Source organism: Streptomyces sp. PT12 (assembly GCF_003311645.1).
Taxonomy (GTDB): Bacteria; Actinomycetota; Actinomycetes; order Streptomycetales; family Streptomycetaceae; genus Streptomyces.
Genome location: NZ_QEST01000114.1, coordinates 1 through 57671, shown reverse-complemented (window position 1 = coordinate 57671; position 57671 = coordinate 1). Strand labels below are relative to the sequence as shown.

46 protein-coding genes, 1 pseudogene and 1 riboswitch (1 of these 48 running past the window's edge) are annotated in these 57671 nt (G+C 73.2%); of the genes and pseudogenes, 16 read left to right on the top strand and 31 right to left on the bottom strand.

Annotated elements, in window-relative coordinates:
- From cimA to DEH69_RS13375, 6 genes are all read right to left on the bottom strand, one after another.
- A protein-coding gene (gene cimA / locus DEH69_RS13400; protein WP_113687175.1) for a citramalate synthase crosses the window boundary here: on the bottom strand, positions 1-1173 show its 5' portion. Its footprint begins 459 nt before the window's first position; only the first 1173 of its 1632 coding nucleotides appear in the window; it begins with the start codon at positions 1171-1173; its stop codon lies off the left edge, out of view.
- 270 nt (positions 1174-1443) lie between these two features.
- Positions 1444-2553 (bottom strand): branched-chain amino acid aminotransferase, encoded by a 1110-nt coding sequence (locus DEH69_RS13395; protein WP_113687184.1) that lies wholly within the window; start codon positions 2551-2553, stop codon positions 1444-1446.
- A 240-nt stretch (positions 2554-2793) separates the two neighbouring features.
- The gene (locus DEH69_RS13390) at positions 2794-3837 is read right to left on the bottom strand and encodes a 3-isopropylmalate dehydrogenase (protein WP_113687174.1); all 1044 of its coding nucleotides are present in this window, start codon (positions 3835-3837) and stop codon (positions 2794-2796) included.
- Between the two features lie 95 nt (positions 3838-3932).
- Entirely contained in the window at positions 3933-4112 is a 180-nt protein-coding gene (locus tag DEH69_RS13385; RefSeq protein WP_113687173.1) for a hypothetical protein, read from the bottom strand.
- A gap of 226 nt (positions 4113-4338) precedes the next feature.
- Positions 4339-5970: an L-glutamate gamma-semialdehyde dehydrogenase gene (gene pruA / locus DEH69_RS13380; RefSeq protein WP_113687172.1), complete on the bottom strand. Its 1632-nt coding sequence runs from the start codon at positions 5968-5970 to the stop codon at positions 4339-4341.
- 71 nt (positions 5971-6041) lie between these two features.
- On the bottom strand, positions 6042-6968 hold the full coding sequence (locus DEH69_RS13375) for a proline dehydrogenase family protein (RefSeq protein ID WP_113687171.1): 927 nt from the start codon (positions 6966-6968) through the stop codon (positions 6042-6044).
- Between the two features lie 209 nt (positions 6969-7177).
- On the opposite strand from DEH69_RS13375, the gene DEH69_RS13370 reads away from it, so the two are divergent.
- Both DEH69_RS13370 and DEH69_RS13365 read left to right on the top strand, forming a co-directional pair.
- On the top strand, positions 7178-8293 hold the full coding sequence (locus tag DEH69_RS13370; RefSeq protein WP_113687170.1) for a CdaR family transcriptional regulator: 1116 nt from the start codon (positions 7178-7180) through the stop codon (positions 8291-8293).
- A gap of 153 nt (positions 8294-8446) precedes the next feature.
- Positions 8447-9442 carry a glycoside hydrolase family 6 protein gene (locus tag DEH69_RS13365; RefSeq protein ID WP_113687169.1) on the top strand — a complete coding sequence of 332 codons (996 nt, stop codon included), beginning with the start codon at positions 8447-8449 and terminating at the stop codon, positions 9440-9442.
- A gap of 127 nt (positions 9443-9569) precedes the next feature.
- Here the strand turns inward: DEH69_RS13365 and serA are convergent, their stop codons facing one another.
- The 6 genes from serA to DEH69_RS13335 form a co-directional block, all read right to left on the bottom strand.
- Complete coding sequence (gene serA / locus DEH69_RS13360; protein WP_113687168.1) at positions 9570-11159, bottom strand: phosphoglycerate dehydrogenase; 1590 nt, start codon at positions 11157-11159, stop codon at positions 9570-9572.
- A 251-nt stretch (positions 11160-11410) separates the two neighbouring features.
- Positions 11411-12409 (bottom strand): ketol-acid reductoisomerase, encoded by a 999-nt coding sequence (ilvC, locus tag DEH69_RS13355; RefSeq protein ID WP_113687167.1) that lies wholly within the window; start codon positions 12407-12409, stop codon positions 11411-11413.
- An 83-nt stretch (positions 12410-12492) separates the two neighbouring features.
- On the bottom strand, positions 12493-13017 hold the full coding sequence (gene ilvN, locus DEH69_RS13350) for an acetolactate synthase small subunit (protein WP_113687166.1): 525 nt from the start codon (positions 13015-13017) through the stop codon (positions 12493-12495).
- A 56-nt stretch (positions 13018-13073) separates the two neighbouring features.
- Positions 13074-14963, bottom strand: coding sequence for an acetolactate synthase large subunit (locus DEH69_RS13345; RefSeq protein WP_113687165.1), 1890 nt, complete (start codon positions 14961-14963; stop codon positions 13074-13076).
- Positions 14964-15212: 249 nt separating this feature from the next.
- On the bottom strand, positions 15213-18125 hold the full coding sequence (locus DEH69_RS13340) for a bifunctional diguanylate cyclase/phosphodiesterase (protein ID WP_113687164.1): 2913 nt from the start codon (positions 18123-18125) through the stop codon (positions 15213-15215).
- A 116-nt stretch (positions 18126-18241) separates the two neighbouring features.
- Complete coding sequence (locus DEH69_RS13335; protein ID WP_113687163.1) at positions 18242-19198, bottom strand: 2-hydroxyacid dehydrogenase; 957 nt, start codon at positions 19196-19198, stop codon at positions 18242-18244.
- A 144-nt stretch (positions 19199-19342) separates the two neighbouring features.
- On the opposite strand from DEH69_RS13335, the gene DEH69_RS13330 reads away from it, so the two are divergent.
- Positions 19343-20557: a sorbosone dehydrogenase family protein gene (locus DEH69_RS13330; RefSeq protein ID WP_113687162.1), complete on the top strand. Its 1215-nt coding sequence runs from the start codon at positions 19343-19345 to the stop codon at positions 20555-20557.
- 16 nt (positions 20558-20573) lie between these two features.
- On the opposite strand, the gene DEH69_RS13325 is transcribed toward DEH69_RS13330, so the two are convergent.
- The 9 genes from DEH69_RS13325 to DEH69_RS13280 form a co-directional block, all read right to left on the bottom strand.
- On the bottom strand, positions 20574-23666 hold the full coding sequence (locus DEH69_RS13325; protein WP_309302791.1) for an AAA family ATPase: 3093 nt from the start codon (positions 23664-23666) through the stop codon (positions 20574-20576).
- A gap of 311 nt (positions 23667-23977) precedes the next feature.
- Positions 23978-25486 (bottom strand): Asp-tRNA(Asn)/Glu-tRNA(Gln) amidotransferase subunit GatB, encoded by a 1509-nt coding sequence (gene gatB / locus DEH69_RS13315; protein ID WP_113687160.1) that lies wholly within the window; start codon positions 25484-25486, stop codon positions 23978-23980.
- A gap of 33 nt (positions 25487-25519) precedes the next feature.
- The gene (locus DEH69_RS13310) at positions 25520-25747 is read right to left on the bottom strand and encodes a hypothetical protein (protein ID WP_113687159.1); all 228 of its coding nucleotides are present in this window, start codon (positions 25745-25747) and stop codon (positions 25520-25522) included.
- On the bottom strand, positions 25744-27237 hold the full coding sequence (gene gatA, locus DEH69_RS13305) for an Asp-tRNA(Asn)/Glu-tRNA(Gln) amidotransferase subunit GatA (protein WP_113687158.1): 1494 nt from the start codon (positions 27235-27237) through the stop codon (positions 25744-25746). Before gatA ends, DEH69_RS13310 begins: the two co-directional genes overlap by 4 nt.
- Positions 27238-27242: 5 nt before the next feature.
- Positions 27243-27539, bottom strand: a complete 297-nt coding sequence (gatC, locus tag DEH69_RS13300; protein WP_113687157.1) for an Asp-tRNA(Asn)/Glu-tRNA(Gln) amidotransferase subunit GatC — start codon at positions 27537-27539, stop codon at positions 27243-27245.
- Between the two features lie 119 nt (positions 27540-27658).
- A complete protein-coding gene (locus DEH69_RS13295) occupies positions 27659-29818 on the bottom strand; it encodes a bifunctional diguanylate cyclase/phosphodiesterase (protein ID WP_113687156.1) in 2160 nt (719 codons plus the stop codon).
- 174 nt (positions 29819-29992) lie between these two features.
- Positions 29993-32194: an NAD-dependent DNA ligase LigA gene (gene ligA / locus DEH69_RS13290; RefSeq protein ID WP_113687155.1), complete on the bottom strand. Its 2202-nt coding sequence runs from the start codon at positions 32192-32194 to the stop codon at positions 29993-29995.
- Between the two features lie 21 nt (positions 32195-32215).
- Positions 32216-33238 carry a methionine synthase gene (locus tag DEH69_RS13285; RefSeq protein ID WP_113687154.1) on the bottom strand — a complete coding sequence of 341 codons (1023 nt, stop codon included), beginning with the start codon at positions 33236-33238 and terminating at the stop codon, positions 32216-32218.
- A gap of 27 nt (positions 33239-33265) precedes the next feature.
- Positions 33266-33955: an SDR family oxidoreductase gene (locus DEH69_RS13280; protein WP_113687153.1), complete on the bottom strand. Its 690-nt coding sequence runs from the start codon at positions 33953-33955 to the stop codon at positions 33266-33268.
- 43 nt (positions 33956-33998) lie between these two features.
- On the opposite strand from DEH69_RS13280, the gene DEH69_RS13275 reads away from it, so the two are divergent.
- The gene (locus DEH69_RS13275; RefSeq protein ID WP_113687152.1) at positions 33999-34799 is read left to right on the top strand and encodes a carbon-nitrogen hydrolase family protein; all 801 of its coding nucleotides are present in this window, start codon (positions 33999-34001) and stop codon (positions 34797-34799) included.
- 71 nt (positions 34800-34870) lie between these two features.
- Here the strand turns inward: DEH69_RS13275 and mnmA are convergent, their stop codons facing one another.
- Together mnmA and DEH69_RS13265 are read right to left on the bottom strand one after the other, a co-directional pair.
- Positions 34871-36016 carry a tRNA 2-thiouridine(34) synthase MnmA gene (mnmA, locus tag DEH69_RS13270; protein ID WP_113687151.1) on the bottom strand — a complete coding sequence of 382 codons (1146 nt, stop codon included), beginning with the start codon at positions 36014-36016 and terminating at the stop codon, positions 34871-34873.
- A gap of 48 nt (positions 36017-36064) precedes the next feature.
- The gene (locus tag DEH69_RS13265; protein WP_113687150.1) at positions 36065-37234 is read right to left on the bottom strand and encodes a cysteine desulfurase family protein; all 1170 of its coding nucleotides are present in this window, start codon (positions 37232-37234) and stop codon (positions 36065-36067) included.
- A gap of 92 nt (positions 37235-37326) precedes the next feature.
- Between DEH69_RS13265 and DEH69_RS13260 the strand changes: the two genes are divergently transcribed.
- Positions 37327-38007 carry an N-acetylmuramoyl-L-alanine amidase gene (locus DEH69_RS13260; protein WP_113687149.1) on the top strand — a complete coding sequence of 227 codons (681 nt, stop codon included), beginning with the start codon at positions 37327-37329 and terminating at the stop codon, positions 38005-38007.
- Positions 38008-38081: 74 nt separating this feature from the next.
- Here the strand turns inward: DEH69_RS13260 and DEH69_RS13255 are convergent.
- Positions 38082-38684: pseudogene (locus tag DEH69_RS13255) on the bottom strand (N-acetylmuramoyl-L-alanine amidase); the annotation flags it as partial.
- Between the two features lie 222 nt (positions 38685-38906).
- Between DEH69_RS13255 and DEH69_RS13250 the strand changes: the two are divergent.
- The 5 genes from DEH69_RS13250 (at position 38907) to DEH69_RS13230 (ending at position 44038) form a co-directional block, all read left to right on the top strand.
- Positions 38907-39242, top strand: a complete 336-nt coding sequence (locus DEH69_RS13250) for a small secreted hydrophilic protein (protein ID WP_113687147.1) — start codon at positions 38907-38909, stop codon at positions 39240-39242.
- Entirely contained in the window at positions 39202-40695 is a 1494-nt protein-coding gene (locus DEH69_RS13245) for a HAMP domain-containing sensor histidine kinase (RefSeq protein WP_113687146.1), read from the top strand. Before DEH69_RS13250 ends, DEH69_RS13245 begins: the two co-directional genes overlap by 41 nt.
- Complete coding sequence (locus DEH69_RS13240; RefSeq protein WP_113687145.1) at positions 40692-41354, top strand: response regulator transcription factor; 663 nt, start codon at positions 40692-40694, stop codon at positions 41352-41354. The genes DEH69_RS13245 and DEH69_RS13240 overlap by 4 nt, the downstream gene beginning before the upstream one ends.
- Positions 41355-41439: 85 nt before the next feature.
- Complete coding sequence (locus tag DEH69_RS13235) at positions 41440-42855, top strand: SLC13 family permease (protein WP_113687144.1); 1416 nt, start codon at positions 41440-41442, stop codon at positions 42853-42855.
- Positions 42856-42865: 10 nt separating this feature from the next.
- The gene (locus DEH69_RS13230; protein WP_113687143.1) at positions 42866-44038 is read left to right on the top strand and encodes a glycerate kinase; all 1173 of its coding nucleotides are present in this window, start codon (positions 42866-42868) and stop codon (positions 44036-44038) included.
- Positions 44039-44122: 84 nt separating this feature from the next.
- On the opposite strand, the gene DEH69_RS13225 is transcribed toward DEH69_RS13230, so the two are convergent.
- On the bottom strand, positions 44123-44329 hold the full coding sequence (locus tag DEH69_RS13225) for a hypothetical protein (protein WP_113687142.1): 207 nt from the start codon (positions 44327-44329) through the stop codon (positions 44123-44125).
- A 226-nt stretch (positions 44330-44555) separates the two neighbouring features.
- Between DEH69_RS13225 and DEH69_RS13220 the strand changes: the two genes are divergently transcribed.
- The gene (locus DEH69_RS13220; RefSeq protein ID WP_309302790.1) at positions 44556-45278 is read left to right on the top strand and encodes a pentapeptide repeat-containing protein; all 723 of its coding nucleotides are present in this window, start codon (positions 44556-44558) and stop codon (positions 45276-45278) included.
- 84 nt (positions 45279-45362) lie between these two features.
- Here DEH69_RS13220 and DEH69_RS13215 read toward each other — a convergent pair whose 3' ends face one another.
- The 3 genes from DEH69_RS13215 to DEH69_RS13205 form a co-directional block, all read right to left on the bottom strand.
- Positions 45363-45836, bottom strand: coding sequence for a Dps family protein (locus tag DEH69_RS13215; protein WP_113687140.1), 474 nt, complete (start codon positions 45834-45836; stop codon positions 45363-45365).
- A gap of 286 nt (positions 45837-46122) precedes the next feature.
- Positions 46123-46896, bottom strand: coding sequence for an enhanced serine sensitivity protein SseB C-terminal domain-containing protein (locus DEH69_RS13210; RefSeq protein WP_258534641.1), 774 nt, complete (start codon positions 46894-46896; stop codon positions 46123-46125).
- Between the two features lie 65 nt (positions 46897-46961).
- Positions 46962-47729 carry an enhanced serine sensitivity protein SseB gene (locus tag DEH69_RS13205; RefSeq protein WP_113687139.1) on the bottom strand — a complete coding sequence of 256 codons (768 nt, stop codon included), beginning with the start codon at positions 47727-47729 and terminating at the stop codon, positions 46962-46964.
- A gap of 293 nt (positions 47730-48022) precedes the next feature.
- Positions 48023-48118: riboswitch (glycine riboswitch) on the top strand.
- 156 nt (positions 48119-48274) lie between these two features.
- On the opposite strand from DEH69_RS13205, the gene gcvT reads away from it, so the two are divergent.
- The 4 genes from gcvT to DEH69_RS13185 all read left to right on the top strand — a co-directional run bounded on the left by gcvT (position 48275) and on the right by DEH69_RS13185 (position 52037).
- Positions 48275-49459 (top strand): glycine cleavage system aminomethyltransferase GcvT, encoded by a 1185-nt coding sequence (gcvT, locus tag DEH69_RS13200; protein ID WP_113687181.1) that lies wholly within the window; start codon positions 48275-48277, stop codon positions 49457-49459.
- 52 nt (positions 49460-49511) lie between these two features.
- On the top strand, positions 49512-49898 hold the full coding sequence (gene gcvH / locus DEH69_RS13195) for a glycine cleavage system protein GcvH (RefSeq protein ID WP_113687138.1): 387 nt from the start codon (positions 49512-49514) through the stop codon (positions 49896-49898).
- 7 nt (positions 49899-49905) lie between these two features.
- Positions 49906-51288, top strand: a complete 1383-nt coding sequence (locus DEH69_RS13190) for an L-serine ammonia-lyase (RefSeq protein ID WP_113687137.1) — start codon at positions 49906-49908, stop codon at positions 51286-51288.
- 419 nt (positions 51289-51707) lie between these two features.
- Positions 51708-52037 (top strand): hypothetical protein, encoded by a 330-nt coding sequence (locus DEH69_RS13185; RefSeq protein ID WP_147255562.1) that lies wholly within the window; start codon positions 51708-51710, stop codon positions 52035-52037.
- Positions 52038-52778: 741 nt separating this feature from the next.
- On the opposite strand, the gene DEH69_RS13180 is transcribed toward DEH69_RS13185, so the two are convergent.
- Positions 52779-54605 (bottom strand): IS481 family transposase, encoded by a 1827-nt coding sequence (locus tag DEH69_RS13180; RefSeq protein ID WP_113687180.1) that lies wholly within the window; start codon positions 54603-54605, stop codon positions 52779-52781.
- A gap of 579 nt (positions 54606-55184) precedes the next feature.
- On the opposite strand from DEH69_RS13180, the gene DEH69_RS30980 reads away from it, so the two are divergent.
- A complete protein-coding gene (locus DEH69_RS30980; RefSeq protein WP_147255560.1) occupies positions 55185-55415 on the top strand; it encodes a hypothetical protein in 231 nt (76 codons plus the stop codon).
- A 211-nt stretch (positions 55416-55626) separates the two neighbouring features.
- On the opposite strand, the gene DEH69_RS13170 is transcribed toward DEH69_RS30980, so the two are convergent.
- Positions 55627-56799 carry a hypothetical protein gene (locus DEH69_RS13170; RefSeq protein ID WP_147255559.1) on the bottom strand — a complete coding sequence of 391 codons (1173 nt, stop codon included), beginning with the start codon at positions 56797-56799 and terminating at the stop codon, positions 55627-55629.
- A gap of 53 nt (positions 56800-56852) precedes the next feature.
- A complete protein-coding gene (locus tag DEH69_RS13165; RefSeq protein ID WP_113687133.1) occupies positions 56853-57596 on the bottom strand; it encodes an ATP-binding cassette domain-containing protein in 744 nt (247 codons plus the stop codon).
- Positions 57597-57671 lie beyond the last annotated feature (75 nt).

The following is a 57671-nucleotide window of genomic DNA, read 5'->3' as shown; positions in this document are numbered from 1 at the left end:
GGCGTCCGCCGCCTCGTAGGTGAAGCCGCGCAGCTCCCGCTCCTTGACCCGCTCCACGATCCGGCCGACGAGGGCGCGGTCGGTGAGGTCGTAGCCCAGCTCCCTGCCCTTGAGCTCGACGGAGGCGCGGCCCGCCATGTCGGAGACCAGCATCCGCATCGAGTTGCCGACGCGCTCGGGGTCGATGTGCTGGTAGAGGTCGGGGTCGACCTTGATGGCCGAGGCGTGCAGCCCTGCCTTGTGGGCGAAGGCGGAGACGCCGACATAGGGCTGGTGGGTGGCGGGGGCGAGGTTGACGACCTCGGCGATGGCGTGCGAGACGCGGGTCATCTCGGTGAGCGCGCCGGGGGGCAGCACGCGCCGGCCGTACTTGAGCTCGAGGGCGGCGACCACGGGGAAGAGGTTGGCGTTGCCGACGCGCTCGCCGTAGCCGTTGGCGGTGCACTGCACATGGGTGGCGCCCGCGTCCACGGCGGTCAGGGTGTTGGCGACGGCGCATCCGCTGTCGTCCTGCGCGTGCATGCCGATCCGCGCGCCCGTGTCGGCGACGACGGTGCGCACCACGGCCTGGACCTGGGCGGGCAGCATGCCGCCGTTGGTGTCGCACAGCACCACGACGTCGGCGCCGGCGCCGTGCGCGGCGCGGACGACGTCGAGGGCGTAGGAGGGGTTGGCCAGGTAGCCGTCGAAGAAGTGCTCGCAGTCGACGAAGACGCGGCGGCCCCGGGCGACGAGGTGGGCCACGGTGTCGCGCACCATGGCGAGGTTCTCCTCGAGGGTGGTGCGCAGGGCCAGCTCGACATGGCGGTCGTGGGACTTGGCGACCAGGGTGACCACGGGGGCGCCCGAGTCGAGCAGCGCCTTGACCTGCGGGTCCTCGGCGACGTCGACGCCCGCCCTGCGGGTCGCGCCGAACGCCACGAGCGCGGCGTTGCGGAACGGGATCTCGGCGCGGGCCCGCGCGAAGAACTCCGTGTCGCGGGGGTTGGCGCCGGGCCAGCCGCCCTCGATGAAGCCCACGCCGAAGTCGTCCAGGTGACGGGCGATGGTCAGCTTGTCGGCGACGGTGAGGTTGATGCCCTCACGCTGCGCGCCGTCGCGCAGCGTGGTGTCGAAGACGTGGAACGCGTCGCTCGGCGCGTCCTCTGCGGTGTCGGGGGCGGCCTTCGTCATGGGTCTTGGCTCCTGTGTCTTCCTGGCGAACGCTGTACCTGCACGGGGAGGGGCTGCAAAACAAAAGACCCCTCGCGGATGCGAGAGGTCTGCACGCGGGTCTTCGCTGTCAGCGGGGACCGGCGCGCTTGGCACCACTAATCATGGTGTCGATCAGGGCATACGGAAGCATGAGGGCAGTGTGGCACAGGACGGCGCCTGTGCCACCCGCCGTCTCAGGATCCGGACCCGGGCGGGCGCCCTGGTCCGGGTGCCCGGGGCCCCGAGGTGTCAGACGATGTGGTGCATCCAGCCGTGACGGTCATCGACCCGGCCGGTCTGGATGCCGAGCAGCTCGTCGCGCAGGCGCATGGTGACCGGGCCCGGCTGCCCGTCGGCGACGAGCCAGGTGGCGTCGCTCGACTTGACCGAGCCGACCGGGGTGATCACGGCCGCGGTGCCGCACGCGAAGACCTCGCTGATGGCGCCGTCCTCGTTCCCCCGCCGCCACTCGTCGGTGGAGATGCGGACCTCGTCGACGGGGTGGCCGAGGTCGCGGGCGATGGTCAGCAGCGAGTCGCGCGTGATGCCCGGCAGCAGCGTGCCGGTCAGCTCGGGGGTGGTGATCCCGGCGGTGTCGCCCTCGCCGTGCACGAAGTACAGGTTCATGCCGCCCATCTCCTCCACCCAGCGGCGCTCGGTGGCGTCGAGCCAGACGACCTGGTCGCAGCCGTTGCGCGTGGCCTCGGCCTGGGCGAGGAAGGCCGCCGCGTAGTTCCCGGCGCACTTGGCCTCGCCGGTGCCGCCCGGGGCCGCCCTGACGTACTCGCGGGAGAGCCACACCGAGACCGGCTTGATCCCGCGCGGGAAGTAGGCCCCGGCCGGGGAGGCGATCACCATGAAGAGGTATTCGTTCGCCGGGCGGTTGATGCCGAGGCCGACCTCGGTGGCGAACATGAAGGGCCGCAGATACAGCGACTGCTCGCCCCGGGTGGGCACCCACGCGACGTCCTGGCGGACCAGCAGGTCGATGGCCTCGACGAACGCGTCCACCGGAAGCTCGGGCATCGCGAGGCGGCGCGCGGAGAGCTGAAAGCGCCGGGCGTTGGCCTCGGGGCGGAAGACGGCGACCGAGCCGTCGGGCTGGCGGTATGCCTTGAGCCCCTCGAAGATCTCCTGGCCGTAGTGCAGGGCCATGGTGGCCGGGTCCATCGGGATCGGGGCATACGGCTGGAGGCGTGCGTCGTGCCAGCCGCGGCCCTCGGTCCAGCGGATGGTGACCATGTGGTCGGTGAAGTACCGCCCGAAGCCGGGGTCGGCGAGCGCCGCCTCCCGCTCCTGGTCGGACAGCGGCTCGGCGGCCGGCTTGAGGTCGAAGGTGAGAGGGGTCGTCGTGGTCATGGTGAACGCGTCCTTCACGTCAGTGGTCGGGCGGGCCGCCTGTCCGTCGCCCGACGCCATAGGCCCGACGCAATAGTAGGACGTCCGAGCAATCGGGGGCGCACTGCCCCACGAACGACTCGCGGATGGCTGCACGGTGCGGCGGCCCTGGAAACGATGGTGGCACCCGGCGGCAGACGGAAGAAGCCGCCGGGGGGGCACGGGTCCCCCGGCGGCTCCTCCTGTCGAAGGCCCGGGACCCTACCCGGCTACTCGGGCGGCCAGCGCGTCGCCGATCTCCGCGGTGGTGCGCGGCGATCCGGTGTCGCGGGCGGCGAGGTCCGCGGTGACGGCCTCTTCGATCCGGGTGGCCTCGGCCTCGTGGCCGAGGTGGCGCAGCAGCAGGGCGACGGACAGCACCGTGGCGGTCGGGTCGGCCTTGCCTGTGCCCGCGATGTCGGGCGCGGAGCCGTGCACCGGCTCGAACATCGAGGGGAAGGTGCCCGCGGGGTTGATGTTCCCCGAGGCGGCGAGGCCGATCCCGCCCGTGATGGCGGCGGCCAGGTCGGTGAGGATGTCGCCGAACAGGTTGTCGGTGACGATCACGTCGAAGCGCTGGGGCTGGGTGACCAGGAAGATCGTGGCCGCGTCGACGTGCAGGTAGTCGGTGGCGACGCCGGGGTACTCCTCGGCGACGCGGGCGACCGTGTTCGTCCAGAGGTGACCGGCGTGGACCAGGACGTTGTTCTTGTGGACCAGGGTCAGCTTCCTGGCCTGCCGCGCGGCGGCGCGTTCGAAGGCGTCGCGCACGACGCGCTCCACCCCGTAGGCGGTGTTGATGCTGACCTCGGTGGCCACCTCGGCGGGCGTGCCGGTGCGCATCGAGCCGCCGTTCCCCACATAGGGGCCCTCGGTGCCCTCACGCACGACGACGAAGTCGATCTCGGGCGAACCGGCGAGCGGCGTGGCGGTGTTGGGGAACAGACGGCTGGGACGGAGGTTCACATAGTGGTCGAACGCGAAGCGCAGCTTGAGCAGCAGGCCGCGCTCCAGGACGCCCGAGGGGACGGAGGGGTCGCCGATGGCGCCGAGCAGGATCGCGTCGTGGGCCTTGAGCCGCTCAAGGTCGGAGTCGGGCAGCGTCTCGCCGGTGGCGTGCCAGCGGCGAGCGCCCAGATCGTAGGCCGTGGTCTCCAGCTTGACGTCCCCCGGCAGGGCGGCGGCCAAGACCTTGAGTCCCTCGCCCACCACCTCGGGGCCGATGCCGTCGCCGGGGATCACTGCCAGATCGATGCTCCGTGCCATGGGAGGGACCCTAACGCCCCGTCCCAGGCCGTGACATGAGCCGTCCACGATGCGGACCGGGACGGGAGGGGCCGCGGCGGGCCTGAGGGGTGGGCTCAGCGGTCGGCGACGCCGCCGTTGTCCCTGCGGTCCAAAGCGCGCTGGAGGGCGGCGGCCGCCTGGCGGCGGCTGGCCTCGCGGGCGTCCCTCGCGGCGGCGCGGGCCCTGGCCAGGGCGGTTTCCACGGTGGTCGGCGCCGGGGCGGCCTGCGGGGACAGCGTTGCGATGGCATCCATGGCGGATCAGCTCCAGGGGGAGGGAGTCGGACTGCGGGGCGGCGCTGCCCTGAGTGCAACGTCCACAAAGCTAGCGGTGATCGACCGTGATGTCTCGCCAAATACCTGGGCGTCCTACTATTCGAGACGGCGATGGCCCCCACCCGTGGCCCCCGTGGCCCATGGGGCGTGGGAGGCGGGTGGGGGCCATGGCCGCAACGGCCGGGGCGCGGGCCGTTTCCCGAGGTCAGCCCATGTGGGGGTAGCGGTAGTCCGTCGGGGACACCTGGGTCTCCTTGATGGCCCGCGGGGACACCCAGCGCAGCAGGTTGAACTTCGAGCCCGCCTTGTCGTTGGTGCCCGAGGCGCGGGCGCCGCCGAAGGGCTGCTGTCCGACGACGGAGCCCGTGGGCTTGTCGTTGACGTAGAAGTTCCCGGCCGCGAACCTCAGGCGCTCGCTCACCGAGGCGACCACCGCGCGGTCCCTGGCGAACACGGCTCCGGTCAGCGCGTAGTCGGCGGCGGACTCCATCTGGTCGAGCATGGTGTCGAAGGAGTCGTCCTCGTACACATGGACGGCGATGATCGGTCCGAAGTACTCGGTGGAGAACACCTCGTTCTCCGGGTCCGAACACGTCAGCACCGTGGGCCGCACGAAGTACCCCACCGAGTCGTCGTAGGTGCCGCCCGCGACGATCTCGCACGTGGGGTCGGCCTTGGCCCGGTCGATCGCGGCCCTGCTCTTGGCGAAGGCGCGCTCGTCGATCACGGCGGCCATGAAGTTCGACAGATCGGTCGGGTCGCCCATGGTGAGCCCGTCCACCTCTTCGGCGACGGCGCCCCGCAGGCCGCCCTCCCACAGCGAGCGCGGGATGTAGGCGCGGGAGGCGGCCGAGCACTTCTGGCCCTGGTACTCGAACGCGCCGCGCGTGATCGCCGTCTTCACGGCCGCGGGGTCGGCGCTCGGGTGGACGACGATGAAATCCTTGCCCCCGGTCTCGCCGACGATCCTGGGGTAGCCGCGGTAGCGCTCGATGTGCGCGCCGACCTGCTGCCAGAGGTGGCGGAACGTCCCGGTCGAGCCGGTGAAGTGGATGCCCGCGAGCTCGGGGTGGGGCAGCGCGACCTCGGAGACGGCCTTGCCGTCGCCGGTCACCAGGTTGATCACGCCGGGGGGCAGCCCGGCCTCATCGAGCAGCTCCATCAGCAGCACGGCCGAGTGGGTCTGGGTGGGCGAAGGCTTCCACACCACCACGTTGCCCATCAGGGCCGGTGCGGTCGGGAGGTTGCCCGCGATGGCCGTGAAGTTGAACGGCGTGATCGCGTAGACGAAGCCCTCGAGCGGCCTGAAGTCCATCCTGTTCCACTGGCCCTTGGGCTGGACCGGCGGCTGCTCGGTCAGCAGCTGGCGGGCGAAGTGGACGTTGAAGCGCCAGAAGTCGATCAGCTCGCACGGCGCGTCGATCTCGGCCTGCTGCACCGTCTTGGACTGCCCGAGCATCGTCGAGGCGGCGATCGTCTCGCGCCAGGGCCCCGACAGCAGCTCGGCCGCGCGCAGGAAGACCGCGGCCCGCTCGTCGAACGGCAGCGCCCGCCAGGCGGGGGCGGCGGCCAGCGCCGCGTCGATGGCGTCCCTGGCGTCCTGCGCCGTGGCGTGGGCCGAGGTACCCAGCCGCGCCTTGTGGCGGTGCGGCTGCACAACGTCGAAACGCTCGCCGCCGCCCATGCGCCGGGTGCCCCCGATGGTCATGGGCAGGTCGACGGGGCGGGAGGCGAGCTCATCGAGCTTGCGCTCGAGGCGGGCGCGCTCGGGCGAGCCGGGCGCGTAGGTGAGCACCGGCTCGTTCACCGGCTGGGGGACCTCGGTCACGGCGTCCATGCCGTCGTCTCCTTCCGAGAGGTGCGTGAGATGCGGGGGGTGAGGGGCGGCGTACGGGGCGTGCGGGGCGGTCAGCCCCTGCTGACGAGGGACCGCGCGAAGAAGGCCAGGTTGGCGGGGCGCTCGGCCAGGCGGCGCATGAAGTAGCCGTACCAGTCGGTGCCATAGGGCACATAGACCCGCATCCGGTGCCCCCGCGCGGCCAGCCGCGCCTGCTCGGCGTCGCGTATGCCGTAGAGCATCTGGAACTCGTAGTCGTCGGGCGTCCTGCCAAGGCGCGGGGCCAGCGCCTGGGCGACCGCGATCAGCCGGGGGTCGTGGGTGGCGACCATGGGGTAGCCGTCGCCCGCCAGCAGGACGCGCAGGCAGCGGACATAGGCGAGGTCCACGTCGTGCTTGTCCTGGAGGGCGGCCGAGGCGGGCTCCCGGTAGGCGCCCTTGACCAGCCGCACGCGGGAGCCCGACGCGGCCAGGGCGTGGCAGTCGTCCTCGGTGCGGTGCAGATACGACTGGAGAACGGCGCCCGTGCCGGGGAAGCGGCCGCGCAGGTCCTCGTGGATCGCCAGGGTGGAGTCGACCGTCGTGTGGTCCTCCATGTCCAGGGTGACCGTGGTGCCCGCGGCATCGGCGGCCTCGACGACGTCCAGGACGTTGCGCAGGGCGATGTCGTGGCCGCCTGGCAGCGCCTGGCCGAACGCCGACAGCTTGACGGACACCTCGGCGCGGGGGCCGAGGCCGAGCGCGGACAGCCGGTCGAGCAGCGCGAGGTAGGCGTCGCGGCTGCGCAGGGCCTCGGCCTTGCCGGTGACGTCCTCGCCGAGGTGGTCGAGCGTCACCGCGAGGCCCCGGTCGACGAGGTCGGCGGCGACCACGACGGACTCGTCGAGCCGCTCCCCCGCGACAAAGCGCTCCACCACGGAACGGGTGACGGGAGCGGCGGAGACGGCGCGCCTGATGCGGTCGCTGCGGGCCGCGGCGAGAAGGACCGGTCCCAGCACGGGGCACCTCCTGCGTGCCTGGAGGGTGGAAGCGAAGCTACCCGAGACGGTACGGAACGCCCGGAATCACCGGCCATCGACAGGTGTCGAGCATCGGGGGCCGCGTTCTCAGACATATGTATGAGAATGGGGGTGTGCGCCGGAGCGGCCCGGTGGCCGGGCGGGGCGAGCCGGGTGGCGGAGACGGGGCGGAGGAGGTGACGGGCGGGATGCGACCGGGGAGCGGGACCAGAACGGAGTACCAGGAGCTGATCGACGAGGTGTGCGCGCTGCTGGGCACCCCGGCGACGCTGGAGGGGCGCGACTTCGGGCTGATCGCGTTCGGGGCGCACGACAGCGCGGACGACCGCGTGATGGATCCGGTGCGGACCCGTTCCATCCTCAACCGCCGCTCGACGCCCGCGGTGCGGGAGTGGTTCGAGAGCTTTGGCATCGCCACCGCGAGGGAGCCGGTGCGGATCCCGCCCGAGCCCGCCGCGGGCGTGCTGACCGGGCGGATCTGCCTGCCGGTGCGGCACGGGCCCGTGGTCTACGGCTACATCTGGCTGCTCGACGACGGCGCCGTGACGCTGGACGACCCGCGGCTCGCCGCGGCCATGGCGACGGCGGGGCGCATCGGCGCGCTGCTCGCCGCGGACACGCGCGCCGGGGCGCGCGTGGGCGAGCTGCTGCGCGCCGCGCTCGACGACGGCGGGCCAGGCCCGGCCGGGGAGCTGGCCGCGGCGCTGGGGCCCGGCGCGCAGGGGGCGTTGACCGTGGTGGCCGTCGTGGAGTGGCCCACCGCCGACGACGTGCCCGCCGCGCCGCCCGGGGCGCTCGCGCTGTGCGCGATGCCCCGGGGGGCGCGGGGCCCCGGCGCGCTGGCGGCGCTGGTGCGCCCCGGCGCGGCGCGTTCCGTGGGGGAACGGCTGCGCGGGCGCTCGGCGGCCGGGATCGGCGGAGCGCGACGGGGCGTGAACGAGCTGCCGGGCGCGTGGCGCGAGGCGCTGGCCGCGGGGCGCGCGGCACGGGCTGAGCGCCGGTTCGGCCCGGTGGCGGCCTGGGCGGACCTCGGCCCCTACCGCCTGCTGACCGCGCTGCCCGCGGGGGAGCCCGACCCCGCGGTGGCGCCGTTGCTCGCCGATGAGCACCGCGAGCTGGCGCGCACGGCCGAGGCGTTCCTCGACCACGCGGGCCAGGCGACCAGGACGGCCGACGCCCTGGCGATCCACCGCCAGACGCTGTACTACCGGCTCTCCCGCATCGAGCGGCTGACGGGCCTTGACCTCACGGACGGCGAGGACCGCCTCCTGCTGCACATGTCCCTGAAGGCGGCGCGCCTGTGACCACGGCGCGCCGCCTTCAGCCCGAACGCCTGGCGTCCGCCGTGTCCTGACCGTTTACTCCGGTCCCGCGAGCCGCTATGTTCGGCAGCAGCGGGAGCGTGGGAGCGCTCCCATCCCCCCCACAACCACTCCCGACGAAGGGAACGAACCCTGATGCGCACCCCACGAGCCGCGCGCATAAGGACGCTGCTGGCCGTCGGCACGGCGATCGGCGGCGTCTTCACCTGGGGCGCCCTCTCCTCAGCCCAGGGAGCCACGGCGGACCAGGAGGCCACGGCGGCCGACCTGCCCGCCGACACGGTGTTCCACAACTACCCGCTCCAGGCCCACGACTGGGTCGCGGACAACCCAGGTGACCCGAGGGCCGCCGTCATCTCCGAGCGGATCACCAGCCAGCCGCAGGGCGTGTGGTTCTCCTCGTACCAGCCGTCGACCGTCACCCAGGACGTCGCCGAGGTCACGTCCGCCGCCTCCGCGGCGGGCGAAGTCCCGGTGCTGGTCTCGTACATGATCCCGGACCGCGACTGCGGCGGCGCCTCGGCCGGGGGCGCGCCCGACCTGCCGAGCTACCTCAGCTGGACCCAGGGCTTCGCCGCGGGCCTCGGCGACGACCCGGTCGTGGTCATCCTGGAGCCGGACGCGCTCGCCCTGTCCGACTGCCTCGAAGGCGCCGACCGCACCGCGAGGTTCGACGCGATCTCCGAGGCCGCCGCCACCCTGCACGCGGCCAACCCGGAGGCGCGGGTCTACTTCGACATCGGCCACTCGGCGTGGCACGAGCCCGCCGCGATCGCCGACGTGCTGCGCCAGGCCGGGATCCTGGAGAACGGCGACGGCGTCTTCTCCAACGTCTCCAACTACCGCACCACCCAGGACGAGGTCGCCTTCACCGAGGCCGTCCTGAACGAGCTCGGCGCCCCCGCCGACCTCGGGGCCGTGATCGACACCAGCCGCAACGGCAACGGCCCCGCGGGCAGCGAGTGGTGCGACCCACCGGGGCGGCTGGTCGGCGAGAACCCCACGGTCAACACCGGAAGCGACCTCGTCGACGCCTTCCTGTGGGTCAAGCCGCCGGGTGAGCTGGACGGCTGCGACGGGCCCGCCGGGCAGTTCTCGCCCGACAAGGCGGTGGAGCTGGCGGGCGGCTGACGCTTCCGCGCACCACGCGCGTCGGCCGTTCGTCCGGACCGGTGCCGCCCCCACCTTCCCGGGGCGGCACCGGCTTCGTCGTCGGCGCCGCGAAGACGGCGCTGCGCGCCACGGGACAACGGGGCGGTCAGTCCGCCAGGTTGACGCCGCGGGCGGATGTCGCGCCCACCTCGGCGGCGACCTCGGAGAGCACCGCGGACGGGATCGTGCCGTCCACCGTGAGGGCGATCAGCGCCTCGCCGCCCTCCTCGGCGCGCGCAACCTGCATGCCCGCGATGTTGATGCCCGACTCGCCGAGGATGCGGCCCAGGGTGCCAACCACGCCAGGGCGGTCGGTGTAGCGCAGGAACGCCATGTGGTCGGCCACCGCGAGGTCGAGCGTGTGCTGGCCAATGCCGACGATCTTCTGCTGGTGCTTCGGACCCGCGAGCGTGCCCGAGACGGAGACCACCTCGCCGCTGGTCAGGGTCCCGCGCACGGTGATCAGGTTCCGGTGGTCGGGCGACTCGGAGCTGGTGGTCAGCCGGACCTCGACGCCGCGCTCCTGCGCGAACAGCGGGGCGTTGACATACGACACGGTCTCCGCGACCACGTCCTCGAACACGCCCTTGAGCGCCGACAGCTCGAGCACCTTCACGTCGTGCTGCGTGATCTCGCCGCGCACCTCGACGTCGAGCCGCTGCGCGACCTCGCCCGCGAGCGCGGTGAAGATCCGGCCGAGGCGCTCGGCCAGCGGGAGCCCTGGGCGCACGTCCTCGGCGATGACGCCGCCCTGGACGTTCACCGCGTCGGGGACCAACTCGCCCGCGAGCGCCAGGCGCACCGACTTGGCCACCGAGACGCCCGCCTTCTCCTGCGCCTCGCCGGTCGAGGCGCCCAGGTGCGGGGTGCCGACCACGGTGTCGAACTCGAAGAGCGGCGAGTCCGTACACGGCTCGGTCGTGTAGACGTCGAGCCCCGCGCCCGCGACACGGCCCTCCTTCAACGCGCTGAGCAGCGCGGCCTCATCGACGATCCCGCCGCGCGCGGCGTTGACGATGCGGACGGTCGGCTTGACCTTGTGCAGCGCCTCGTCGCCGATCAGGCCCAGCGTCTCCGGGGTCTTGGGCAGGTGGACGGTGATGAAGTCCGCGGTGGCGAGCAGCTCGTCGAGGGTCAGCAGCTTGACCCCCATCTGGGCGGCCCTGGCGGGCTGCACATACGGGTCGTACGCGACGATGTCCATGCCGAACGCCGCCATCCGCTGCGCCACCAGCACGCCGATGCGGCCGAGGCCCACCACGCCGAGGGTCTTCTCGGCCAGCTCGACCCCGGTGTACTTGCTCCGCTTCCACTCGCCGTTCTTGAGCGCGGCGTTGGCCTGCGGGATGTTCCGCGCGGTGGAGATGAGCAGGCCGCAGGCCAGCTCGGCGGCGGTCACGATGTTAGACGTCGGGGCGTTGACCACCATGACGCCTGCCTTGGTGGCGGCGGACACGTCCACGTTGTCGAGGCCGACCCCGGCCCTGGCCACGACCTTGAGCTTCCGCGAGGCGGCGATGGCCTCGGCGTCGATGCGGGTGGCGCTGCGGATCAGCACAGCGTCCACGTCGGCGATGGCGCTCAACAGGTCGGCGCGGTCGGCGCCGTCGCAGTGCCGGATCTCGAAGTCGGGCCCCAGGGCGTCGACAGTGGCCGGCGAAAGTTCTTCGGCGATCAGTACGACAGGCTTGCTCACTGGATCTCACTGGTCCTTTGCGGAAGGCCGCGTCCCGGCGGCCGACGGCGGGAGATGAGGGGCATCCGCGTGGAGACGCACGACGCTGTGAGCCTGTGACGCGCTTGTGCGGTGCAGTCTATCGGCGCGATGAGGGGCCCGGCAGGCGCCTGCCGGGCCACCGCTCGATCGAGCGAATCCCGCGGGCGAACTGGGTTCCGGGGGGTGGGAGCGGTCCTCGGCGACGAGGGTCGCGGCCCCGGATCGGGAGGTCAGTCCTCGTCGTCCACCCAGCTCATCAGCTTGCGCAGCTCCCGGCCCGTGGTCTCGAGGAGGGAGTCGCCGTCCGCCTTCTTGTACTCGTTGTACCTGGGGAGACCGGCGTTGTACTCGGCCATCCAGTTCTTCGCGAAGCTGCCGTCCTGGATCTCGCCCAGGATGCGCTTCATCTCCGCCTTGGTCTCGTCGGTGATGATCCGCGGGCCCGAGATGTAGTCGCCCCACTCGGCGGTCTCGGAGACCGACCAGCGCATCTTCGACAGGCCGCCCTCGTACATCAGGTCCACGATCAGCTTGAGCTCGTGGAGGCACTCGAAGTAGGCGATCTCCGGCTGGTAACCGGCCTCGACCAGCGTCTCGAAGCCCGCCTTGACCAGCGCGGAGGTGCCGCCGCAGAGCACGACCTGCTCGCCGAAGAGGTCGGTCTCGGTCTCCTCGGTGAACGTCGTCTTGATCACGCCCGCGCGCGTGCCGCCGATCGCCTTGGCGTACGAGAGCGCCAGCGGGAACGCCCCACCGCTCGCGTCCTGTTCGACGGCCGCGATGCACGGAACGCCGCGGCCCTCCTCGTACTGGCGGCGGACCAGGTGGCCTGGGCCCTTGGGGGCGACCATGCACACGTCCACGCCGGCCGGGGGCTCGATGAACCCGAACCTGATGTTGAGCCCGTGGCCGAAGAACAGCGCGTCGCCCGCCTTGAGGTTCTCCCGCACGGACTCCTCGTAGACGCGGCCCTGGATCGGGTCGGGCACCAGGATCATGATCACGTCGGCCTCGGCGGCGGCCTCGGCGGGGGTGGTGACGCGCAGGCCCTGCTCCTCCGCCTTCACCCGCGACGTCGAGCCCTCGTGCAGGCCGACCCGGACGTCGACGCCCGAGTCGCGCAGGGACAGCGCGTGGGCGTGGCCCTGGCTGCCGTACCCGAGCACCGCGACCTTGCGGCCCTGGATGATGGACAGATCGGCGTCGTCGTCGTAGAACAGCTCGGCCACTTGCGTTTTCTCCTCTTGTCCTTGGGGGTGCTCCCCCGGCGACCACCGTAGGCCGTCGCGCGGGGGCGGTGGTAACGGTCTCGCTATGCGGTCCGCTCCAGGGCGCGCAGCGAGCGGTCGGTGATGGAACGGGCGCCCCGGCCGATGGCGATGGCCCCTGACTGGACCAACTCCTTGATACCGAACGGCTCCAGCATGCGGAGCATCGCCTCCAGCTTGTCGCTGCTGCCCGTGGCCTCGATGGTGACGGCCTCGGGGGCGACGTCCACGGTCTTGGCGCGGAAGAGCTGGACGATCTCGACGATCTGCGACCTGGTGTCGTTGTCGGCGCGGACCTTCACCAGGATCAGCTCGCGGTGGATCGCGGACTGGGGGTCGAGCTCCACGATCTTCAGGACGTTGACCAGCTTGTTGAGCTGCTTGGTGACCTGTTCGAGGGGCAGCGCCTCGACGTTGACCACGATGGTGATCCGCGAGACCTCGGGGTGCTCGGTGGTGCCGACGGCGAGGGAGTCGATGTTGAAGCCGCGGCGGGAGAAGAGCGAGGTGATCCGGGAGAGGACGCCGGGCTTGTTCTCCACCAGGACGGAGAGGGTGTGCTTGGACATGTGGGTGATTCCTCGGCGGGTTGGGGCCCACGGCGACGCGCGCGCCCGCGGGGCGGTCAGTCGTCGGCGGCGTCGCTGAAGTCGGGTCGCACGCCGCGGGCGGCCATCACCTCGTCGTTGGAGGTGCCGGCGGCGACCATCGGCCAGACCATGGCGTCCTCGTGGACGATGAAGTCGACGACAACGGGGCGGTCGTTGATCGCGTTGGCCTTCTCGATGACCGCGTCGAGCTGGTCGGGCTCCTCGCAGCGCAGGCCGACGCAGCCCATGGCCTCGGCCAGCTTCACAAAGTCGGGGATCCGGGTGCCGGTGGAGGTGGTGGCGGCGTGGCCCTCGCCCACCGAGCCGCTGTAGGCGCCGCCCTGGGCATCGCGCAGCACGGTGTTGGAGTACCGCTGGTTGTAGAAGAGGGTCTGCCACTGCCTGACCATGCCGAGGGCGCCGTTGTTGATGACCGCGACCTTGATCGGGATGTTGTTCAACGCGGCGGTGGCCAGCTCCTGGTTGGTCATCTGGAAGCAGCCGTCGCCGTCGATGGCCCACACGGTGGTGCCGGGGCGACCCGCCTTGGCGCCCATCGCGGCGGGGACGGCGTAGCCCATGGTGCCGAGGCCGCCGGAGTTGAGCCAGGTGCCGGGGTTCTCGAACGACAGGTAGTGGGCGGCCCACATCTGGTGCTGGCCGACGCCCGCGGTGTAGATCGTGTCCTCGGGGGCCAGCTGCCCGATGCGCTCGATGACCTGCTGCGGGGAGAGCGAGCCGTTCTCCGGCAGGTCGTAGCCCAGGGGGTAGGTCTCGCGCCAGCGGTTGAGCTGGTCCCACCAGGCGGCGTAGCGCGCCGGGCCCGCCTGGCGCCCCGCGTCGCCGCGGAGCGCGGACGTCAGGTCGTTCATGACGTCCTTGACGTCGCCCACGATGGGGACGTCGGCGACGCGGTTCTTGCCGATCTCGGCGGGGTCGATGTCGGCGTGCACGACCTTGGCGTGCGGCGCGAACGACTCGATCCTGCCGGTGACCCGGTCGTCGAAGCGGGCGCCGAGCGCCACGATCAGGTCGGCCTTCTGCAACGCGGTGACCGCGGCGACCGATCCGTGCATGCCCGGCATGCCCAGGTGCTGGGGGTGGCTGTCGGGGAACGCGCCGAGCGCCATCAGCGTCGTGGTGACGGGCGCGCCGGTCAGCTCGGCCAGGGCGCGCAGCTCCGCCGAGGCGCGGGCCTTGATGACGCCGCCGCCGACGTAGAGGACCGGGCGGCGCGCCTCGGCGATCAGGCGCGCGGCCTCGCGGATCTGCTTGGCGTGCGGGCGGCTCACGGGCCGGTAGCCGGGCAGCTCGGGGGTGGGCGGCCAGCTGAACGTCGTCTGGCGCTGGAGGGCGTCCTTGGCGATGTCGACCAGGACGGGGCCGGGGCGGCCCGTGGAGGCGATGTGGAACGCCTCGGCGATCGTGCGCGGGATGTCGGCGGGGTCGGTGACCAGGAAGTTGTGCTTGGTGATCGGCAGCGTGATGCCGCAGATGTCGGCTTCCTGGAACGCGTCGGTGCCGATGGTCTTGCTGGCGACCTGCCCGGTGATGGCCACCAGGGGCACGGAGTCCATGTGCGCGTCGGCGATGGGGGTGACCAGGTTGGTGGCGCCGGGGCCCGAGGTGGCCATGCACACACCAACCTTGCCGGTGGCCTGGGCGTAGCCGGTGGCGGCGTGCCCGGCGCCCTGCTCGTGGCGGACCAGGATGTGGCGGACGGCGGTGGAGTCCATCATCGGGTCGTACGCGGGGAGGATGGCGCCCCCGGGGATGCCGAACACCGTGTCGGCGCCCACCGCTTCGAGGGAGCGGATGAGGGACTGGGCGCCGGTCATGTGCGCGACGGTGGTGGTGGGCTGCGGCGCCCCGCCTCGGGGGGCCCGGGGCTGCGGCTTCGGTGCCCCGGTGGCCTGCTCGGTCATCGTCGTTCTCTTCTCGGGGGGAGTGAGGGTGAAGCTGGTGCGGGTGCGGATCGGTGGTGCGGTGGCACCGGAAACCAGTGCAACAAAAAACCCCTCGAGCCTGATGGCATTCGAGGGGAGCGCGCCGGTGGGGGTCCACGGGAACCGTGGATCAGCCGACGCGCCGTCCGAGTACGAGGATTCGGGTGCGCATGCTCAGACCCTCCTCCTCTCTCCTGCCACTGTCAAGCGAGCCCGAATCGCGTCTCACTATGTGGGCGCGATGGGCGAAGGGGTGGACTCGGCCGCCGTGGGCGCGTCCAGGCCGGTCGCGGCCCGGTCGCTCTCGCGGGCGGGGGCCGGCGGCTGGACGGGGATCTGCTCGGGCTCGGGGGGCACGGGCAGCCGCCCCTCGTCGAGCACGCGGCGCAGCCGCCCGGCATCGAGGGGCTCGCTGAACGCCAGGCCCTGGCCATGGCGGCAGCCCAGCGCCCGCAGGGCGCGGGCCTGCTCGGGCTGGTCCACGCCGTCGGCGAGGGAATCGACGCCGAGGTCGGCGGCCATGCGCAGCAGCCCGGCGGCGATCTTCTGCAACGGCGGGGAGTCGAGCAGGCCCTCGACCAGCTCGCCGTCGAGGCGCACCAGGTCGACCGGCAGGCGGTGCAGCGCGGCCGCGGCCGTGCCCCCGCTGCCGAAGCCGCCGAGGGCGATGCCGACGCCCAGGCCGCTGAGGTCGGTCAGGCGGTCGCGCAGCTCGTCGCTGGCCAGGACCGACTCGGCCTCGGGCAGCTCGATCATGAGGGCCTGTGGCGGCACGCCGTGCTTGCTGAGCAGCGCCTCGACGCCTCCGGCGCCGAGCGCGCGGTCGGCGAGCCTGCCGCTGGGGACCCGGACGCTGACCGGGACGGTGTGCCCCTTGCGGTGGCGGCGGCCCGCCTCGGCGAGCGCCTCGTCGAGGAGCCAGCCGGTGACCTCGGCGGCCCGCTCCTCCTCGGGGTCGCCGACGAGCGGGACATGCGGCTCGCGCCGCCCGCCGCGCAGGATCTCGAGCGGGGTGGTGAGCAGGCCGTGGGCGGAGCGCCAGCGGGCCTGGGCGCAGACCGCGGCGACCCGCCCGTCGGCCAGCTCCACGACGGGCTGGTGGAGCAGGGTGAACTCCCCGGCGCGCAGGGCGCGGCCCAGCCGGTCGGCCAGCTCGGTGCGGCGGACGGCGTCGGCCTGGAGCTGCGGGGCGTACAGCTCGACGCGGCCCTTGCCCGACTGCTTCGCGCGATACATCGCGAGGTCGGCCTTGCGCATCAGCCCGGCCGGGGTGGCGCCGGGCTCGGCGAACGCGATGCCGATGCTGGCCGCGACCCTGACCCGGCGCTCGTCGATCGTGTAGGGGCGGCTGAGAGCGGCACGGACCCGCTCGGCGATCTCCAGGATCCGGTACTCGCGCGGCTGCTGGTCCCCCGCGGGGTCGCCGACGATGAGCGCGGCGAACTCGTCCCCGCCGAGCCTCGCGGTGGTGTCGCCGCTGCGCACGGAGTCCTTCAGCCGCTGGGCGGCCTGGACCAGCAGCTCGTCGCCCGCCTGGTGGCCCACCGAGTCGTTGACCGCCTTGAAGCCGTCGAGGTCGATGAAGAACACCGCGGTGTCGGGGTCCCCGCCGTGGCCGCCGCCGAGGGCGAGCCGGACCCGCTCGGTGAACAGGGCGCGGTTGGGCAGGTCGGTGAGGGCGTCGTGGGAGGCGCTGTGCTGGAGCTGGGCCTGGAGCCGCACCCGCTCGGTGACGTCCCTGGAGTTGAAGATGAGGCCGCTCTCGTGGCGCTTGACGCTGGACTCGACGTTGAGCCAGTGGCCCGCGCCGTGCCGCACCCGGCACTCGATCCTGGTGCCGGTCTCGCGCGCGGGTGACACCGAGAGGAAGCGGCGCAGCTCGTGCTCGACGCGGCCGAGGTCGTCGGGGTGGATCAGCTCGGACAGGTCGCTGCCGGTGAGCCGCTCGGCCTCCTGCCCGTACACCCCCGTGGCGGCCGGGCTGACGTAGCGCAGCCTGCCGCCGGGCGCCGCGATCATGATGACGTCGCTCGACCCCTGGACCAGTGACCTGAAGTAGTTCTCCTTGCGGGCCAGCTCCCTGGTCAGCGAGACGTTGTCCATGAGGGTGATCCCCTGGCGGACCAGGAGCGAGAGCACGACGGCGCAGGCGATGAAGACGACGACCCGGTCGACGTGGTGCCCGTTGACTATCGTGAACAGGATGCTCAACATGCAGACGGCACCCGCCAGATAGGGCGTCAGCGCGGCCAGCGAGCCTGCCAGCTGGGGCCGGTCCGCTGCCTCCTCGGTCCCCGGCTTCGCGCCACCGGCCCCCGGGGACCCCTTCCCCCGCGCCTCCTCCTGCCCCCTGTCCATCCAGGGCGCGGCCGCGAGTAACAGCGAACCGGCGAACCAGCCCGCGTCGAGCAGCCGCCCCGAGCTGTACTGCTCGCGCATCATGGGCGAGGTGAACAGGGCGTCGCACAGCACCGTCAGGGCGAGGGCGCCGATCGCGGCGTTGATCGCGGGGCGGTGCGTGGTGCCGCGCCTGAAGTGCAGCACCAGGATGATGCTCACCAGCGCGATGTCCAGCAGCGGATAGCCCACCGCGAGCGCCGCCCTGACCACCTCGCCCTGCCGCTCGGCGGCCTGGGCCAGGGCGACGCTCCACGAGAGCGTCATGAGCGACCCGGCGATGAGCCAGGCGTCCAGCGCGAGGCAGATCCAACCCGCCCGCGTGACCGGCCGCTTGGCCAGCATCAGCAGCCCGATGATGGCCAGCGGCGCGAACATCAGAAAGCACAGGTCGGCGGCGGAGAGGCGGGGCACCGGCTCGCGGAGCACCACCTCGTACCAGCCCCAGATGCCGTTCCCCGCGGCGACCATCGCGGACGAGAGGCCGAACAGCGCCCACGCCGCGCGAAGCGCGCCCGTGCGGCGGCCCGCGTACCACAGACACGACCCGGCGGCCAGGAGCGCGGCGGCGCTCAGCCCGAAGTCCCCCATCACCTCCGCCATGAACGGCGACCCCCAGCCGAGCACGGCGCCCACGGCGTACGCCGCGCAGACCGCGGCGAAGACCAACCGCGGAAACGGGCTGCTCAGCCGCTCGGCCTGGAGGCCGTCGAGAGAGTGCCGGTGTCCCCATGAGCGGTGCATGCGCCTGTCGCCCCCCTTCCGTTCCGGGCTCACCCCGTCACGGACGATACACCAGATCCGTCACTCAGCGACATACTCATCTCACCGAAAGTGACGATCAGGGGGGAACATCTGGCTCACTCCGCCCGGCGCGCGCCCCCCTCGGCGACGATGTGCCGCAGAGGCTCTCCCGACGCGAACCTGCCCAACTGGGCGAGGAGTAGACGTTCGGCGCGCGGCCTGAAAGCGGTCGAAGGGCCGCCCACATGGGGCGTGATCAGCACGCCCGGCGCCCGCCACAGAGGGTGACCGGGCGGCAGGGGCTCGGGGTCCGTCACATCGAGCGCGGCCCGCAGGCGGCCCGACTCCACCTCGGCGACCAGCGCCTTGGTGTCCACGACGGCGCCGCGGGCGACGTTCACCAGGAGGGCGCCGTCGGGCAGCAGGGCGAGGAAGTCGGCGTCGACGAGGCCGCGGGTGGCCTCGGTGAGCGGAGTGGCGAGGATCACGACCTCCGCGCGCGGCAGCAGCGAGGGCAGCTCGTCCACGCCGTGCACGGGGCCGCGTTCGACGCTCCTGGCGCGGCTGGCCACGCGGATCACCTCGGCGACGTCGAACGGCACGAGCCGGTTCTCGATCGCCGCGCCGATGCCGCCGTAGCCGACGATCAGGACGCGGCGGTCGGCGAGCGAGGGGCGCACGGTGGGCTCCCAACGCGCCTCGGGCTGGGCGCGGACGGCGTCGGGTATGCCGCGCTGGGCGGCGAGGGTGAGGGCGAGGGCCAGCTCGGCGGTGCTGGTGTTGTGCAGGTCACCCGCGTTGCACAGCACGCTGCCCGCGGGCAGCGTCGGCACCGCGGGCAGCATGTGCTCGACGCCCGCGGTGAGGGTCTGCACCACACGGAGGCGCGTCATGCCCGGCAGTGGGCGCAGGGCGGCGGAGGGGCCCTTCATGTACGGGACGACATAGAAGGCGCAGTCGGCAGGGTCGGCGGGGAACTCGTCCTCGCCGTCCCAGTGGTGGTACGCGAGGGATGCGGGCAGGGAGGGCAGCTCGGCGGGCGGGAACGGCAGCCAGACATCCGATGGGGTCATGACCGCCAGGGTAGGGCCTGGTCCCCCGGGCGTTTCCCTGTGGACGGGCAGGGCAGCAGCGTTCATGCGTGGCGTGTGGTGCGCGGCCCGTGGTGTGCTGGGAGCCATGGGCGCGGGCAGAGCGAGCAGAGCGGGGAGGTTGCCATGACGGTGACGGTGCGGGGACGGGCGCGCGGCTGGGTGGCGGCGGTCGCCGCGCTGGGGCTGCTGACCGCGGGCTGCTCGTCGGACGGCGACGACGGCGGAGACGGCGCGGCCGCGTCCTCCCCCGAGTCCGCCCCGGAGTCCTCGCCGTCGCCGTCGGACGAGGGCGAAGGGGCGGACGGCTCCCCCACGCCGACCGCCGCACCGGCCGAGGGCTCGGCCGAGGTGGTGGAGACGGTCGCCGAAGGGCTCGACTCGCCCTGGGGCATCGCGGAACTCCCGGACGGCGACCTGCTGGTGGGCTCGCGCGACGGCGGCACCGTGCACGTCGTCGCCGCCGACTCCGGTGAGGTCGGCGTGGCGGGCGAGGTCCCGGAGCTGCCGGACGAGCCGGGCGAGGGCGGGCTGCTCGGCCTCGCGACCCACCCGGACTTCGCCTCGAACGGCCGGCTGTACGCCTACGGGACCACCGCCGACGACAACAGGATCACGGCGTTCACCTATGACGCCTCGGCGCCCGAGGGCGAGCGGCTGACCGCGGGCGAGCACCTGCTGACCGGCATCCCGCGCGGGGAGGCGACCCACAACGGCGGACGCCTGGCGTTCGGCCCCGACGGCATGCTCTACGCCTCCACCGGCGACGCGGGCGACCCGGCGACCGCGCAGGACCCCGGCTCGCTCGCGGGCAAGATCCTGCGCATCGACCCCGACACCGGCGAGGTCCCGGACGACAACGTCGCCCCCGGCTCGTACGTCCACTCGTCGGGCCACCGCAATGTGCAGGGCCTGGCCTGGGACTCCGGGGGAACGCTGTGGTCCGCGGAGTTCGGCCAGGACACGTGGGACGAGCTGAACCGGATCGAGCCGGGCGGGAACTACGGCTGGCCCGATGTCGAGGGCGAGGGCGGCGAGGACCGGGGCTTCATCGACCCCGTCGAGCAGTGGCCCCCTTCGGAGGCGTCGCCCAGCGGCCTCGAGTACCGCGCGGGATCGCTGTGGATGGCGTCGCTGCGCGGCGAGCGGCTCTGGCGAATCCCGCTGGAGGGCAGCGAGCCGGTGGCCGGGCCCCAGGCGTTCTTCGAAGGCGAGTACGGGCGGCTGCGCTCGCTCCTGGCCACGGGCGACGACGAGCTGCTGCTGGTGACCAACGAGACCGACACCCGGGGCACCCCCGAGGGCCCCGACGACCGGATCTTGCGGCTGCGCGTCTCCTGAACGCCGACGGCGCGGCTCAGGCCGCGGGGGTCGCGTCCCGCTGGACGCCCACGATGCCGGGGCGGTGGGCCAGCGCCGCGGCCTCGCCCCGGCCCGACACCTCCAGCTTCGCCAGGATGTGGGAGACATGGACGCTCGCCGTCTTGGGCGAGATGAACAGCTCCTCGGCTATCTGCCGGTTGCTCCGGCCCGCCGCCACGAGCACCAGCACGTCCCGCTCCCGAGGCGTCAGCCCGAACGACGCGCCGCCGCCCGCCGCGCCCGCGGTGGCACGTTCGGGCTCGGGGGCCGCGAGGTCGAGGCGGCCGCGCGCCACGAGGCGCCGGGCCCGTTCCTCCAGGGGGCGCGCTTGAAGCTCGCGCGCCGTCTCGAGCGCCGGGCGCAGCGCCTCGGCCGCGCGCTCCCGGCCCGCGGCGCCGCCCTCGGCCAGCAGGGACTCCGCCCAGCAGTACCGCGCCTCCGCGAGGTAGTAGGGCAGGGTGAGCGGCTCGAGCGCGGCGACCACCGAGGCCCACTGCTCCGGGGTGTCACGGCCCTCGGCCCGCCGCAGCTGGGCGTCGGCGAACGCCCCTGCCGCCGCCCACACCGGGGTCGTCCGCGCCAGGCTCCCCATGACCTCCCGCACCCGGGCGAGCGCGGCGGCCCGCTCCCGCTCGGCGGCGGGCAGGCCACGGCACTCGGCCTCGCCTCGCGCCGCGGTGAGCACCAGGAGCCACGCGAGGCCCGAGGTGAACGACAGCAGCCCGGGCGCCGTCGCCACCCTGAACGCCTCCCTGCCCGCCTCGAACCGCCGCTCCACCGCGGCGATCTCCAGCTCGACCGTGCCCAGCTGGAGCACGAACGAGGGCCGCAGGTCGGGGGTGGTGATCTCGCCCCGGGCGAGGGCGACCTGCGCCTTGGCCTCGGCGAGGTCGCCGCGCAGCGCGGCCAGCTGGCCGCCGGTCAGCGCGGCGAACGTGCGGGGCGAGATGTTCATCGACTGGCGCTCGGCCGCCGCCACCGTGGAGGCCGCCTCCCGCCAGCGGCCCGTCTGGACCAGCGCGTGGGCGTGGTTCGACAGCAGCCAGCCCCTGGGCTCCTGGAGGCCGTACCGGTCGACCAGGCGCAGGGCGGTGTCGACGAAGTCCACGGCCCGTTTGAAGTCGCCCAGGATGCCCAGCGCCGACTGGAGGTTGACCAGGCAGCGGCCGAGCAGGCTGATCTCGCGGCACTCCAGGATCCGGTCGAGGAGGTGGAACATCTCGGCCAGCCCCTCCTCCCCCTCCCCCGCGTCGGTGCGCAGGCAGGCGAGCGTGATCCTGGCGTACCGCTCGGTGCTCTCCGCGCCCACCAGGCGCGCCATCGCCACCGCGCGCTCGGCCAGCTCGATCACCTCGGGCGAGCGCCGCCCCACCGACCGCCAGGACGCGGTCAGCGCCAGCACCTGCGCGGGCACGAACGACGGCGGCAGGCCGCGGACCAGCTCCTGGGCGCGCACCAGCTCGGGCCAGCCGTCGCCGCGGCCCAACCCCTCGGAGACCCAGGCGCGTTGCAGCCAGAACCAGGCGGCGCGCAACGGCTCGCGCCGCTCGTCGATCAGGCGCAGCGCCCGCTTGCTCATGGCCAGCGTGCGGTCGGGCTGGCCGGAGAACACCGCCGACCTGGTGGCCTCGGCCAGCAGGTCCACATAGCTCAGCGGCCCCGCTCCCGCCGGGTCCGCCGGATAGCCCCACAGGGGACCGACGGGCCGCAGCCCGGCCCTGGCCTCTTCGGGGACCGCGTCCCACAGCTCCATGGCGCGTTCGAGCAGGCGCAGCTGCTCGGCGTACGCGTACCGCTGGTACGCCTGCGCCGCGGCGTCGAGGACGGCGGGCAGCGCCTTGGCCCGGTCCCCCGCGTGGTACCAGTGGCTGGCCAGGCGGGTGGCGAGCTCGTCATCGGGGACCAGGCCGCGCCCGCGTTCGAGCGCCTCGGCCAGGCGGCGGGCGAGCCTGGCGCGCTCGCCGGGGAGCAGGTCGTCGGCGACGGCCTCGCGGACCAGGGCGTGCCGGAAGCGGTAGCCGTCGCCGTCGTCGGTCGGGGCGAGCAGGTGGGCGCCCACCGCGGCGCGCAGCGCGGTGAGCAGCTCGGGCTCCGGGAGGCCGACGACCGCGCGCAGCAGCGCGTACTCCACGGAGGCACCGGCCTCGGCTGCGACGCGCAGCACCTCCTGGACGTCCTCGGACAGCGCCTCGACGCGCACCAGCAGCAGGTCGCGCAGCGTCTGGCTCAGCGCGCCACCGGGGCGCCCGGTGGCCAGCTCCTCGACGAAGAAGGGGTTGCCCTCCGAGCGCTCGAACACCGAAAGGGCGTGCCCCGGCTTGGGCGGGGCCCCGAGGATCCCGGCGAGCTGGGCTGACACCTCCCCGTGGCTGAAGCGGGCCAGCTCGATCCGGCCGACCGCCCGCAGCCGGTCGAGCTCCGCGAGGAAGGGCCGCAGCGGATGGCGGCGGTGGATGTCGTCCGAGCGGTAGGTGGCGAGCAGCAGGAGCCTGGCGCCCCGCACCGAGCGGACGAGGTAGCCGAGCAGCTCGCGCGTGGAGCGGTCGGCCCAGTGCAGGTCCTCGACGGCGACGACCACGGGGCGTTCGGCCGCGAGCCGCTCCAGGATGCGGGCGGTCAGCTCGAACAGCCTGGCCCGGTCGGGGACGTCACCCGCGGGCCGCCCCGCGCCCGCCAGCTCGGGCAGCAGCCCGGCCAGCTCGCCCTCGCGCCCCGCGGCGGCCTCGGTCAGCTCGGCGCCGAAGTGCCGGTACAGCGCGCGCAGCGCGGCGGCGAACGGGGCGAACGGCAGGCCGTCGGCGCCCAGCTCCACGCACCCGCCCACGGCGGTGACGGCGCCCGCGGCCCTGGCACCGGCCAGGAACTCGTCGAGCAGCCTCGTCTTCCCCACGCCCGCCTCGCCGCCGATGACGAACGCCTGCGGCTCGTGCCGCCCGGCGAGGCCGAGCCCTCTGGACAGCTCCGCCAACTCCCGGCCGCGGCCCACGAAGACGGGGCTGACACTGCGGCTCTCCACGTCGACGAGCATCGCACGCCGCTCCGACAGCGCGGTACCGCTTATCCCGCCGACCGCGAGAACGCCGCTCACCGGCGCCTTCTCCTGACGGCGCGCAGCAGCCTGCCGAGCCGGGCGGCGCGCTCCAACTCGGCGGCGCGCAGCCGGTGCAGGCGGTCGTGCGGGAACGGGTGCGGGAACACCTGGGACCTCCGGTCCGGGGGGTCGGGGAGCGTGGAGAACGTGCCTCCACGGTCGCCGTTGTGACCCCTCCCGCACATCGGGAGACTGCCGCGTCCTCGCCGGTCGCGGCGCCTCATGCGGAACCCCCCTGACGACCGACTTCGTCGTCAGGGGGGCCTTAGGCGCCACCTTAGATCGGGCTCGGGGAAAGGAGCCGATGCCTACTCGGTGACGCCGAGCCGCTCCAGGATCAGCTGCCGGGCGCGGGCCGCGTCCGCCTGGCCGCGGGTGGCCTTCATGACCGCGCCGACCAGGGCGCCCGCCGCGGCCGTCTTGCCGCCGCGGACCTTGTCGGCGACGGCGGCGTTGGCGGCGATGGCCTCGTCTACCGCCCGGCCGAGCGCGCCCTCGTCGGAGACGATCCGCAGGCCGCGCTTCTCGACCACCTCGTCGGGGGCGCCCTCGCCCGCGAGCACGCCCTCGATGACCTGCCGCGCCAGCTTGTCGTTGAGCGCGCCCTCGGCGACCAGGGCCGCGACGCGGGCGACCTGGGCCGGGGTGATGGGCAGCGCGGCGGGCTCGACGCCCAGCTCGTTCGCCCGCCTGGCCAGCTCCCCCATCCACCACTTGCGCGCGGCGGCCGGGTCGGCGCCCGCCTCCGTGGTGGCCACGATCAGCTCGACCGCGCCGGCGTTGAGCGCGGACTGCATCTCGTGCGCGGAGATGCCCCACTCCTCGCGCAGCCGGGTGCGGCGGACCAGCGGCAGCTCGGGCAGCTCGGCGCGCAGCCGCTCCACCCACTCCTTCTCGGGAGCCACCGGCACCAGGTCGGGCTCGGGGAAGTACCGGTAGTCCTCGGCCTCCTCCTTGACGCGGCCCGATGTGGTGGTGCCGTTGTCCTCGTGGAAGTGCCGGGTCTCCTGCACGATCACGCCGCCGTCGCCGAGGACCGCGGCGTGGCGCTGGACCTCGAAGCGCACCGCGCGCTCGACGCTGCGCAGGGAGTTGACGTTCTTGGTCTCGCTGCGGGTGCCGAACGCCTCGCGGCCGTGCGGGCGCAGCGACAGGTTGACGTCGCAGCGCATCTGGCCCATCTCCATGCGGGCCTCGGAGACGCCAAGCGCGCGGATCAGCTCGCGCAGCTCGGCGACATAGGCGCGCGCGATCTCGGGGGCGCGCGCGCCGGCGCCCGTGATCGGCTTGGTGACGATCTCGATCAACGGGATGCCCGCGCGGTTGTAGTCGAGCAGCGAGTGCGACGCGCCGTGGATGCGCCCCGTGGCGCCGCCGACGTGGGTGGACTTGCCGGTGTCCTCCTCCATGTGGGCGCGCTCGATGCCGACGCGGAAGACCTCGCCGTCCTCCAGCTGGACGTCCAGATGGCCGTTGAACGCGATCGGCTCGTCGTACTGCGAGGTCTGGAAGTTCTTCGGCATGTCCGGGTAGAAGTAGTTCTTCCGGGCGAAGCGGCACCACTCGGCGATCTCGCAGTTGAGCGCGAGGCCGATGCGGACGGCGGACTCCACGGCGGTGGCGTTCACCACGGGGAGCGCGCCGGGGAGCCCGAGGCACGTGGGGCAGGTCTGCGTGTTGGGCTCGGCGCCGAGGGTGGTGGCGCAGCCGCAGAACATCTTGGTCTGGGTGCCGAGCTCCACATGGACCTCGAGGCCCATGACGGGGTCGTAGGACGCGAGCGCGTCCTCGTACGACACCAGGTCGATGACGGTCACAGGGGTACTACCTCTCGGATGCTCGTGCCGGCGTCAGTCGCCGAGGATGTCGGACCCGTCCTCGCTCAGGCGGCGCAGCTCACGGGCCAGCAGGGCGACGCCGGTGATGATCGAGGCCGCCGAGACGATGGCGTCGGCCAGCTGGAGGGTGTCGCCCTCGCGGCGCGCGTCCTTCAGGCGCCTGGCGACGCTGACGGTGCCGAACAGCGTCGTGCCGAGCGAGAGGTACAGGCTGGCCTTGGACTTGGGCTTCTTGCTCATAGCGCGGGTGCCTCCTCCAGAAGGGAATGTCCCCAGCGTGCCGCGAACGCGGCCTCGACCGCGGCTCCGACGCGGTAGAGCCGGTCGTCGGCCATCGCGGGGGCGATGATCTGCAACCCGACCGGGAGGCCGTCCTCGGGGGCGAGGCCGCAGGGCAGGGACAGCGCGGCGTTGCCCGCCAGGCTGACCGGGATGGTGCACAGGTCGGCGCGGTACATCGCCATGGGATCGTCGGCGCGCTCGCCGATCGCGAACGCCGTGGTCGGGGTGGTCGGCGCGACCAGGACGTCCACCTGCGCGAAGGCGCGCGCGAAGTCGCGGACGACGAGCGTGCGGGCCTTCTGGGCGCTGCCGTAGTACGCGTCGTAGTACCCCGATGAGAGGGCGTAGGTGCCGAGCATGATGCGGCGCTTGACCTCGGCGCCGAAGCCCGCCTCGCGGGTGAGCGACGTGACCTCGTCGGCCGCGCGCGAGCCGTCGTCGCCGATCCGCAGGCCGTAACGCATGGCGTCGAACCTGGCGAGGTTCGACGAGCACTCGGACGGGGCGATCAGGTAGTACGCCGCGAGGGCGGACTCGAACGACGGGCAGGACACCTCGGTCACCTCGGCGCCAAGCTCGGTGAGCAGCTCGACGGCCTCGCCGAACCGCCGCATCACGCCGTCCTGGAAGCCCTCGCCCCCGAACTCGCGGATGACGCCGACGCGCAGGCCGCGCGCCGTGCCGTTCCTCGCGGCCTCGACGACCGGTGGGACGGGCGCGTCGATCGACGTGGAGTCCAGCGGGTCGTGGCCGCCGATCACCTCGTGCAGCAGCGCGGCGTCGAGCACGGTGCGGGCGCAGGGCCCCGCCTGGTCGAGCGAGGAGGAGAACGCGATCATGCCGTAGCGCGAGACGCCGCCGTAGGTGGGCTTGACGCCGACCGTGCCGGTGACGGCGGCGGGCTGGCGCACGGAGCCACCGGTGTCGGTGCCGATGGCCAGGGGCGCCTGGAACGCGGCGAGCGCCGCCGACGAGCCGCCGCCGGAACCGCCGGGGACGCGGGTGAGGTCCCAGGGGTTGCCTGTGGGGCCGTAGGCACTGTTCTCGGTGGAGGAGCCCATGGCGAACTCGTCCATGTTGGTCTTGCCGAGGATGACGACCCCGGCCTCCTTCAGGCGCCGGGTCACCGTCGCGTCGTACGGCGGGATCCAGCCCTCCAGGATCCGGGAGCCCGCGGTGGTGGGCACGCCCTTCGTGGTGAAGATGTCCTTCAACGCCAGCGGCACCCCGGCGAGCGGGCCGAGCGGCTGGCCCGCGGCGCGCCTTTCGTCCACGGCGCGGGCCTGGGCGAGCGCGCCCTCGCGGTCGACGTGCAGGAACGCGTGGACCTTCTCGTCCACCGCGTCGACGCGCGCGAGGTGGGCCTCGGTCACCTCGACCGCGCTCACCGATCCGTCGGCGACCCTGGCGGCGAGCTCGGCGGCGGTGAGCCGGATGAGGTCCGACATGCCGGTCACTCCTCTCCCAGGATCTGCGGCACCTTGAAACGCCGCTGCTCCTGGGCGGGGGCCCCGGAGAGCGCCTGCTCGGCGGTCAGGGACGGCCTGACCTCGTCGGGGCGCATGACGTTGGTCAGGGGCAGCGGGTGGGAGGTCGGCGGAACGTCCTCGGTGGCGACATCGGCGACGCGGGCGACCGCGTTGATGATGTCGTCGAGCTGACCGGCGAAGTGGTCCAGTTCGTCGGAGGTCAGCTCGAGGCGCGCCAGCCGGGCGAGGTGGGCGACCTCCTCGCGCGTGATGCCAGGCATGGGGCGATCCTCTTGCTCGTCGCGGGCGGGCGGGTTTCTTTCGGCCCAATCCTAGGGCGACGGCGAAGGGCCCCGCGCACCGATTCCCCCGGCCCCGGCGCGGGCGGGCGCGCGTCCGTTCAGCGCACCGGCTCGGCGTCGGCCGGGTCGGCGTCGGCCGGGTCGGGTCTCGGGGCGGGCTCCTCGTCGGCGGCCGCGCCGTCCGGTGCCGCGGGTCCGGTCGGCGGGGCGGGTGCGGCGTCCTCGGCGCGGACGGTGTCGCGGGCGCGCAGCCACGCGGTGGTCTCGCCGGCGGGCATCGCGGCGGCCACGAGCCAGCCCTGGACGGCGTCGCAGCCCAGTGACCTGAGGCGTTCCCAGGTCTGGTCGTCCTCGACGCCCTCGGCGACCACGACCAGGCCGAGGGAGTGCGCCAACTCGACGGTGCAGCGCACGATCTCGGCGTCCTCGCTGTCCACGACAAGGCGGGCCACGAAGGAGCGGTCGATCTTCAGCTCGCTGACGGGCAGGCGGCGCAGATGGACGAGCGAGGAGTACCCGGTGCCGAAGTCGTCGAGGGACATCCGCACGCCGTGGCCCGTGAGCCCGGCCAGGGTGTCGGCCGCTCGCTGCGGGTCCTCGAGCATGGCGTGCTCGGTGATCTCCAGCTGGAGCGAGCCCGGCGGGACGCCGTGCCTGGCCAGCCGCGCGGCCACCGCCCCCGCGAACCCCGGGGTGTGGACGTCGCGAGGGGAAACGTTTACGGCGACGGGCACGGTGAGCCCGTCCGCGCGCCAGCGGGCGACCTGCCCGAGCGCGCACTCCAGGACGTACTCGGTCAGCCGGGGCATCAGGCCCGAGGTCTCGGCGATCGCGATGAACTCGTCGGGCGGGACCCGGCCGCGGTCGGGGTGGTCCCAGCGGAGCAGGGCCTCGAGTCCCGCGACGACGCCGTCGAAGCGGACCTTGGGCTGGTAGTGGAGCGCGACCTGGCCCGTGTCGAGGGCGCGGCGGAGGTCGCCGAGGAGGGCGAGGCGGTCGGGGGTGTTGCCGTCGCGGCTCGCGTCGTAGACCTCGACGCCACTGCGGTCGCGCTTGGCGGCGTACATCGCGACGTCGGCGCGGCGCAGCAGGCCCTCGCCGCCCGGCGCGTGGTCGGGGAAGACGGCGACGCCCGCGCTCGCCTCGATCACCAGGGTGAGGCCGTCGAGGTCGAGCGGGGCGGAGAGGCAGCCGACGATGGCGCGGGCGGCGCGCTGGGCGCTGGTCGCCGAGGCGACGCGCGGCAGCAGCACGGCGAACTCGTCGCCGCCGAGCCTGGCCGCCTCGGCGCCCGACGGCAGCTCGCGCTGGATCCGGTCGGAGACCTGGAGGAGCAGGCGGTCGCCGGTGAGGTGGCCGAGGGTGTCGTTGACCGATCGGAAGCTATCGAGGTCGATCAGGACGAGGGCGGCGCGGTCGCCGGTCCCGGTGGCCTCGTCGAGCGCGGATGTGGTGCGTTCGAGGAGCCACTGGCGGTTGGGCAGCCGGGTCAGGGGGTCGAGGAGCTGCTCCTCGTCGCGGGCGCGGGCCATCCAGAACGACGAGTCGAGCGCGATCAGCGGGACCGCGAACAGCGGGAGCAGCAGCGGCCGTTCGCTGGCGACCACCGCGATGAGCGGGGCGATGGCGAGGAGGGCGAGCGCGACCAGGCCCTGGCGCGGCAGGTCGGACGCGGCCAGCGAGGGGAGGCCGCCAGGCGGGGCGGTGGACAGCCACAGGAGGGTGCGGGTGACCAGCAGATAGGCGCAGGCGCCGAGGAGGAGCTGGGGCAGCGTCGACGCCTGCCAGTCGTCGGGGAGCCAGGGGCGTTCGATGCTGGGCTTGGTGCCCCACAGGGCCAGGGCCAGGGCGGCGGCGCCGACGCCGAGCAGGTCGATCGCGCCGTGCAGCAGGGCGTCGAGCCAGCGGTCGCGGCGCGCGGCGCCGACGAGGGTGACCACGGACAGGCTCACCAGCGCGGCGGGCACCCAGCCGTAGAGCAGCAGCACGGACAGGGCGAGCGCGGCGCCCGCGCCCGAGCCGCCGCCCGAGCGGTCGCGGCCGATGGCGACGAGGTAGGTGACGATCACCCCGGTGAGGACGGCGAAGCCCCAGCCAGGGCGCTCGCCGGGGAAGAGGGCGCGGCCCTCGGCCAGCACGCGCGCCACCCCGATCACGCAGACCACGCCCGCCGCGACGAGGATGGCGGGCCGGAGCGCGGGCGAGAGCCAGCCGTGGTCGCGTCGCGGGGTCCGGCTCCCCCGTGGGGCTGCGTGCATGCGGGATCCCTCTCACGGCCGGCGTTGCCCGCGCCCGGGACGGGCGCAACTCCCCACCCTAGGCGGCTCGATGGCGCTTGGGGCAGCGAACGATCAGGCTCGGCACGCCCCCCTCACGTGCGCCCATGCCTTTGGCATATGCCAGCGGCCCGCGGGGGGAACCGCCTCCGCACGTCAGGCAGGTGACGGCTCGTCAGGGACGACGGCCGCCTCCCTTGCCGCGTCGGGGCCCCGCTCCAGGAGCACCGTGAAACCCGACTCGTCGAGAACCGGTACTTTCAACTGAACGGCCTTGTCGTACTTGGACCCCGGGCTGTCGCCGACGACGACGAAGTCGGTCTTCTTGGAGACGGCGCCCGTGACCTTGGCGCCCCGGCTCTGCAACGCCTCCTTCGCGCCGTCCCGCGTGAATCCCGACAGGGTGCCGGTGACCACGGCGGTGATCCCAGCCAGCGGGCGCGGGCCCTCGCCCTCCCGCTCCGGCTCGGCGAGCCGCACCCCGGCCGCGCGCCAGCGCTCGACGATCTCCCGGTGCCAGTCCACCGCGAACCAGTCCTTGAGCGAGGCCGCGATGGTCGGCCCCACACCCTCGGTCGCGGCCAGCTCCTCCTCGCTCGCCTCGGCGATCCGGTCGAGCGACCTGAACTCGCGGGCCAGCGCCTCGGCCGCCACGGGGCCCACGTGCCGGATCGACAGGCCCGTGATGAGCCGGGCCAGCGGGCGCTCCTTGGCCTGCTTGATGGCCTCGAGCATCGCCAGCGTGTTCTTCCTGGGCTCGCCGTGCTTGTTCGCGAAGGGGGTGGCCTCCTTTGGTTCCCCGGTCTCCGGGTCGCGCTTGGGCAGCCCGGTGTCCTGGTCGAGCACATGGGACGTGATCGGCAGCAGCTCATCGACGGTCAGCTCGAAGATCCGGCCCTCGTCCCTCAGCGGCGGCTCGGCGGGGGCGAGCGGCTGGGTCAGCGCGGTGGCGGTGACATAGCCGAAGTGGTCGATGTCCAGGCATCTGCGGCTCGCGAGGTAGAAGATCCGCTCGCGCAGCTGGGCGGGGCACGACCTGGCGTTGGGGCAGCGCAGGTCGATGTCCTCCTCCTTCATCGGCTTGAGCGGGGTGCCGCACTCGGGGCACTCGGCAGGCATCACGAACTCCCGCTCGCTGCCGTCCCGCAGATCGGCCACCGGCCCGAGGATCTCGGGGATGACGTCGCCCGCCTTGCGCAGCGCCACCGTGTCGCCGATCAGCACGCCCTTGGCCTTGACCACCTCCTGGTTGTGCAGGGTGGCGAACTCCACCTCGGACCCGGCCACCGTGACCGGCTCGACCACGGCGTACGGCGTGACCCGGCCCGTGCGCCCGACGCCGACGCGGATGTCGAGGAGCTTGGTGTTGACCTCCTCGGGGGGGTACTTCCAGGCGATCGCCCAGCGCGGCGCGCGCGAGGTGGAGCCGAGGCGGCCCTGGAGGGGGATCTCGTCCAGCTTGACCACCACGCCGTCGATCTCGTGCTCGACGGCGTGCCGGTGCTCCCCGTAGTACGCGATGAACGCGCGCACCTCGTCGATCGAGGAGACCACCCGGCAGGCCCGCGCGGTGGGCAGGCCCCAGCCCTCGAGCAGGTCGTACGCCTGCGAGAGCCGGTCGATGTCGAAGCCCTCACGCGCGCCGATGCCGTGCACCACGAGCTGGAGCGGGCGGCCCGCGGTGACCTTGGGGTCCTTCTGCCGCAGCGACCCCGCCGCGGCGTTCCTCGGATTGGCGAACGGCTTGTCCCCCGCCTCGACCAGCCGGGCGTTCAGCTCCTCGAACCGCTCCATCGGGAAGAACACCTCGCCGCGGATCTCCACGAGCGCGGGCACGTCGTCGCCGCCGAGGCGGGTCGGCACGTCGTCGATCGTGCGGACGTTGGGCGTGATGTCCTCGCCGGTGCGGCCGTCGCCTCGGGTGGCGGCGCGGGTCAGCCTGCCGTGCTCGTACGTGAGGTTGACCGCGAGCCCGTCCACCTTCAGCTCGCACAGGAAGTGGTAGGGGATGCCGCTGAGCTCGTCGGCGATCCGGTCGGCCCACGTGTCGAGGTCCTCGTCGGCGAAGGCGTTGTCCAGCGAGAGCATCCGCTCGCGGTGGGTGACCGAGGTGAACTCCGTCTCATAGGTCCCCGCGACCCGCTGCGTGGGCGAGTCGGCCGTGCGCAGCTCGGGGTGCGCGTCCTCGAGCTCGCCCAGCTCGCGGAAGAGCTTGTCGAACGCGGCGTCGCTGATGACGGCCGTCTTCACGTAATAGCGGAAGCGGTGCTCCTCGACCTGCTCGGCGAGGCGCGCGTGGCGCTCACGCGCCTCGGCGGGCACCGCTGACCGCTGCTCGACCGAACGATCGCCAGCCATGTCTCGTCTCCGTCCCTTGTGTCACTCAGGGTTGTCCGCGAGGGATCTCGCCGCCCGGGCGCACGTCTCGAGGGCGGCCCGCGCATACGCGGGGGACGCGCCCGCCAGACCGCAGGCGGGGGTGACCACCACGGACTCACCGAGAAGCCCTGGATCCAGCCCCAGCCTGCGCCACAGCGACCTGACTCCACCGACAGTACCGGCCGGGTCCGACAATGCGGCGGGCTCGGCACCTACCCCCGGCACGACCCCGGCGAACAGCGCGGTGCCGCCCTCGATCGCCTCCCCCACCGCGTCGTCGTCACGCTCGGTGAGGAGCCTGGCGTCGCACGAGATCCCGGTCGCCCCGGCCCGGCGCAGCAGCGCGAACGGCACCTCGGGGGCGCAGCAGTGGACCACCACCGGGTCGCCCCCCGCCACGGCGATCAGCCCGCGCAGCGCCTCCTCGGCCACCGCGGGGTCCACGGCCCGGTGCGTGCGATAGCCGCTCGCCGTGGGCACCCTGGCGGTGAGCACGGCGGGCAGGGACGGCTCGTCGAGCTGGAGGACCACGGTGGCGCCCGGGACCCGGCGGCGCACCTCGGCGAGGTGGGAGGAGACGCCTTCAGCGAGCGAGGCGGCCAGGTCCCTGCGGGCGCCCGGGTCGCCGAGCATGGCCTCGCCGTTGCGGCGTTCGAGCGAGGCGGCCAGCGTCCAGGGTCCGACGGCCGAGACCTTGAGCGCCCCCTCGTACCCCTGCGTGAACTCCTCGAGCGCGTCGAGGTCTTCGCGCAGCCAGGCCCGTGCCCGCCGGGTGTCGCGGCCCGGGCGGTCGCTGATCCGCCAGCCGCTCGGCTCGACGTGCGCCCACAGCTCGGCGAGCAGGCCCGTGGTGCGGCCGATCATGTCGGCGCCTGGGCCGCGGGCGGGCAGCTCGGGCAGGTGCGGCAGCGTCGCGAGCGAGCCGACGACGACGCGGACCGCCTCGCGCGCGTCCTCGCCCGGCATCGAGCCGACCCCGGTCGCGGCGGCGGGGCCCCAGGGGAACTTCAGGTTCTCGGTCACCCCCGCAGGGTACGGTCCGCCCCGGTGTCACCCGCCCGGGCGCAGGGTGAGGTCGGTGATCTCGTTGCCCGGGGGCAGGTCGATGGCGGTGAGCACGGTGGTGGCCACGGCGTCCGCCGTCAGCCAGCGGTCGGGGTCGTACTCGGCGCCCTCCTGGCGGTGCGCCTTCTCCTGCATGGGCGTCGCGGTGCGGCCGGGATAGACGGTGGTGACGCGGACGCCGTGCGCGGCCTCCTCGGCGCGCAGGGAGTCGGCGAGGGCGCGCAGGCCGTGCTTGCTCGCGGCGTATGCGCTCCAGTGGGCACTCGCGCGCAGCCCCGCGCCCGAGTTGACGAACACGACATGGCCGCGCGCGGCCCGCACCTGGGGCAGCAGCAGCCGGGTCAGCTCGGCGGGGGCCATCAGGTTGGCGGCGAGGGTGGCCCACCAGATCGCGGGGGTCAGCTCGCCGACCGGGCCGAGCTCGAGGACGCCCGCTATGTGCAGGAGTCCGTCGATGCGGTCGGGGGGCGACTGGTGGCCCAGCGCCCAGGAGAGGCGCTCGGGCTCGGCGAGGTCGCCCACCAGGGTGCGCGCGCCGGGGTGTTGCTTCTCGAGCTCGCGTGCGCGCCCCGCGTCGCGCGCCCACAGCCAGAGCTCGTCGCCGCGTTCGCCGAGCCTGCGCGCGACGGCGGCGCCGATTCCCGACCCCGCACCGGTGATCACATGGGTTGCCATACGACCATGGTGACGCAACCCATGAGCCGAAGGAGAACGACCCGTGCGCATCGCAGCGAGCCAACTGGCGGCCGGTGTCTCACCGGAGGAGAACCTCGCGGTCATCGCCGAGCAGACCGCGAAGGCGGCCGAGGCGGGGGCGGAGGTGGTGGTGTTCCCCGAGGCGGCAATGGCTCGCTTCGGCGTCCCGCTCGGGCCGCTGGCCGAGCCGCTCGACGGGCCGTGGGCGACGCGCGTGCGCGCGATCGCCGGGGCGGCCGGGGTGCTCGTGGTGGCCGGGATGTTCACGCCATCGGGCGATGGCCGGGTGCGCAACACCCTGCTGATCACGGGCCGCGGCGTGGACACCTCGTACGACAAGCTGCATTTGTTCGACGCGTTCGGCTTCACCGAGTCGAGGACGGTGGCGCCGGGCGAGCGGCCCGTGCTCGCGGCGGTGGACGGCGTGACGCTGGGCTTCGCCACCTGCTACGACGTGCGCTTCCCCGCGCTGTTCACGCGGCTCGCGGACGACGGCGCCAGGGTCGTGCTGCTGCCCGCGTCCTGGGGCGCGGGGCCCGGCAAGCGCGAGCAGTGGGAGCTGCTCGTGCGGGCGCGGGCGCTGGACTCCACGTGCTGGGTGGTGGCGGCGGGCCAGGCCGACCCCGCCACCACGGGCGAGCGGCCGTCCACGAGCGCGCCGACCGGGATCGGGCACAGCATGGTCGTCTCGCCGCTGGGCGAGGTCACCGCGCGCCTTGGCGCCGGGCCGGGGCTGCTGGTCGCTGACGTGGACCCGGCCGAGGCGGACCGGGCCAGGGCGACCGTTCCCGTGCTCACCAACCGCCGCCGCGACCTGGGCTGATGCCGGGAACGGCGCGGGGGTGACGGGGGCGGCGCGGGGTGACGGGGGCGGCGCGGGGGCTTGGCGCGCCGTCAGCCGCGGTCGGGGGCGGCGGCGGGGACGGCGCGTTCGGTGGTCGCTATGGTGCCCGAGCCGACGACGCGGGTGCCGTCGTAGAGGACGATCGCCTGCCCCGGCGCGACGCCGCGCACCGGCTCGGCGAAGCGGACCCTGATCTCCTCGCCCGCGGGCTCGGCGGTCACCGGGGTCTCGGCGCCATGGGCGCGCAGCTGCGCGGTGAACGCGCCAGGCCCGGCCGGCGGGGCGCCGCACCAGCGCGGCTTGACGGCGGTGAGCGCGACGATGTCGAGCGACTCGGCGGGGCCGACCGTCACGGTGTTGCTCACGGGCGAGATGTCCAGGACGTAGCGCGGCTTGCCGTCGGGGGCGGGGTGGCCGATCCGCAGGCCGCGGCGCTGGCCGATCGTGAACGCGTGGGCGCCCTGGTGGGTGCCGACCTTGCGGCCCTCCTCGTCCAGGATGTCGCCCTCGGCTGCGCCGAGGTGACCGGCGAGGAAGCCGCGGGTGTCGCCGTCGGCGATGAAGCAGATGTCGTGGCTGTCGGGCTTCCTCGCCACCGCGAGGCCGCGCCGCTCGGCCTCGGCGCGGATCTCCGCCTTGGTGGCGCGGGTGTCGCCGAGCGGGAACATCGCGTGGGCCAGCTGCCGCTCGTCGAGCACCCCGAGGACATAGCTCTGGTCCTTGCCGAGGTCGGCGGACCTGTGCAGCTCGCGGCGCCCTTCGGGGCCGCGCACCACCGTGGCGTAGTGGCCGGTGCAGACGGCGTCGAAGCCGAGGGCCAGGGCCTTGTCGAGCAGGGCCGCGAACTTGATCTTCTCGTTGCACCGCAGGCAGGGGTTGGGCGTGCGGCCCTCGCGGTACTCGGCGATGAAGTCGTCGACGACGTCGGCGCGGAAGCGCTCGGCCAGGTCCCACACGTAGAAGGGGATGCCGATGACGTCGGCGGCGCGGCGCGCGTCGCGGGAGTCCTCGACGGTGCAGCAGCCCCTCGCCCCGGTGCGGAACGACCGGGGGTTGGCCGAGAGGGCCAGGTGGACGCCGGTCACGTCGTGCCCGGCCTCGGCGGCGCGGGCCGCGGCGACGGCGGAGTCCACGCCGCCTGACATCGCGGCCAGCACGCGCAGGCGGCGGCCCGTGGCGGGCGGGGATTCAGTCATCACGCATCACGCGTCCAGAGTAAGGGGAGGGGCCGACAGGGCGCCCGATCAGGTGAGCCCCGCGGAGCGGGCGCGTTCCACCGCGGGGCCGATCGCCTCGGCGACGGCCTCGACGTCCGATGGCACCGAGGTGTGGCCCAGGGTGAACCTGAGGGTGCCACGGGCCAGTTCGGGGTCGGCGCCGGTGGCGAGAAGCACATGGCTCGGCTGGGCGACGCCCGCGGTGCAGGCGGAGCCGGTGGAGCACTCGATGCCCTGGGCGTCGAGCAGCAGGAGCAGGGAGTCGCCCTCGCACCCGGGGAACGCGAAGTGCGCGTTGGCGGGCAGGCGCCCCACCGGGTCGGGGTCCCCGCCGAGCACCGCGTCGGGCACCGCCGCGGTCACCGCGTCGATCAGCCGGTCGCGCAGGGCGGCCATGCGGGCGGCGTGCTCCGCGCGGCGCTCGCTCGCCAGCCCGGCGGCCACGGCGAACGCCGCGACGGCGGGCACGTCGAGCGTTCCCGACCTGATCTCCCGCTCCTGGCCGCCGCCGTGCAGCACGGGCGTGGGGGTCCAGTCGCGGCCGAGCAGCAGGGCGCCTATGCCGTAGGGGCCGCCGATCTTGTGGCCGGACACGGTCAGGGCGGCGAGCTTCGACGCGGCGAAGTCCACCGGGACCTGGCCGACGGCCTGCACGGCGTCGGCGTGCATCGGGATCCCGTGCTCGGCGGCGATCGCGGCCAGCTCGGCGACCGGGAGAACGGTGCCCACCTCGTTGTTCGCCCACATCACCGTGACGAGGGCCACGTCGTCGGGGTCCTGGTCGATGGCCTCGCGCAGCGCGTCGGGGTGGACCCGGCCGTGGCGGTCCACGGGCAGCCAGTCCACGCGGGCGCCCTCGTGGTCGGCGAGCCACTGGACGACGTCGAGGACGGCGTGGTGCTCGACGGGGCTGGCCAGCACCCTGGTGCGGCGCGGATCGGCGGCGTTCCTCGACCAGTAGAGGCCCTTGACCGCGAGGTTGTCGGCCTCGGTGCCGCCCGAGGTGAAGACCACCTCGCTCGGGCGGGCGCCGAGCGCGGCGGCGAGCGTCTCGCGGCCCTCCTCGACGGTGCGCCTGGCCCGCCGCCCCGATCCATGGAGTGCCGAGGCGTTGCCGACGGCCCTGAGCTGGGCGGTCATCGCCTCGATGGCCTCGGGGAGCATGGGCGTGGTGGCGGCGTGGTCGAGGTAGGGCATGGTGAGGCGATTCTACGAGCCACCGCGGAACCGGCCGCCGGGCGCGGGCGTTCTCCGCTGCGACGGGGATCGACGCGCGCCAGGGGGACAGCATGGGAGAGCATTCCGCCGAGCCGGACCGCGGCGACCGCGAGGAGCGGCGGCGCAGGCTCACGCGCCGGACGTTGCTCGCCGGTGGCGCGGCGGGGGCGATCGGCGTGGGCGGCTTCGCGGCCAGGGACACGCTGTCCCGGTGGTGGTGGCGGTACTCGGGCACCGAGACGCCGCGCGAAGAGGGTGAGGTGGATCACCCTGGCGCGGAGTGGATCCCCGCCTCGTCGGCCAACTACCGGCGGGCGAGCCGCCCCCGGGACTACGCCATCGACCGCGTCGTCATCCACATGCCGGAGGCGACCTACCCGATCACGCTGCGGGTCTTCCAGGACCCGGGGCACGGCGCCGCCGCGCACTACGTGCTGCGCTCGGACGACGGTCATGTGGCGCAGCTGGCCAGGGAGCTCGATGTCGCCTACCACGCCGGGAATCGGGCGTTCAACGAGCGCAGCATCGGCATCGAGCACGAGGGCTGGGCGGACGACCCGTCCTATCTCACGGATGTCATGTACGAGTCGTCCGCCCGCCTTGTGGCCGGGATCTGCGACCGGTACGGCATCCCGGTCGACCGCGAGCACATCGTGGGACACAACGAAGTGCCGGATGTGATCAGGACCTGCCCCGGGCCGCACTGGGACTGGGACCGCTATCTGGAGCTGGTCGCGGGCGCGGCGGGCTGACGGCGCCGCCTCGCGGGCGGCGTCAGCCGGCGCGCCGCGGTGGCTCAGTCCTGGGGGGACCAGGAGGCGCGGTGTCCTAGCCGCTCGACCACGCGGCCGCGCACGTCGCCCATGTCGATGCCGGGGCCGCACGGGTCGACCTTGCCCGGCTGCCACTCCAGGTGGCCGATGACCGAGGTGTCGCCCTCCTTGCCCCAGCCGTGGGCGCGGCAGATGGCCGCGGAGGCGCGGACGACCGCCTCGACCTGCTCGGCGGGCCAGGTGTCCTTGCCGTCGCCGAGGTTGACGCACTCGAAGCCGTAGAAGTGGGTGTTGCCGTCGGTGTCCGTGTCGTTGTCGTCGGGCAGGCCGTGCTCGGCGATGACGGCGGCGAGGACGTCGCCGTCGCCGTTGCCCGCGTGGTTCGCCCGGCCGTTGCCGACCAGGTGGACGGTGCCGTCCTTGGCGATGACGCCGTGGCACAACGGGCCCGGCAGGCCGGAACGGCCCTGGTAGCAGAGCTCGACGGTCGACCCGGTGCCCGAGGTGACGGTGTGGTGGATCATCACGCCGTGCACGGGGCCCCAGGGGCCGGCCTTGTTGCGGTTGTTGTCGCGCCAGGACTTGTACTCGACAACCTGGACGCCCTCGTCCTCGAGAGCGCGCAACAGCTTGTCGCCGGAGAGGGGAGTTGCCATATACGACGTGTACGACCAATGCGGTCGTCACACAAGGGCATGGGGATGGCACATACCGTGACCGCTGCCCGGTCGGCGCTCAACTCGCCCTGATCGGCGGATAGTTGGCGCTCCGTCCCCCGATGAGTGAATCTTACGGAAGGCACCGATCCGTTCAACAATTAAGATTTCCTCATCTCCTCTTCATCCAGCGCATCGCCCTCCGAACGCAGCCTGGCACTCATGGCCTTCTCGCATCGCATGGCAGCTCTCGCGGCCGTTGTCCTCATACCCGTGGGCATCGCAGGCACGAGTTTCCTGCTCAGCGACGACCCCGCCCCGCCGACGGTCCCCTCCGACGTCGAGCTGGGCGAGCCGTCGTCGCCTTCCGCGCCACCCCCCACCGAGGAGCCCCGCGAGGAAGTCGTGCCGCGCCCCTCGGCGACCGAGGATCCCCTTGATGACGAGCCACAGCAGCCAGACCCGGGCCAGGATTCCGACGACGACGGCACCGACCTCGACGATGACGAAGGGACGGATGACGGGGCGGACGACGACGACGGGTTCGACGACGACTGACGGCAAGGCCCGCGCGCCTTCCCGCTTCTCTGCGCGCTTCAGGATCCTGGTGTGGCTCCTGGTGGTGATGACCGTCGCCCTCGCGACCGTGGTGCTGACGACGCGTTCGATCCTCCAGAGCGACCTGAACGAACGGATCGCGATGATCCTGACCCAGGAGACCGCCGAGTTCGACAACTTCGTGACGCACGGCCGCGATCCCGAGACGGGCCAGCCCTTCACCGACGCGCGCCAGCTGCTCACGGTCCACCTCCAGCGGCAGTTCCCCGAGCCCACCGAGGAGTTGCTCGGCTTCATCAGGGAGAGCCCGCGGCCCACGGTGATAAGGCAGCCGAGGGAGATCTCCACGCGTCTTCCGCTCTACGAGGACCGCGTCTCGCTCGAACGGATCGCCGACGCCCCCGAGCGCTCCGGCACGCTGCGCGCGGGAGGCGGCGAGGTCCGCTGGGCCAAGGTCCCGATCGCGGCGCGCGAGGGAGAGCCCGCCGCGATGTTCATCGTGGCCTTCCACGCCGACCGGGGGCAGTCATCGGTGAACAACGTCGTGGGCATCCTCCTGGCCATCTCGGGCGTGGCGCTGCTGATGACGTGCGCGGTCAGCTGGGCCGTGGCGGGCAGCATCCTCGCGCCGGTGCGGCTGGTGCGGGCGACGGCGGCGCAGCTGACCGAGCAGGACCTCACGCGCCGCATCCCGATCCGCGGCCGCGACGACATCTCGGCGCTCGCGGAGACGTTCAACGCGATGCTCGACCGGCTCGAGCGCGCCTTCGCCGTGCAGCGCCGCTTCGTCGACGACGCGGGGCACGAGCTGCGCACCCCGATCACGATCGTGCGCGGCCATCTGGAGCTGATGAGCCAGGGCGAGGGGCCCGACAGCGTGCGGGACCGGCGGGAGACGGTGCGGCTGGTCACCGACGAGCTCGACCGGATGAGCCGCATCGTGGAGGACCTGCTGCTGCTCGCCAAGACCGAGCGCCCCGACTTCGTACAGCCCGCCCCCGTGCAGCTGGCCGAGCTGACCGCCGACGTGTTCGTCAAGGCCAGGGCCCTGGGCGACCGGCGCTGGGAGCTGGCCGGGGTCGCCGAGTGCGAGATGTCGCTCGACGCCCAGCGCATCACCCAGGCCATGGTCCAGCTCGCGCAGAACGCCGTGCAGCACACCGAGCCAGGGCAACGGGTCTGGATCGGGTCGCAGCTGACGGACCGGGGCGCCCGGCTGTATGTCGCGGACACCGGGCCAGGCGTTCCCGCCGAGGACGCCGAGGTGATCTTCGAACGCTTCCGGCGCGGCACCACCGCGGGGCGGCGCGGGTCACGGGCGGGCGGGGGCAGCGGCGCCGGGCTCGGCCTTTCCATCGTCAAGGCGATCGCCGAGGGGCACCACGGCCGCGTCGAGCTGTGGACCACCCCCGGCGGGGGCGCCACCTTCGAACTCGTACTGGAGACCTCGTGAACCGCATTCTGATCGCCGAGGACGAGGAGCGCATCGCCTCCTTCGTCGAGAAGGGCCTGCGGGCCAACGGATTCATCACCACCGTCGCGGCGGACGGCGACGCCGCGTTCGACCACGCGGCGGGCGGCGGCTTCGACCTGGTGGTCCTGGACATCGGGCTGCCTGGCCGTGACGGCTTCACGGTGCTGCGGCAGCTGCGCGAGGCGCGGGTGTCGGTCCCCGTGATCGTGCTGACCGCGCGCGACTCGGTGCGGGACACCGTGGCGGGCCTCGAAGGGGGCGCGGACGACTGGATGACCAAGCCGTTCCGCTTCGAGGAGCTGCTGGCCCGGGTGCGGCTGCGGCTGCGCACGGCCGCCAGGGCGCCCGAGGTGACGGTGCTGCGCAGCGGCGACCTGAGCCTTGACCTGCGCACGCGGCGGGCGCGGACCGGGGAGGTGCTCGTGGACCTCACGGCGCGTGAGTTCGTGCTCCTTGAGCTGTTCCTCAGGCACCCGGGTCAGGTGCTCTCGCGCGAGCAGATCCTGTCGCACGTGTGGGGGTACGACTTCGATCCCGGGTCGAACATCGTGGACGTCTATGTGCGCGCGCTCCGCAAGAAGCTGGGGGCGGAGCGCGTCGAGACGGTGCGCGGAATGGGCTATCGACTGCCCCAGTGAGGACGGATGTTCGGGTGACATGCCGATGAAGTTGTCCTCATGGGAGGTTCATCCGGGGCTCACCGTCCGTTACCAGACTGAATGAGTGACCTTCACTTCCCGTCAGGCCATCACCCTGAGCGCCGCATTGAGCGTGAGCGGGTTGCTGCTGATCCCGGCGAACTTCCCGGGGCTCGGCGGCGACGCACGGATCACGCTCGTGGTGTTCGCGCTGGCCACCTGCGCCTGGATCGGCACCTCGCTCGACGACACCCTAGTGGCGCTCGGGGCCGGCCTCGCGCTCACCGTGACGGGGGTGACCAGCCCTGACGCGCTGTTCGGAACCCTGGGCGACGCCACGGTCTGGCTGCTGATCTGCGCGTTCGTGCTGGCCGCCGCCGTGGCGGGCAGCGGGCTCGCGGGGCGGGCGGCGGCGTTCCTGGTGGGCGGGGCGCGCACGGTGCGGCAGCTGATCCATCTGACGACGGCGGCGCTGGTGGTCTCGGCGTTCGCGGTGCCCGCCACGTCGGGCCGCGCGGCGCTCGCGCTGCCCGTCTTCCTGGCGCTGGCGCGGGCGTTGGGCGGGCGCAAGCGCCTAGTGGTCGCGCTGGCGCTGCTGTTCCCGACCGTCATCCTGCTCTCGGCCGTGGCCACGCTCATCGGCGCGGCCGCCCATCTGATCACCGTGTCGGTGCTGTGGGAGGTCACGGGCGAGCGCGTCGGCTTCCACCAGTGGCTGCTGCTCGGGCTGCCCCTCGCCGTGGTCTCCTCGCACCTGGCGGCCGAGGTGGTGCTGCTGGTGACCACCCGCCGCGAGGACCGGCGCGGTCCCGTGCTGATCACCGCGGAGGAGATCCAGCGGCACAGCGAGCGGCCGGTCACGGGCCGGTTCGCCCCTGAGGAAACGCGGTGCCTCGCGCTCCTCGGCACGGTGGTGGCGCTGTGGTGCAGTGAGCCGGTGCACGGGGTGGCGCCCGCCGTGGTCGCGCTCATCGGCGCGGTGATCGTGACGGCGCCCGCCCTGGGCACGATACGGCTCAAGGACGCCCTGTCGACCGTGCCCTGGTCGCTGCTGCTGTTCATGGCCACGACGATGGCGATGGGCATGGCGCTGACCGACTCGGGCGCGGCGGGCTGGCTGATATCCGGCATACCCGGCGGCGGTGCGGTCCCGACCTGGGCGTTCCTCGCGGTGGTGATCGCCGTCAGCACGGCGGCGCACCTAGTGCTCCAGTCGCGCTCCGCCCGTTCCAGCGTGCTGGTGCCCCTGGTGGTGGCCGCGGCGCCCGCCGCGGGGGTCGACCCGGTGGCCGCGGCGCTGGCCTCCACGGCGGCGGCGGGGTTCTGCCACACGTTGCCCGCGTCCGCCAAGCCGGTGGCGCTGTTCGCCGACGTCCCCGGCACCCCGACCTACACCCCGGGCGATCTGCTGCGGCTCTCGGCGGTGCTGGCGCCGCTCACCGCGGTGCTCGTCCTGGTGTTCGCGCTCGCTGTCTGGCCGCTGTTCGGCGTGGCTCCCTGAGGAGATACCGATGATCCCCCCCTACCGATTCGCCGTGGCCCCCAGCGGGCTCAAGGAGTCGCTGTCCGCCCCTGCGGCGGCCGAGGCCATCGCCGAGGGCCTGCTCAGAGCGGCGCCAGGGGCCGAGATCGATTTGCTTCCCCTGGTCGACGGCGGCGAGGGCACGGCCGAGGCGCTCGCCGCGGCGGGCGGCGGGCGGCTGGTGCGGTGCGCCGCCACCGGGCCCGTGGGCGTCCCCGTCGCCACCCACTTCGCCCTGCTCGACTCCACGGCGGTGGTGGAGATGGCCGCGGTGGCCGGGCTCTCCCGGGTCCCCCCTGACCTGCGGGACCCGGGAGCCACCACGACGCTCGGCGTGGGCCAGCTGATCGGGGCCGCCCTCGACACCGGCGTGCGGCGGGTGCTGGTGGGCTGCGGGGACTCGGGCACGTCGGACGGCGGCGCGGGCGCGTTGCAGGCGCTGGGCGCGCGGCTGCTCGACGCCGACGGCCGCGAGCTCGAGCCGGGCGGGCGGGCGTTGCTCCGGCTGGCGCGGATCGACGCCACGGGGCTCGACCCCCGGCTGCGCACCACCGAGATCGTGGTGGCGTGCAACCCGTACAACGTCCTGTGCGGGCCACGCGGCGTGGCGCGGGTCTTCGGGCCGCAGAAGGGGGCGGGGCCACGGGAGGTGGAGGAGCTTTCCGCGGCGCTCGACCGGTGGGCCGAGGTGCTGGAGCGGGACCTGGCGCCCCGGGGCATCGACCTGCGCTCCGGCGCGGGCACCGGCGCGTCGGGCGGCCTCGGCGCGGGACTGGCGGCGGTGGGCGCCCGGCTCGTGCCCCGGTTCGAGGTGCTGCTCGACCATCTCGACCTCAACGCCAGGCTAGGCCGCGCCGACCTGGTGGTGACGGCGGAGGGCGCGCTGGACGCGCAGACCTCACGGGGGAAGATCCCGGGCGAGGTGGCGCGCCGTGCCAAGGCGCTCGGCATCCCCGTGCTGGTGCTCGCTGGCACGATCGGCGAGGGGGCGCACGAGGTGCGGCTGCTCGGCGTGGACGCCTACAGCGGGATCCTGCCCGCGCCGGTGGCGCTGCCCGAGGCACTGGCGCGGGGCGGGGAGTTCCTGGCGGACGCCGCGGAGCGGGCCCTGCGCATGGTTCTGCTGGGCAGCCGCCTGGCCAGGGCGGCGGTGCGGGGGTGAGGCACGTCGTCCAGTGGCGGCCCGTTGCCCAGCCGCGGTGTCGCGGGGCCAGGTGTCAGGGTGCAAGGGCCGGATGCCGGGGTCCTAGCCCCACATGTCGGGGCCGCCGCCGCGCCATTCGAACAGCTCCTTGTCGCGCAGGTCCACGTCCTGGGGGTCGAGACCGGCCCTCCTGAGGAACTCGAGCAGTTCGGCGAGCGAGCGGGCGCGGCCCAGGATCTCGCCGTTCGCCCGCACCCGTCGGCCGCCGCCCGCGGTGAGCGGGTAGACGACAACGCGCACCCTGGCCATGCGCTCAAGCCTGCACCCACCGGGCACCGGGCGCAGCCCAGGGAGAGCAGAATGAGGGCGTGTCCAGCGGACCCGCTGTTCCCGGCCGCGGCCCCGACCGTTCCCCGGGCCGCGGCCGGGCCGCGGCCGCGCGCCCGGCCGCGGCCCGGAGCTGCGCGCCGACTGCGGGAGCTGCTTCGGGCTGTGCTGTGGGGCGCTGCCGATCGCCGCGTCGGCCGACTTCGCGGTGGACAAGCGGACCGGGGAGCCCTGCGGGCATGTGCGGGCCGACTTCGGCTGCGGCCTCCACGAGGGGCTGCGGGAGGCGGGGTTCCCGGGGTGCGCGGTGTTCGACTGCTTCGGGGTGGGGCAGCGGGTCTCGCGGGTGACGTTCGGCGGGCGGGACTGGCGGCGGCACCCGGGCGAGGCGCGGGCGATGTTCGCGGTGCTCCCGGTGATGCGGGAGCTGCACGAGCTGCTGTGGTACCTGCGCGAGGCGCTGGAGCCGCCGCGGGCGCCACCGCTGCGCGGGGAGCTGCGCCGCGCGTGGGACGAGGTCGCGGCCCTGGCGGAGGGCGGTGCACGGGAGTTAGAGGCCCTCGATGTGGCGCCGCACCGGCGGCGGGTCGGGGAGCTGCTGGGGCGGGCCAGCGAGCTGACGCGCGTGGCCGTCCCCGGCCGCCGACGCGACCACAGGGGGGCGGACCTGGTCGGGGCGCGGCTGGCGGGCGCGCCTGCGCGGGGCGACGCTGCGCGGGCCCTGCTGATCGGCGCGGATCTCGGCAGCGTGGACCTGCGCGACGCCGACCTGCTGGGCAGCGACCTGCGCGGCGCGGATCTGGCGGGGGCGGATCTGGCGGGGGCGGATCTGCGGGGCGCGTTGTTCCTGACGGCCGAGCAGGTGGCCTCCGCCCACGGCAGCGCGAACACCCGCCTCCCCACCGCCCTGCCCCGCCCTCGGCAGTGGTGACGGCGCCCTGGTGACGGCGGCTCTCGGCGTCCCGGTACCCTTCGGGGCCGGGACGCCGAGAGCCGGGGAGGTGGGCCTGCGGCCTCAGCCCGCGTTCTCGGCCTGGAACATCCAGTGGTGCTTCTCCAGCTCCTTCGTCAGCTGGATCAGCACATCCTCGGTGACGGTGTCGACCGGGCCGACCTCGTCGAGGCGCTCACGCATCCGGACGATGACCGCGCCGAGGGCGTCGACCATCGTGCGGATGGCCTCGTCGTCCTTCTGCCAGCCCTCCGCGATCGGGGAGATGCCCGTGCGGGCCGCGACCGTGGCAGCGCGGCCGTCGGGGGAGAGGCCGAGGGCGGCGGCGCGTTCGGCGACCGTGTCGGAGTGCGACCGCGCGGTCTCCACCACCTCGTCGAGCTGGAGGTGGACCGAGCGGAAGCGGGCGCCGACGATGTTCCAGTGGGTCTGCTTGGCGACCAGCGAAAGATCGATGAGGTCCACCAGGGCACCCTGGAGCGCCTCCCCGACGGTCTTCAGTGTGGCGTCCGGCAGTGTGCTCTTGATGGCGTACATGCGGTGCCTCCCCTTTCGGAGCTCGTGCGTCCGGCGACGCGTCGGTGGCGACGCGTGGCGCCACCGCACCGGGTACCCCCCTCCCGCCACCGCAACCGATCGGAGCGCGACCGCCTCCACCGCCGACCACGGCGCGGGATACCGGGGCCGCCGTCCCAGACTGAGAGCCGCGGGCCAAGGGGCGAGAGCCGAGCGCCGCGGGCCAAGGGGCGAGGGGCGCGCTGCCCGGCCCGGCGCGACGGGGCGGGGCGGGGCGGGGCCCGGCGCGGCGGGGCACGCGCCTTGGTCAGTAGGGCCCGGGGTAGCCGTATCCGTGCGGGCGGGGCGCAGGGCCCGGGCCCGAGCGGTGGACGCCGTCGCGGTCGTAGAACGGGCGGGCGTTGGCCCGCAGCCACATCGCCACGGGGTCGAACGCGTCCGCCATCGCGACCGTGCCCACCGGCAGCCCGTCCGGCACGGCGGAGATCGCCTGCCGCATCATGTGCCGCACGGCCTGGGCGGTGCGCTCGCCCGGCTCGTCCACCTCGAGGCCGATCACCAGGTACGCGGGGCCCACCGCCGGGCGCACCCAGGCCCGGCGCAGGCTGCGCAGCACCGGCGTGCGCCGGGCGTGCAGGGTGAGCCGCTCGTAGAACGCGTCGGCGCGGATGCTGGGCTCGCTGATCACCAGGGGCCCGGCGGGGAGCCGGTCGAGGCCGCCCGCGATGCGGCGCAGGTCGAGCCAGGGGATGCCGAGACCGCCGCCCGGGGCATGGGGGTTGAGCCATAGGCCCCAGTGCTCGGGGTAGAGCGCCGCGGCGATGTCGCGGCCTCCGACCACCTCGTGGCTGCGGGTCCAGCCGCTCTCGCGCAGCTCGCGCTCGGAGGTGACGCAGGGCGCGTACCCGTGGCCCTCCACCTCGACGCTGCCGTACTGCGCCTCGGGCTCCCCCGGGCCGCCGTGCCACAGCAGCATCCACACCTGGCTCTCGGCGAGCGCGGCCAGCAACTCCTCGTAGGCGTCGAGGCGATCGGGGGTGATCCGCGGCAGCAGAGCCTCGACGCCTTCTCCCGCGCTCACCTCGGACCTGACCTCCTCGCGCCGCGCCCGCCAGCCTCCCCTCACATGCCCGTCACGGCACCGGCTTAGGCGTCCCGCGAGTAGAAGGGCTTCACACACTCCCGCAACCAGTCCACCACGGGATCGTCCGCGGCATCCAGCAGGACGAGCTGCACCGGCCAGACGACGGGGCAGGCGGCAAGGGCGCGGCCCAACGCGCCGTTCACCGTCTGCTGGACGTCCGGGTCGACCCGGTCCAGCTCCACGCCGAGGAAGAGCGAGGGCGGGCCGCCCTCCGCGCTGGCCAGGCCGCGCCTGGCCGTCCGCACCAGCCCCAGGGCGGCCAGCTCGGTGGCCGCGGTGCGCAGGAAGTCCATCGGCTCGTCCTGCCAGTCGGGCTGGAACAGCCGCATCCGCGCGCCGGTGGGCACGCCGGGGGCGCGCTGCCCCGGGGTGGTGCGGCACAGCTGCGCGACGGCCGCGGGCGGCAGGGGTATGCCGACGGTGCCACCTGGGTTCACCGCGATGCCGACCTGGGGCGGCAGCCCGCGGGCGAAGTCCCGCGAGGGCGCCACGCTGAACGGCAGGTGCGAGGCACCGCCCAGGTGCAGCTGCTCGGCCGAGCTGAACACCGGGACATACACCCCGCCGTACAGGTCCACGGTCGGCAGGTCGAGGGTGCGGCTGGCGGGGCCGCCGCCCTCGGGCAGGGGTATCCACAGGCTGCTGCGCCCCAGCACCTCGAGGACCCGGGGCCCCGCGTCCTTGGCGCCCAGCACGGCCGCCAGGGTCTCCTCAAGCTCGTTGCTCGGCCAGCCGCCCCCGAAACCCGGGCCCTGCCGTGGAACGCTCATCTCGCTCGACCACCATCTCGTCACATACCAAGTCCGGCCACGGCGATCCCGCCACCGCTCTCCAGCCATCGCGGCCCGCCACACGGTCCGGCCGACCACCGAGGTCCGCCACCACGGCCGGATCGCCGCATTCGGAACCCTAACGGCTGCCCGCCCCCGACCCCCGCCCGTTGTCCACAACCCCAGCCGTTCATGCGATGATGTGCCAGCGACATCCCGTTTCACCCCGTATCACCACGCACGACTTCACCACCCACGACTTCCCCACGCACGACAACCGCACAACGGCCGTTCGACCACGCGCGGGAGAGTCCCCGGTCCATCCACCGGGGCGCCGAAGGAGCAAGACCTCCCTTGAATCTCTCAGGCCCCCTTACCGCGCGCGGGAGGCACATCTGAAAAGCGGGCCTGCCGCCTGACCCCTGGCGGGCCCCACCCACGGTGCAAGCCACCGGCCCCGCGCGGGTCGTGGCGAACCTCTCAGGTGCCGATGACAGATGGGGAGGGCGCTGCCGCCCTCGACCATGCCCTTCTGGAGCGAGCCCATGACGGACGACACCCCCGACGCCCCCCGCGCCGCACACACGTCCCGCGCCGCACACACGTCCCACGCCACGCACGCCCCCCGCGCCACGGCCCTCGACGCCGTCCACCGCGCCCTCGGCGCCACCATGACCGACTTCGCGGGCTGGTCGATGCCGCTGCGCTACGGCAGCGAACGCGCCGAGCACCAGGCCGTGCGGACCGCCGCGGGCCTCTTCGACCTCTCCCACATGGGCGAGGTCACCGTCGAGGGCCCCGCAGCGGGCGACCTGCTCGACCACGCGCTGGTCGGCCGCCTCGGCGCGCTGCGCGTGGGCCGCGCCCGCTACACCATGATCTGCGACGCGAACGGCGGCATCCTCGACGACCTCATCGTCTACCGGCTGGCCGACGACACGTTCCTCGTCGTCGCCAACGCGGCCAACGCCGCCACCGTCCTGGCCGCCCTGACCGAGCGCGGCGCGGGGTTCGACGCGGCCGTCAGGGACGACAGGGACGCCTACGCGCTGCTCGCCGTGCAGGGCCCGGCCTCGCCCGCGATCCTGGGCCGCCTGACCGACGCCGACCTGCCGGGGCTGAAGTACTACACCGGCCTGCCCGGCGCGGTCGCCGGGCGCAGGGCGCTGATCGCCCGCACCGGATACACCGGCGAGGACGGCTTCGAGCTGTTCTGTGCCCCGGCCGACGCCGAGCCGCTGTGGCACGCGCTCACCGAGGCCGGGCGCGAGGACGGCCTGGTCCCCTGTGGCCTCGCGTGCCGCGACACGCTGCGCCTCGAGGCGGGCATGCCCCTCTACGGCAACGAACTGACCACCGCCACCACCCCGTTCGACGCCGGTCTCGGCCGGGTCGTCAAGCTGGACAAGCCGGGCGACTTCGTCGGCCGCGGCCCCCTGGAGGCCGCCGCCGCCCGCGCCGCGTCGCGGCCGCCGCGCGCCCTGGTCGGCCTGGTCGCCCGCGGCCGCCGCGTGCCCCGCTCGGGCTACCCCGTGGTCGACGCCTCGGGCGCCGTCATCGGCGAGGTCACCTCGGGGGCGCCCTCGCCCACCCTCGGCCGCCCCATCGCGATGGCCTATGTCAGCCCCGAGCACGCCGCGCCCGGCACCGAGGGCGTCGGCGTGGACATCCGCGGCACCGTCGAGCCGCACGACGTGGTGGCGCTGCCGTTCTACGCCCGCACCACGTGACGTCGTAACCGCCCACCACCCCTCCCCCCAGGTTCAGGAGAAGATCACCGCCATGAGCACCCCCGAGCAGCTGCGTTACAGCAAGGAGCACGAGTGGCTCTCCGCCGTCGAGGACGGCGTGGCCACGGTCGGCATCACCGAGTACGCCGCCAACGCGCTGGGCGACGTCGTCTTCGTCCAGCTCCCCGAGGCCGGAGCGACCGTCAGCGCGGGCGAGACCTGCGGCGAGCTGGAGTCGACCAAGTCGGTCAGCGACCTCTACTCCCCCGTCACCGGCGAGGTCACCGAGGTTAACCAGACCGTGGTCGACGACCCCGCGCTGGTCAACTCCGCCCCGTACGAGGCCGGTTGGCTGTTCCGGGTGCGGCTCGACCCCGCCGCTGGCGAGCCCGCCGACCTGCTGTCAGCTGCCGAGTACACCGACTTCACCAGCGAGTGATCCGGCCGTGGCCCTCTCCGCGTTCGACCTGTTCTCCATCGGGATCGGCCCTTCGAGCTCGCACACGGTCGGCCCGATGCGGGCGGCCCTGATGTTCGCCCGGCGGCTGAAGAGGGAGGGGCTGCTCGCGCACACGGCCGCCGTCCACGCGGAGCTGTTCGGCTCGCTCGGCGCGACCGGGCACGGCCATGGCACCCCCAAGGCCGTGCTGCTCGGCCTTGAGGGCCACGCCCCCGACACCGTGGATGTGACGCGCGCCGACGACGAGGTGGCGCGTGTCCACGCCACGCGGCGGCTGCGGCTGCTCGGCGCCGAGGTCGGCGACGCGCACACCGTGCCGTTCGACCCCGACACCGACCTGGTGCTCCACCGGCGCCGCGCGCTGCCCTACCACGCCAACGGCATGACCCTGCGCGCCGACGACGCGGAGGGCGTGACACTGCTCGCCAAGACGTACTACTCGGTCGGCGGCGGCTTCGTCGTGGAAGAGGAGGCGGTGGGCGCCGACCGCGTCCGGCTGGACGACACGGCGCTGCGCCACCCCTTCCGCACGGGCGACGAGCTGCTGCGGCTGACCCGCGAGACGGGCCTGTCGGTCTCGGCGCTGATGCTTCACAACGAACGCTCCTGGCGCACCGACGACGAGATCCGGGCCGGGCTGCTGCGGATCTGGGCCGTGATGCGCGAGTGCGTGGAACGCGGCCTGCGCCAGGAGGGCGTGCTCCCTGGCGGCCTCAAGGTGCGCCGCCGCGCCGCGGCCTCCGCGCGGCGGCTGCGCGCCGAGGGCGGCGGCGGGGACCGGGCGCTCGAGTGGGTGACGCTCCACGCGATGGCGGTCAACGAGGAGAACGCCGCGGGCGGCCGCGTCGTGACCGCCCCGACCAACGGCGCCGCGGGCATCATCCCCGCGGTCATCCGCTACTACCTCGACCATGTGCCGGGCGCGGACGAGGACGGCGTGGTCAGGTTCCTGCTGGCGGCCTCGGCGATCGGGATGCTGTTCAAGGAGAACGCGTCCATCTCGGGCGCCGAGGTCGGCTGCCAGGGCGAGGTGGGCTCGGCCTGCTCGATGGCCGCGGGTGGCCTGGCCGAGGTGCTCGGCGGCTCGCCGGAACAGGTCGAGAACGCCGCCGAGATCGGCATCGAGCACAACCTCGGCCTGACGTGCGACCCGGTCGGCGGCCTGGTCCAGATCCCGTGCATCGAACGCAACGGCATGGCCGCCGTGAAGGCGATCACCGCGGCCCGCCTGGCCCTGCGCGGCGACGGCCGCCACCGTGTGTCGCTCGACCAGGCGATCCGCACGATGAAGGAGACCGGCGCCGATATGTCGGTCAAATACAAGGAGACCGCGCGCGGCGGCCTCGCGGTGAACATCATCGAGTGCTGACCGCACCGCCCCTGACGTGCGAGAACAGCTCTTTCACGTCTATCCGGCCCTTTCTGGCCCGCACGGTGGAAAGTCCCTGGAAACTCCCTCGGACAGGGCGGAATGTCCCTGAAAAGTCCCTGGAGCATCCCCGAGGGGCGGGGCGCTGACCAGCCTGTCCGCAGGGCTGTAAGCAGGAGTCCGGCCTCTCAGGCAGCCCTGCGCCCCCAACCCGCCGTCACGGGATCCTTCGCGCCCGGGACAGGACCGGGCGGTGCCCAGCCGCCATCCTGCATTGCGCGATCCGGACTCCCGACAGGCATCCAGGGGCCATAACCTCCGTCAACCACCTGCGTCAGAACTCCTGCGGCCGTCAGCGTCGGACTCATAATCCGTCGGCCGTGAGTCTTTTCCAACCTCGGATGGTGAGGACGGATGTGGTGGCTAGGAGGAACTCCGATGGACATGGCGGCGGGGGCATCCACCGCGCCGAGACACCGCCCTCTCCTGCCGGGCAGGGTGAGGCGGGCGGTGCGGGCCGGGGCCGGGTGCCGGTAGGCGGTGCCCGCGCCGCGGCCTTCGAACGCGGCCTCGCCGCCGCCCGCCAGTGCCGCGACCGGGAGGGCGCCCTGGACGGCGTGAGCCGCAAGCACGTCGAGACCGTCATCGACGGCGACGGCGCCACCGAGATCAAGCTCGGAGTGTGGCTGGCGAACCAGCGCCGCCCTCGCCCACGCCGTCACCGCACGCCTGACCGCGCACCCCACTGACTTTGCCACGCTGCGCGGCCTTCCCGCAGAACCCCCGCATCACCACCCGGCTACCAGCGAAGACCAGCCCGTCACCGCCACCCGCACCACGCCCAGCGGCAAGGTCCACATCCCCGCCCACCACGCATGGGCGTGGTACCCCGAATGCGCCGAACCGCCCCTACTGCCGCCTTACGCGCCCCCGCTGACCGATGAACCGGCGCCCACCCTCCCGGCTCGAATGACGCCTCCTGCACCCGCCCCAAAGCCGGAGCAGATCCACGCGCTCATCAGCGACGCTGCAGCACAGGCACACGCGCACCTGCATGGCACAACCCGGCTCGAATGCGCACTACGCGAGGACGCACTACGACTCACGGCCACAATGCCCGGAGCCCGCCTTCCCGAAACGGCCGAGCGTCTGGCCATCGATATTGCCGATCTGCGAGAACTCATCTCGGCGCACACGCCGCCCTCCCACTGCGGCCCTAACCAGACAGCTGGGACCTGAGGTACTGAGGGCTTCGCACCCCGCACACGCAAGGCGTCAGCCCAGCTCCTCCGCAGAACCCGCACCGCCGCAGGTGAATACCGGTCCCCTGCTGGCCCGCTGCTGGCCCGAGACGTAAACGAACCCACCGGAGCCGAGCGGACGCACAGACACCCCGCCACACAACGATACCCCTCCTGACCAGGCAGTTTCCGGATAATGGCGCACGCGGCAGTACTCAGCACAACGGGCCGGATTGTCGGTGTGAGGTCTCAGGACTTCCTTGGCGCTTTGTCGTCAGGACTTCCTTGACGTTTCTTCTGGGTGCCCGTGCCTTTGACGTAGAGCCTGGTGATCGGTCTGGGGTTCTTGCGGGGTCTGACGGCGAGTTCGTCCTCGCCGTGGAGGATCCGGAAGTGGGTGTCCTCGATGATGACGGTCACGATCTTCCCGACGTGGCGGGGGCCGAGCTTGATGAACTGGCCGGCCACCATGATCCTGCCGCTGGCGTGCACCTTGCGCTGGGCCCGGATCGCCCCGGCCGGCAGGGGCGGCGGGGGCAGTGGCGACGCAGCGGTCCGTGCCCCGTGGATCTGTCCCAGCCGGTCTGCGGAGACCGGGCAGGGCCAGGTGCCCATCAGCGCGTTGTCCGCGATGGCGTGCATGAGGTGCCCGTCCAGCCGGAGAGTGATCGTGCGGCCCGCGAGAGCGAAGCCGACCTGGTGGCGCCCGCTGGCCAGGCAGACGGTCCCGTCGCGCTGGACCCTGCGGTCGACCTCGACCGGTTCGCCGGCGGCGAGCATGGCCTTCCCACTGCGGGCCCTGGGCAGAGCGGCGGGTGCGGGTTCGGGACCGGCTGGGCGGGCGCCGTAGCGCATGGTGAGGTAGGCGATGTCCTCCGGCCGCAGCCGGGACGGGACCGTGGTGACCAGGTGCCCGTCGAGCCGGAAGTGGACGCTGCGGTGGTTCGCCCAGACCGTCAGTGTCCGCCCGGCCAGGGCCTGGTGGATGCCGACCCGCTGCCGGCCGGTGACCAGGGTGATCTCGCCGCTGGGCGGCACCCGCACCTCGAACTCCACCGCAGTCCCGTGCGGCGGCAGGACAGGCGGCTCAACAACATCCATGGCCAACCCGCCCTCTCGCGCAGCCTGTTCGGGCTGCACATCGTCGATGCGTGCGGGGGCGTGGGGGCGGAAGAGGCTGACCGGAGTGGCCATGCTCAGGGCCTGATGCGGGCGGGAGTGGTTGTAGGCGTGCACCCATCCGTCGACCGCCTCCTGGGCCGCGGCGAGCGAGGCGAACGGCACCACGTGATCGAGGAATTCCTCGCGCAGAATGCGGTGAAACCGCTCGATCTTGCCCGTGGTGGTGGGCGAACGCGGCTTCGTCAGCCGCTGGGTGATGCCGTTCTCCCGGCAGATGCGCTCAAACAGCACCTCCACCGGCTGGGGGCGCGTATGGCGGCCGGTGAACTGCTTGCCGTTGTCCGTCAGGACCTCGAAGGGCACTCCGTAGCGGCGCATCGCCGCGGTGAAGGCCGAGCACACCGCGCGGGCGCTGGGGACCGGAACGACGGAGGCGATCACGACGAACCGGGAATGGTCGTCGATGCCGGTGACCATCTTGCACTCCCGCCCATCGGCCAGCGGCACCCCGCCGACCAGGTCCATCTGCCACAGATGCATGGGGGCCTCGCGCCGCCACCGCCGGTACTGGCGAGGATGCTCCTGTTCCTGGGCACGTACCAGTCCGTTGCGGGACAGCACCCGGTGCACCGTCGCCCGGGACGGCGCCTGCTCCGGCCCGCGGCGGGCCAGCTCGTGCGAGATCCGGCGGGCACCCCACCGAGGGTGCTGCCGACGCAACTGGCAGATCTCGGCCTCGGCCTCGGCAGACAGCCGCGTGGGGCTGTTCCGGGGCCGCCGGGACCGATCCAGCAGACCCGGCATGCCCTCCTGCTCGAACCGTCGGCGCCAGCTGTGCAGTGTCTGGCGCGAGGTGCCGTACCGGGCCGCGACCTCACCGATCGGAGACCCGCCCAGCACCTCGCGGACAGCCCGGTAGCGGTACTCGGCCAACTGCTGCACATCCACGAACACCGACCGAACCACCCCAGCCCCACCAGCGGACGGGAGATCACGGAAGTTCAGCCGAACGTGTCAACCATGTCCAGAGCACAAACCGTCAAGCATCTCCTGAGACCCCACACCGACACCGGATCACGGCGGACTGGCCATGGGCCGACTCCACATCCCCAGACCCACCCCCTCCCCCAGCAACCCTCTGAAGCAGGACCTTCGATCGATCGGGCACGGAACTGACCTCCTCAGCGCACAGCGCATGCCCACCGCTCCAGGAACCGAATAGTGCCCACGGCGCGTGAGCCGCCGCCCGGCTCGTTTCGGTGCTCACAGGAGTGTCATGAATCAGGTGGGCACCCGCTGTTACAGGCCGGATCGGCGAGGGCCTGCTGTGGGCCGGACCAAGAGATGAGGGAGTGCGGTGCACGCCAGTCCGGCACAGAAGAGAGCGCTGGCCTGGGTGAAGGCCAGGAGGGAATCCGGCTCGTGCAGGGGCCAGGCCCAGAAAGCGGGTGAGCCGTTGGCGACTCCGAAGGCGGCGCAGCTAATGGGCAGGAGGGCGACGGTCGCTGCTGTGAGGCGGGGATTGCCGAGCAGTTGGAGGAGGAGAGTGAGTCCGAGATAGCCGAGCAGGTTGCGGGCCATGCCGATACCGACTGCTCCTCCGCCCATTGCTACTTGCGCCGCACCCACTGCAAGGGCTGCGGCGGCGCATGTCATGACCAGGGCTGCGTCCAGGGGCCATACGGCGCGGGCCCCGGTGCCTTCCATGGCGGGGACGGCCCGTGCCTGGCCCTGGAGGAGCAGGCATACGGGCAGCAGCGGTAGCAGGAACGGCAGTGGCAAGGGGAAGGAGATGCCTCCGACCAGGACAGGGACGGGGACAGTGAGAGAGTCCGCGAGGGTGCCAAGCAGCGCGCAGAGGGCCAGTGCCGCTGCGATGGGGCGGGCCAGGCGGATGCGAAGCCACCAGTCCATGGGCATCCTTCCCGACCGGGGCGGCCCGGTCGTGTGCCTGACAGGCGGAGGGTGGGGGCGGTCAGAGGTAATGTGCCGGGTCAAGGTTGGGGTGCTGGTCGCAGACGGTGAGAGTGGGTGCATTGCGCTGGAACCACTCCTGCTGGGCCGGCTGAGGCAGTTCCCGTACTCGTTCGGCGATCTCCACCTCCTGTGGGATGTAGCGGCCCGCGAGAGAAACCGGGTCGACCCCGGCGGTCAGGGAGAGCCAGGCATGGAGGGGGCCGAAGGCGAGGTTCCCGGGCCAGTCTCCGCGGGATGCGCAGGCAGGGATGTCGTTGGGGAGAACACCGAAGGCAACCAGGCCGATGACGTCGTCGCGCCGCGGTGCAGCTGACATCGGGGTGATCTCGGCACGGACGGAGATTCCAGCGGCCTCCAGGCGGTCGTGCGCCTCGCCTGCCCAGCGGGTGATCTCGGCGGCCGACCGGCGCTGTTCCGGCCACAGGCACACGCGCGGCTCGGCGCCGGTGCAGGAACGCTCGGCGGCGGGACGGTCCTGGGCCGCAGCATAGCCAAGGGGCTGGGCGATCCAGGCGCCGGTGGCGATGAGGCTACCCAGGGCGACAACAGCGGGGATTTGGTAAAGGCGGCGCCGCATGGACCACAGCCAGGCCGCTGCGATCATGCCCATCGCGACCACGGCGGGGGCGATGATCCCGCGAGTCGCCACGGTCTGGTCGATGGCACAGCATTCGGCGATGTTGGTGCCGTTGAGCTGCCGGACCCAGAAGGCCGGCAGTGCCGCCGGGTAGGCCATCCACAGGAAGCTCCCCACCAGTGCCACCGGCACTGCCAGGGCACGCAGAGCCGAAAGCCCAAGCACGTAGCCGACGACCGTATGCGCGGCAACGACGAGAAGTTGGAGCGCCATGACCGGCAGCGAGGGCCAGCCGGGATAGCCCATGGCCTGGGGCGCCAGGAGTGAGACGGCGAGAGCCACCGAGAGGCCGCCGAGCAGGAGGGTCGGGGCGAGCGCGGTCAGCGCCACAGCCACTGGCGAACGGGTGGGCGCGCCTTCCAGGACCGCCGAACGTCGGACTCGGGTACCTTCCCACGCGCCGCAGGCGGCCACCGCCGGTGCAGTCCACACGAGCAGGAAGGTGCTCTGGGCCGTGACGGACTCCCAATATCCGCGGGTGACCAGCTCCGTCACGTTCCCGCTGTAGGCAAGCAGCCACAGGATCAGGAACACGCCGAAACGGGGTGCGACAGAAGCGCGCAGGAGACTACGCCAGGGCACGATCGTCACACCTCCCCGGCGACCAGGCGGGCGTAGGCGGCTTCGGCGCGTCTGTCGTCTGCCGTCCGCTCCGGCGCTAGGTCCAGGAAGGACCCGATGGAACCCTGATGATGCACCCTCCCGCTCTCGAGCAGGATCACCGTGTCGTAGGTCTCGGCCAGATCCTCTGTCTGGTGGGTGGAGACCACGAAGTGAGTGTCATCCTTCAATTTGTCGATCAGCTCCCGCAGAACCCGACGCTGGACCGGGTCGAGTCCGGCCGACGGCTCATCCAGCAGCACTAACTCCGCCTGGTGTACCAGCGTCTGGGCGATACCGAGCCTCCGCAGTTGCCCACCGGACAATTGGGAGCTGGGCCGCTCGGCGAGTTTCCCCAGCCCGACACGCTTGAGAGCGTCCTCGGAACGGTCCCAGGCCTCCCGGCGGGAGAGCCCCTTCAACCAGCCGGCGTAGGCGATCTGTTCTCGCACCCGCAGGGCAGGGACAGGTGCTACCTGTTGGGGCAGCCAGCCCACCTTCCGGCGGTAGGCCGCCAGATCACGCCTGCTGCGCGTGTCCAGGCCGCCGAGTGTGACACGGCCGGAGCCCGGGCGGAGCGCAGAGGCAGCCAGACCGAGCACAGTGGACTTCCCGGCGCCGTTCGGCCCCAGGAGGACTGTGCACCCCGGTGGCAGCCGCAAGCTCAGATCGCTGAGGACACTCACTCCGCGGCGGTATGCGAAGGAGCAGTGCTCGATCTCGATGGGCATAATGCTTGCCGTATTCCTGACTAGTAGATTGTCGCGTCTAAGTGTTGTTCTGGTTGGTTGGGGTCGGGCAGGCTT

Bases quoted from the DNA above. Each gene is read 5' to 3' on its own strand.
- DEH69_RS13395 (WP_113687184.1), bottom strand. From the start codon at position 2,553: ATGACCACGACGACCCCTCTCACCTTCGACCTCAAGCCGGCCGCCGAG.
- DEH69_RS13390 (WP_113687174.1), bottom strand. From the start codon at position 3,837: ATGGCACGGAGCATCGATCTGGCAGTGATCCCCGGCGACGGCATCGGC.
- DEH69_RS13385 (WP_113687173.1), bottom strand. From the start codon at position 4,112: ATGGATGCCATCGCAACGCTGTCCCCGCAGGCCGCCCCGGCGCCGACC.
- pruA (WP_113687172.1), bottom strand. From the start codon at position 5,970: ATGGACGCCGTGACCGAGGTCCCCCAGCCGGTGAACGAGCCGGTGCTC.
- DEH69_RS13370 (WP_113687170.1), top strand. From the start codon at position 7,178: ATGCGACCGGGGAGCGGGACCAGAACGGAGTACCAGGAGCTGATCGAC.
- DEH69_RS13365 (WP_113687169.1), top strand. From the start codon at position 8,447: ATGCGCACCCCACGAGCCGCGCGCATAAGGACGCTGCTGGCCGTCGGC.
- ilvN (WP_113687166.1), bottom strand. From the start codon at position 13,017: ATGTCCAAGCACACCCTCTCCGTCCTGGTGGAGAACAAGCCCGGCGTC.
- DEH69_RS13345 (WP_113687165.1), bottom strand. From the start codon at position 14,963: ATGACCGAGCAGGCCACCGGGGCACCGAAGCCGCAGCCCCGGGCCCCC.
- DEH69_RS13340 (WP_113687164.1), bottom strand. From the start codon at position 18,125: ATGCACCGCTCATGGGGACACCGGCACTCTCTCGACGGCCTCCAGGCC.
- DEH69_RS13335 (WP_113687163.1), bottom strand. From the start codon at position 19,198: ATGACCCCATCGGATGTCTGGCTGCCGTTCCCGCCCGCCGAGCTGCCC.
- DEH69_RS13330 (WP_113687162.1), top strand. From the start codon at position 19,343: ATGACGGTGACGGTGCGGGGACGGGCGCGCGGCTGGGTGGCGGCGGTC.
- DEH69_RS13310 (WP_113687159.1), bottom strand. From the start codon at position 25,747: ATGAGCAAGAAGCCCAAGTCCAAGGCCAGCCTGTACCTCTCGCTCGGC.
- gatA (WP_113687158.1), bottom strand. From the start codon at position 27,237: ATGTCGGACCTCATCCGGCTCACCGCCGCCGAGCTCGCCGCCAGGGTC.
- gatC (WP_113687157.1), bottom strand. From the start codon at position 27,539: ATGCCTGGCATCACGCGCGAGGAGGTCGCCCACCTCGCCCGGCTGGCG.
- DEH69_RS13295 (WP_113687156.1), bottom strand. From the start codon at position 29,818: ATGCACGCAGCCCCACGGGGGAGCCGGACCCCGCGACGCGACCACGGC.
- ligA (WP_113687155.1), bottom strand. From the start codon at position 32,194: ATGGCTGGCGATCGTTCGGTCGAGCAGCGGTCAGCGGTGCCCGCCGAG.
- DEH69_RS13280 (WP_113687153.1), bottom strand. From the start codon at position 33,955: ATGGCAACCCATGTGATCACCGGTGCGGGGTCGGGAATCGGCGCCGCC.
- mnmA (WP_113687151.1), bottom strand. From the start codon at position 36,016: ATGACTGAATCCCCGCCCGCCACGGGCCGCCGCCTGCGCGTGCTGGCC.
- DEH69_RS13265 (WP_113687150.1), bottom strand. From the start codon at position 37,234: ATGCCCTACCTCGACCACGCCGCCACCACGCCCATGCTCCCCGAGGCC.
- DEH69_RS13260 (WP_113687149.1), top strand. From the start codon at position 37,327: ATGGGAGAGCATTCCGCCGAGCCGGACCGCGGCGACCGCGAGGAGCGG.
- DEH69_RS13250 (WP_113687147.1), top strand. From the start codon at position 38,907: ATGGCCTTCTCGCATCGCATGGCAGCTCTCGCGGCCGTTGTCCTCATA.
- DEH69_RS13245 (WP_113687146.1), top strand. From the start codon at position 39,202: ATGACGGGGCGGACGACGACGACGGGTTCGACGACGACTGACGGCAAG.
- DEH69_RS13230 (WP_113687143.1), top strand. From the start codon at position 42,866: ATGATCCCCCCCTACCGATTCGCCGTGGCCCCCAGCGGGCTCAAGGAG.
- DEH69_RS13225 (WP_113687142.1), bottom strand. From the start codon at position 44,329: ATGGCCAGGGTGCGCGTTGTCGTCTACCCGCTCACCGCGGGCGGCGGC.
- DEH69_RS13215 (WP_113687140.1), bottom strand. From the start codon at position 45,836: ATGTACGCCATCAAGAGCACACTGCCGGACGCCACACTGAAGACCGTC.
- DEH69_RS13205 (WP_113687139.1), bottom strand. From the start codon at position 47,729: ATGAGCGTTCCACGGCAGGGCCCGGGTTTCGGGGGCGGCTGGCCGAGC.
- gcvT (WP_113687181.1), top strand. From the start codon at position 48,275: ATGACGGACGACACCCCCGACGCCCCCCGCGCCGCACACACGTCCCGC.
- gcvH (WP_113687138.1), top strand. From the start codon at position 49,512: ATGAGCACCCCCGAGCAGCTGCGTTACAGCAAGGAGCACGAGTGGCTC.
- DEH69_RS13165 (WP_113687133.1), bottom strand. From the start codon at position 57,596: ATGCCCATCGAGATCGAGCACTGCTCCTTCGCATACCGCCGCGGAGTG.